General features: G+C 71.1%; 44 protein-coding genes and 8 pseudogenes (3 of these 52 only partly in view). 33 read left to right on the top strand and 19 right to left on the bottom strand.

Annotation, left to right across the window (positions count from 1 at the left end; all coding sequences use genetic code 11):
• Window positions 1-15: pseudogene (locus tag HK415_RS05815) on the top strand (bifunctional salicylyl-CoA 5-hydroxylase/oxidoreductase); it begins 2,315 nt to the left of the window's first position.
• On the top strand, window positions 1-859 hold the 3' portion of the coding sequence (locus tag HK415_RS05820) for an enoyl-CoA hydratase family protein (protein WP_171557268.1). It extends 2 nt beyond the left edge of the window; only the last 859 of its 861 coding nucleotides appear in the window; the start codon is cut by the window's left edge — 1 of its three bases falls inside, at window position 1; it ends in the stop codon at window positions 857-859. The pseudogene HK415_RS05815 and the gene HK415_RS05820 overlap by 17 nt, the downstream one beginning before the upstream one ends.
• Window positions 860-861: 2 nt before the next feature.
• Window positions 862-2,022 carry an acyl-CoA dehydrogenase family protein gene (locus HK415_RS05825; protein ID WP_171557270.1) on the top strand — a complete coding sequence of 387 codons (1,161 nt, stop codon included), beginning with the start codon at window positions 862-864 and terminating at the stop codon, window positions 2,020-2,022.
• Entirely contained in the window at window positions 2,019-2,414 is a 396-nt protein-coding gene (locus HK415_RS05830; protein ID WP_171557272.1) for a RidA family protein, read from the top strand. The genes HK415_RS05825 and HK415_RS05830 overlap by 4 nt, the downstream gene beginning before the upstream one ends.
• Window positions 2,415-2,419: 5 nt before the next feature.
• Here HK415_RS05830 and HK415_RS05835 read toward each other — a convergent pair.
• A pseudogene (locus HK415_RS05835) lies at window positions 2,420-3,309 on the bottom strand (LysR family transcriptional regulator).
• A gap of 119 nt (window positions 3,310-3,428) precedes the next feature.
• Here HK415_RS05835 and HK415_RS05840 point away from each other — a divergent pair.
• The 12 genes and pseudogenes from HK415_RS05840 (at window position 3,429) to HK415_RS05895 (ending at window position 17,110) form a co-directional block, all read left to right on the top strand.
• Window positions 3,429-5,546, top strand: coding sequence for a 3-hydroxyacyl-CoA dehydrogenase NAD-binding domain-containing protein (locus HK415_RS05840; protein WP_171557275.1), 2,118 nt, complete (start codon window positions 3,429-3,431; stop codon window positions 5,544-5,546).
• A gap of 8 nt (window positions 5,547-5,554) precedes the next feature.
• Window positions 5,555-6,750, top strand: a pseudogene (locus tag HK415_RS05845) (acyl-CoA dehydrogenase family protein).
• Between the two features lie 16 nt (window positions 6,751-6,766).
• Window positions 6,767-7,925, top strand: a pseudogene (locus HK415_RS05850) (acyl-CoA dehydrogenase family protein).
• On the top strand, window positions 7,922-9,121 hold the full coding sequence (locus tag HK415_RS05855; protein WP_171557277.1) for a CaiB/BaiF CoA transferase family protein: 1,200 nt from the start codon (window positions 7,922-7,924) through the stop codon (window positions 9,119-9,121). The pseudogene HK415_RS05850 and the gene HK415_RS05855 overlap by 4 nt, the downstream one beginning before the upstream one ends.
• Window positions 9,122-9,144: 23 nt before the next feature.
• A complete protein-coding gene (locus HK415_RS05860) occupies window positions 9,145-10,143 on the top strand; it encodes a Bug family tripartite tricarboxylate transporter substrate binding protein (RefSeq protein ID WP_171557279.1) in 999 nt (332 codons plus the stop codon).
• An 8-nt stretch (window positions 10,144-10,151) separates the two neighbouring features.
• A complete protein-coding gene (locus HK415_RS05865; RefSeq protein ID WP_171557281.1) occupies window positions 10,152-10,901 on the top strand; it encodes an electron transfer flavoprotein subunit beta/FixA family protein in 750 nt (249 codons plus the stop codon).
• The gene (locus HK415_RS05870; protein WP_171557284.1) at window positions 10,902-11,834 is read left to right on the top strand and encodes an electron transfer flavoprotein subunit alpha/FixB family protein; all 933 of its coding nucleotides are present in this window, start codon (window positions 10,902-10,904) and stop codon (window positions 11,832-11,834) included.
• A 26-nt stretch (window positions 11,835-11,860) separates the two neighbouring features.
• Complete coding sequence (locus HK415_RS05875) at window positions 11,861-12,823, top strand: tripartite tricarboxylate transporter substrate binding protein (protein ID WP_171557286.1); 963 nt, start codon at window positions 11,861-11,863, stop codon at window positions 12,821-12,823.
• 20 nt (window positions 12,824-12,843) lie between these two features.
• Complete coding sequence (locus tag HK415_RS05880; RefSeq protein WP_171557288.1) at window positions 12,844-14,028, top strand: acyl-CoA dehydrogenase; 1,185 nt, start codon at window positions 12,844-12,846, stop codon at window positions 14,026-14,028.
• Window positions 14,029-14,197: 169 nt separating this feature from the next.
• On the top strand, window positions 14,198-15,538 hold the full coding sequence (locus HK415_RS05885) for an NAD(P)/FAD-dependent oxidoreductase (protein ID WP_171557291.1): 1,341 nt from the start codon (window positions 14,198-14,200) through the stop codon (window positions 15,536-15,538).
• Entirely contained in the window at window positions 15,535-16,326 is a 792-nt protein-coding gene (locus HK415_RS05890; RefSeq protein WP_309246591.1) for a lysophospholipid acyltransferase family protein, read from the top strand. The genes HK415_RS05885 and HK415_RS05890 overlap by 4 nt, the downstream gene beginning before the upstream one ends.
• A pseudogene (locus tag HK415_RS05895) lies at window positions 16,323-17,110 on the top strand (glycosyltransferase family 2 protein). Before HK415_RS05890 ends, HK415_RS05895 begins: the two are co-directional and overlap by 4 nt.
• Before the next feature lie 6 nt (window positions 17,111-17,116).
• On the opposite strand, the gene fabG reads toward HK415_RS05895, so the two are convergent.
• Genes fabG through HK415_RS05960 form a run of 16 tightly spaced genes read right to left on the bottom strand, consistent with a single transcriptional unit; the run spans window position 17,117 to window position 28,520 of the window.
• Window positions 17,117-17,836, bottom strand: coding sequence for a 3-oxoacyl-ACP reductase FabG (gene fabG, locus HK415_RS05900; RefSeq protein WP_171557294.1), 720 nt, complete (start codon window positions 17,834-17,836; stop codon window positions 17,117-17,119).
• Window positions 17,833-18,078: a hotdog family protein gene (locus HK415_RS26155; RefSeq protein WP_309246592.1), complete on the bottom strand. Its 246-nt coding sequence runs from the start codon at window positions 18,076-18,078 to the stop codon at window positions 17,833-17,835. Before HK415_RS26155 ends, fabG begins: the two co-directional genes overlap by 4 nt.
• Complete coding sequence (locus tag HK415_RS26160; protein WP_309246593.1) at window positions 18,063-18,281, bottom strand: hotdog family protein; 219 nt, start codon at window positions 18,279-18,281, stop codon at window positions 18,063-18,065. Before HK415_RS26160 ends, HK415_RS26155 begins: the two co-directional genes overlap by 16 nt.
• The gene (locus HK415_RS05910) at window positions 18,278-19,102 is read right to left on the bottom strand and encodes a beta-ketoacyl synthase chain length factor (protein ID WP_171557296.1); all 825 of its coding nucleotides are present in this window, start codon (window positions 19,100-19,102) and stop codon (window positions 18,278-18,280) included. Before HK415_RS05910 ends, HK415_RS26160 begins: the two co-directional genes overlap by 4 nt.
• A complete protein-coding gene (locus HK415_RS05915; RefSeq protein ID WP_171557299.1) occupies window positions 19,099-20,286 on the bottom strand; it encodes a beta-ketoacyl-[acyl-carrier-protein] synthase family protein in 1,188 nt (395 codons plus the stop codon). The genes HK415_RS05910 and HK415_RS05915 overlap by 4 nt, the downstream gene beginning before the upstream one ends.
• An 11-nt stretch (window positions 20,287-20,297) precedes the next feature.
• On the bottom strand, window positions 20,298-21,032 hold the full coding sequence (locus HK415_RS05920; RefSeq protein WP_253261779.1) for a class I SAM-dependent methyltransferase: 735 nt from the start codon (window positions 21,030-21,032) through the stop codon (window positions 20,298-20,300).
• Window positions 21,029-21,871, bottom strand: coding sequence for a polysaccharide deacetylase family protein (locus HK415_RS05925; protein ID WP_171557301.1), 843 nt, complete (start codon window positions 21,869-21,871; stop codon window positions 21,029-21,031). Before HK415_RS05925 ends, HK415_RS05920 begins: the two co-directional genes overlap by 4 nt.
• A 56-nt stretch (window positions 21,872-21,927) precedes the next feature.
• The gene (locus HK415_RS24615) at window positions 21,928-22,599 is read right to left on the bottom strand and encodes an MMPL family transporter (protein WP_253261780.1); all 672 of its coding nucleotides are present in this window, start codon (window positions 22,597-22,599) and stop codon (window positions 21,928-21,930) included.
• Window positions 22,533-24,284, bottom strand: a complete 1,752-nt coding sequence (locus tag HK415_RS05930; protein ID WP_253261781.1) for an MMPL family transporter — start codon at window positions 24,282-24,284, stop codon at window positions 22,533-22,535. Before HK415_RS05930 ends, HK415_RS24615 begins: the two co-directional genes overlap by 67 nt.
• Window positions 24,281-24,850: a LolA-related protein gene (locus tag HK415_RS05935; RefSeq protein ID WP_171556289.1), complete on the bottom strand. Its 570-nt coding sequence runs from the start codon at window positions 24,848-24,850 to the stop codon at window positions 24,281-24,283. Before HK415_RS05935 ends, HK415_RS05930 begins: the two co-directional genes overlap by 4 nt.
• Window positions 24,841-25,869: a lysophospholipid acyltransferase family protein gene (locus HK415_RS05940; RefSeq protein WP_253261782.1), complete on the bottom strand. Its 1,029-nt coding sequence runs from the start codon at window positions 25,867-25,869 to the stop codon at window positions 24,841-24,843. The genes HK415_RS05935 and HK415_RS05940 overlap by 10 nt, the downstream gene beginning before the upstream one ends.
• Window positions 25,866-26,204 carry an ApeI family dehydratase gene (locus HK415_RS24620; protein WP_253261783.1) on the bottom strand — a complete coding sequence of 113 codons (339 nt, stop codon included), beginning with the start codon at window positions 26,202-26,204 and terminating at the stop codon, window positions 25,866-25,868. The genes HK415_RS05940 and HK415_RS24620 overlap by 4 nt, the downstream gene beginning before the upstream one ends.
• Window positions 26,197-27,579, bottom strand: a complete 1,383-nt coding sequence (locus HK415_RS05945; RefSeq protein ID WP_253261784.1) for an AMP-binding protein — start codon at window positions 27,577-27,579, stop codon at window positions 26,197-26,199. Before HK415_RS05945 ends, HK415_RS24620 begins: the two co-directional genes overlap by 8 nt.
• Entirely contained in the window at window positions 27,576-27,728 is a 153-nt protein-coding gene (locus tag HK415_RS05950) for a hypothetical protein (protein ID WP_171557303.1), read from the bottom strand. The genes HK415_RS05945 and HK415_RS05950 overlap by 4 nt, the downstream gene beginning before the upstream one ends.
• Window positions 27,656-28,252, bottom strand: a complete 597-nt coding sequence (locus HK415_RS05955; protein ID WP_171557306.1) for a COG4648 family protein — start codon at window positions 28,250-28,252, stop codon at window positions 27,656-27,658. Before HK415_RS05955 ends, HK415_RS05950 begins: the two co-directional genes overlap by 73 nt.
• Before the next feature lies 1 nt (window position 28,253).
• Entirely contained in the window at window positions 28,254-28,520 is a 267-nt protein-coding gene (locus tag HK415_RS05960; RefSeq protein WP_171563197.1) for a phosphopantetheine-binding protein, read from the bottom strand.
• A 122-nt stretch (window positions 28,521-28,642) separates the two neighbouring features.
• Between HK415_RS05960 and HK415_RS05965 the strand changes: the two genes are divergently transcribed.
• From HK415_RS05965 to HK415_RS26865, 4 genes and pseudogenes are all read left to right on the top strand, one after another.
• Window positions 28,643-29,419, top strand: coding sequence for a class I SAM-dependent methyltransferase (locus HK415_RS05965; RefSeq protein WP_171557308.1), 777 nt, complete (start codon window positions 28,643-28,645; stop codon window positions 29,417-29,419).
• Between the two features lie 19 nt (window positions 29,420-29,438).
• Window positions 29,439-30,038, top strand: a complete 600-nt coding sequence (locus HK415_RS05970; protein WP_171557310.1) for an acyloxyacyl hydrolase — start codon at window positions 29,439-29,441, stop codon at window positions 30,036-30,038.
• Between the two features lie 99 nt (window positions 30,039-30,137).
• A complete protein-coding gene (locus tag HK415_RS05975) occupies window positions 30,138-31,949 on the top strand; it encodes a hybrid sensor histidine kinase/response regulator (protein WP_171557313.1) in 1,812 nt (603 codons plus the stop codon).
• Window positions 31,949-32,176 (top strand): annotated as a pseudogene (locus HK415_RS26865) (Hpt domain-containing protein); the annotation flags it as partial. The gene HK415_RS05975 and the pseudogene HK415_RS26865, both read left to right, overlap by 1 nt.
• 63 nt (window positions 32,177-32,239) lie before the next feature.
• Here HK415_RS26865 and HK415_RS05985 read toward each other — a convergent pair.
• A complete protein-coding gene (locus HK415_RS05985; protein WP_171557316.1) occupies window positions 32,240-32,875 on the bottom strand; it encodes a GntR family transcriptional regulator in 636 nt (211 codons plus the stop codon).
• Window positions 32,876-32,975: 100 nt separating this feature from the next.
• On the opposite strand from HK415_RS05985, the gene scpA reads away from it, so the two are divergent.
• The 11 genes and pseudogenes from scpA (at window position 32,976) to HK415_RS06035 (ending at window position 56,644) form a co-directional block, all read left to right on the top strand.
• Window positions 32,976-35,138, top strand: a complete 2,163-nt coding sequence (gene scpA / locus HK415_RS05990) for a methylmalonyl-CoA mutase (protein WP_171557318.1) — start codon at window positions 32,976-32,978, stop codon at window positions 35,136-35,138.
• Window positions 35,139-35,190: 52 nt separating this feature from the next.
• Window positions 35,191-36,192 carry a methylmalonyl Co-A mutase-associated GTPase MeaB gene (gene meaB / locus HK415_RS05995; RefSeq protein WP_309246594.1) on the top strand — a complete coding sequence of 334 codons (1,002 nt, stop codon included), beginning with the start codon at window positions 35,191-35,193 and terminating at the stop codon, window positions 36,190-36,192.
• A 21-nt stretch (window positions 36,193-36,213) separates the two neighbouring features.
• Window positions 36,214-37,745, top strand: a pseudogene (locus HK415_RS06000) (acyl-CoA carboxylase subunit beta).
• A 20-nt stretch (window positions 37,746-37,765) separates the two neighbouring features.
• A complete protein-coding gene (locus HK415_RS06005; protein ID WP_171557322.1) occupies window positions 37,766-39,814 on the top strand; it encodes an acetyl-CoA carboxylase biotin carboxylase subunit in 2,049 nt (682 codons plus the stop codon).
• Window positions 39,814-40,296: a VOC family protein gene (locus tag HK415_RS06010; protein ID WP_171557324.1), complete on the top strand. Its 483-nt coding sequence runs from the start codon at window positions 39,814-39,816 to the stop codon at window positions 40,294-40,296. The genes HK415_RS06005 and HK415_RS06010 overlap by 1 nt, the downstream gene beginning before the upstream one ends.
• Window positions 40,297-40,460: 164 nt before the next feature.
• Window positions 40,461-41,783, top strand: coding sequence for a GAF domain-containing protein (locus HK415_RS06015; protein ID WP_171557327.1), 1,323 nt, complete (start codon window positions 40,461-40,463; stop codon window positions 41,781-41,783).
• On the top strand, window positions 41,762-43,240 hold the full coding sequence (locus HK415_RS26165) for a PqqD family peptide modification chaperone (RefSeq protein ID WP_309246595.1): 1,479 nt from the start codon (window positions 41,762-41,764) through the stop codon (window positions 43,238-43,240). The genes HK415_RS06015 and HK415_RS26165 overlap by 22 nt, the downstream gene beginning before the upstream one ends.
• A 740-nt stretch (window positions 43,241-43,980) precedes the next feature.
• Window positions 43,981-45,384: a preprotein translocase subunit SecA gene (locus tag HK415_RS26170; RefSeq protein WP_309246807.1), complete on the top strand. Its 1,404-nt coding sequence runs from the start codon at window positions 43,981-43,983 to the stop codon at window positions 45,382-45,384.
• On the top strand, window positions 45,348-45,770 hold the full coding sequence (locus HK415_RS06025) for a preprotein translocase subunit SecA (protein ID WP_171557332.1): 423 nt from the start codon (window positions 45,348-45,350) through the stop codon (window positions 45,768-45,770). Before HK415_RS26170 ends, HK415_RS06025 begins: the two co-directional genes overlap by 37 nt.
• A 97-nt stretch (window positions 45,771-45,867) precedes the next feature.
• On the top strand, window positions 45,868-46,737 hold the full coding sequence (locus tag HK415_RS06030) for an efflux RND transporter periplasmic adaptor subunit (RefSeq protein ID WP_171557334.1): 870 nt from the start codon (window positions 45,868-45,870) through the stop codon (window positions 46,735-46,737).
• A gap of 7 nt (window positions 46,738-46,744) precedes the next feature.
• Window positions 46,745-56,644, top strand: coding sequence for a tandem-95 repeat protein (locus HK415_RS06035; protein ID WP_171557337.1), 9,900 nt, complete (start codon window positions 46,745-46,747; stop codon window positions 56,642-56,644).
• Here the strand turns inward: HK415_RS06035 and HK415_RS24625 are convergent.
• Window positions 56,619-56,867: a hypothetical protein gene (locus HK415_RS24625; RefSeq protein ID WP_253261785.1), complete on the bottom strand. Its 249-nt coding sequence runs from the start codon at window positions 56,865-56,867 to the stop codon at window positions 56,619-56,621. The genes HK415_RS06035 and HK415_RS24625 overlap by 26 nt on opposite strands.
• Here HK415_RS24625 and HK415_RS26870 point away from each other — a divergent pair.
• Window positions 56,782-57,294: pseudogene (locus HK415_RS26870) on the top strand (Ig-like domain-containing protein); the annotation flags it as partial. The gene HK415_RS24625 and the pseudogene HK415_RS26870 overlap by 86 nt on opposite strands.
• Before the next feature lie 73 nt (window positions 57,295-57,367).
• Window positions 57,368-57,671 carry the 5' portion of a cadherin-like domain-containing protein gene (locus tag HK415_RS23805; protein WP_309246596.1) on the top strand. It continues 1,088 nt past the right edge of the window, so 304 of the gene's 1,392 nt are visible here — the first part of the coding sequence; its start codon is at window positions 57,368-57,370; its stop codon lies off the right edge, out of view.

Genomic DNA, 57,671 nt, shown 5'->3' on the forward strand with positions numbered 1-57,671 from the left:
GAACGCTTCAACTGAGCGCGTCGATCCCGCGCTGGCCGCGGGCAACCGCAGGCAGCTCGCCGGCTACCGCGCCACCCACTTCCTCTGGGACGTGAAGGAAGGCGTGGCGACCGTCACGCTGAACCGGCCCGAGCGCAAGAACCCGCTGACCTTCGACTCCTATGCGGAGCTGCGCGACCTGTTCGGCCAGCTGAAGTACGCGACCGACGTGCACGCGGTGGTGGTCGCCGGCGCCGGCGACAACTTCTGTTCCGGCGGCGACGTGCACGAGATCATCGGCCCGCTGGTGAAGCTCAAGGCGCCGGAGCTGCTGATGTTCACGCGCATGACCGGCGACCTGGTCAAGGCCATGCGCGCCTGCCCGCAGCCCATCGTCGCGGCCGTGGACGGGGTCTGCGCCGGTGCCGGTGCGATCGTCGCGATGGCCTCGGACCTGCGCATCGGCACCGCGCGCAGCAAGACCGCCTTCCTCTTCAACCGCGTCGGCCTCGCCGGCTGCGACATGGGCGCCTGCGCCATGCTGCCGCGGATCGTCGGCCAGGGCCGCGCCAGCGAGCTGCTGTACACGGGCCGCTCGCTCGGCGGCGAGGAGGGCGAGCGCTGGGGCTTCTTCAACCGCCTCGTCGCCCCCGAGGCACTGGTGCAGGAAGCCCAGGCGCTCGCGCGCCAGCTGGCCGAGGGCCCGACCTTTGCCAACGGCATCACCAAGACCATGCTGCACCAGGAGTGGGCGATGACCATCGAGCAGGCCATCGAGGCGGAGGCGCAGGCGCAGGCGCTGTGCATGCTCACGCAGGACTTCACCCGGGCCTACGAGGCCTTCGTGGCCAAGCAGAAACCGCGCTTCGAGGGCAACTGACGATGCGCGAACTCGCCCACCTGGACTGGCCCTTCCTCGAGGAGCGGCACGGCATCCTCGCCGCCGAACTGGATCGCTGGGCGCGCCAGCACGTCGCCCACATCCACGGTCCCGATGTCGACGCCGCCTGCCGCACGCTGGTGCGCGAGCTGGGCGCCGCCGGCTGGCTGCGCCACGCCGTGGGCGGCGCCTACGGCGAGCAGGACGTGATCGACACGCGCGCCATCTGCCTGGCGCGCGAGACCCTGGCGTACCACAACGGCCTGGCCGACTTCGCCTTCGCCATGCAGGGCCTGGGCTCCGGCGCGATCAGCCTGCAGGGGACCGACGCGCAGAAGGAACGCTACCTGCCGCGCGTGGCCAAGGGCGAGGCGATCGCCGCCTTCGCGCTCTCGGAGCCGGACGCCGGCTCGGACGTCGCCAACCTGCGCTGCGCCGCGCACGTGGAGGACGGCCACGCGGTCCTGAACGGCGAGAAGACCTGGATCTCCAACGGCGGCATCGCCGATTTCTACGTGGTGTTCTGCCGCACCGGCGAGGCGCCGGGGCCGCGCGGCATCTCCGCCTTCATCGTCGATGCCGACACGCCCAGCTTCGAAGTGGCCGAGCGCATCGACGTCATCGCGCCGCATCCGCTGGCGCGGCTGCGCTTTCGCAGCTGCCGCATCCCGCTGTCGCAGCGCATCGGCGCGCCGGGCGAGGGCTTCAAGGTCGCTATGCGCACGCTCGACGTGTTCCGCACCTCGGTGGCGGCGGCCGCGCTGGGCTTCGCGCGCCGCGCGCTCGACGAAGCGCTGCACCGGGCCACCAGCCGCAAGATGTTCAACCAGACCCTGGCCGACTTCCAGCTGACCCAGGCCAAGCTGGCGCAGATGGCGACCACCGTGGACAGCGCCGCGTTGCTCGTCTACCGCGCTGCCTGGCTGCGGGACCAGGGGCAGGTCGTCACCAAGGAGGCGGCGATGGCCAAGATGGCCGCCACCGAGGGCGCGCAGCAGGTGATCGACGCGGCCGTGCAGATGTTCGGCGGCCTCGGCGTCATGAGCGGACAGATGGTGGAACAGCTGTACCGCGAGATCCGCAGCCTGCGCATCTACGAGGGCGCGACCGAAGTCCAGCAGCTGATCATCGCGCGCGAGCTGCTCAAGGAGGTGAAGGCATGAAACCGCAAGCCGTGCTGCCGCAAGGCTGGCCCCGCCCCAAGGGCTACGCCAACGGCGTCGTGGCCCAGGGCCGCATGCTGTTCATCGCCGGGATGATCGGCTGGGACGCCGACGGCGTCTTCCACAGCGACGAGTTCGGCGCCCAGGCCAGGCAGGCCCTGCGCAACGTCGCCGACCTGCTGCAGGCCGCGGGCGGCAGCAGCGCGCATATCGTGCGCATGACCTGGTACGTGACCGACAAGCGCGAATACCTGGCCGCGGCCCGCGACGTGGGGCAGGCCTTCCGCGAGATCATCGGCAACTACGACATCGCGATGACCGCGGTGGAAGTGAAGGCGCTGATCGAGGACCGGGCGAAGGTGGAGATCGAGGCGACGGCGGTGCTGCCCTAGCACCGTCAGCCCAGCGACCGCGCCTTCTCCAGCAGGAAGTCGATGCAGGTGCGCACCGCGCGGATCTGGTGCCGGTCCGGCATGTACAGCAGGTACATGCTGGTGCCGAAGATGCTCAGGCGGTAGTCGTCCAGCGTGGTCACGGCCTCGCCCGTCGCGATCGCGTCCTTCACCACGTAGTCCGGCACGATGCCCACGCCCAGCCCGGCGAGGATCGCCTTGCGCAGGAAGGGAAAGTGCTCGGAGATGAGCGTGGGCTCCAGGATCACGTCCTCGCGTTCGCCCCCTGGTAGGCGCGCACGCGCAGCTGGCGTCCGTGGACCCCGGCGGTGATCACGGGCGCCGTCGCCAGCTGCTGCAGCTGCGTAGGCAGGCCGTGCGCTTGCGCATACGCGCGCGAGGCGCAGGCGAGGTAGCGCACGTTGCCCAGGTCGCGCGCCACGAGGGAAGGCGGCGGCTCCGCCATCACGCGCACCGCGATGTCCACCTCGTCGCGCATCACGTCGGCGCGGTTCTCGAACAGCACGTCCAGCACGATGCCCGGGAACAGGCGCTTGAACTCGATGAGCCACTCCGACATCACCAGCTCGCCGAAGCCGCTCGGCACGCTCAGGCCCACGCGTCCCTGCAGGCCCTGCCCGAAGGTGGCGACAGTCTCGCGCGCCGCCTGCATCTCGCTTTGCATGCGCCGCCCGTGCTCGTAGAGGCGCCGGCCCACCTCGGTCGGCTCCACGCGCCTGGTCGTGCGCCGCACCAGCTGCACGCCGGCATCCTTTTCCAGCTGGCTCAGGTGGTAGCTCACGTTGGCGCGCGTCATCTTCAGCTTGCGCGCCGCCTGGCTCAGGTTGCCGGCGTCGATGATTTCGACCAGGAGGATCAGGGCGGAGAGGTCCATATGTCAAATATGCCTTGACGGTCTGTCAATCAATCCCTGAATTGTCAAGGAGATTGATCGGAACAGAATCCAGGCACTCCGCCGGCGCCTTCCAGACTCCCTTCTTCCGAGCCTCCCGCATGAACACCTCCCCCGCGGTCCTGACCGCCCGCCACGGCGACGTCCTGGTCGCCACCGTCCAGAATCCGCCCGTCAACGCCCTGAGCGCCGAAGTGCGCCGAGGCCTGCTGGCCGCCGTGGACCAGGCGGAAAGCGACCCCGACGTGCGTGCCCTGGTCCTGGTGGGCGCCGGCCGCGGCTTCATCGCCGGCGCCGACATCCGCGAGTTCGGCAAGCCGCCGCTGCCGCCCGCGCTGCCGGAGGTCTGCAAGCGCATCGAAGCCTGCGGCAAGCCCGTGGTCGCCGCCCTCCATGGCGCCGCGCTCGGCGGCGGGCTGGAAGTGGCGATGGCGGCGCACTACCGCATCGCGCTGGCGGACGCGAAGCTGGGCCTGCCGGAAGTGCAGCTCGGGCTCATCCCCGGTTCCGGCGGCACGCAACGCGCGCCGCGGCTGATGGGCGTCGAGCCCGCCATCGAGCTGATGCTGGGCGGCCGCCACCTGGGCGCTCGCGAGGCCAAGGAGGCCGGACTCCTGGACGGCATCGCCGAAGGCAACGATGCGCAGGCGGCGGGCCTGGCCTTCGCCGCCGACCTGCTGCGCGCGGGCGTGGGCGTGCGCCGCACGCGCGACCGCGCCATGGCGCAGGACATCGACGCCGCGCGCGCGGCGCTCAGGGAGATCCGCGCCGCGACCGCGAAGAAGACGCGCGGGCTGTTCTCGCCGCTGAAGATCGTGGAAGCGGTCGAGGCCGGGCTGGACCTGCCTTTCGAGGAAGCCCTGCGCAACGAGCGCCAGCTGTTCCTGCAGTGCGTCGACAGCCCGCAGCGCGCCGGCCTCGTCCATGCCTTCTTCGCCGAGCGCGAAGTCGCCAAGGCGCCGGAGACCAAGAGCGCGCAGCCGCGCCCCATCGCATCCGTGGGCGTCGTGGGCGGCGGCACCATGGGCGCGGGCATCGCCGTGGCCGTGCTGGACGCGGGCCTGGCGGTCACCATGGTGGAGCGCGACGAGGCCTCCATCGCGCGCGGCCGCGCCAACGTGGCGAAGGTCTACGACGGCCTGGTGGCCAAGGGCCGGATGACGGCGCAGGCCCGCGAGCAGGTCCTGTCCCGCTTCCACGGCAGCACCTCCTACGCGGACCTGAAGGACACGGACCTCGTCATCGAAGCCGTGTTCGAGGACATGGAAGTGAAGAAGGCGGTCTTCGCCGAACTGGACCGCGTGTGCAAGCCGGGCGCCGTACTCGCCACCAACACGTCCTACCTCGACATCGACGCCATCGCGGCGGGCACCTCGCGGCCGCAGGACGTGGTCGGCCTGCACTTCTTTTCGCCGGCCAACATCATGAAGCTGCTGGAGATCGTGGTGCCCGCCAAGGTCTCCGCCGACGTGGTCGCCACCGCCTTCGCGCTGGCGAAGAAGCTGAAGAAGGTGCCCGTGCGCGCGGGCGTGTGCGACGGCTTCATCGGCAACCGCATCCTGGCGAAGTACCGCCAAGCGGCCGACTACATGGTCGAAGACGGTGCCAGCCCCTACGAGATCGACGAGGCGGTGCGCGGCTTCGGCTACCCCATGGGCCCGTTCCAGGTGTCGGACCTCGCCGGCGGCGACATCGGCTGGGCGACGCGCAAGCGCAAGGCCGCCACGCGCGACCCCCGCGCGCGCTACGTGCAGGTCGCCGACCGCATCTGCGAGCGCGGCTGGTTCGGCCAGAAGACCGGCCGCGGCTGGTACCTGTACCCCGAAGGCGCCCGCACCGGCACGCCCGACCCCGAGGTGTTGGCGATCGTCGACGCAGAACGCGAGCGCGCCGGCGTCAGGCCGCGCAGGTTCGGCGCCGAGGAGATCATGCGCCGCTACCTGGCGGCCATGGTCAACGAGGGCGCGAACGTCGTGCACGAGCGCATCGCCCTGCGCCCGCTCGACGTGGACGTCACCTTCCTGTACGGCTACGGCTTCCCGCGCTTCCGCGGCGGGCCGATGAAGTACGCCGACATGGTGGGGCTGGACCGCATCCTGGCCGACGTGCGCGAATTCGCGCAGGAGGACCCGCTGTTCTGGCAGCCCTCGCCCCTGCTGGTGCAACTGGGCGCCGAGGGCCGCAACTTCGATTCCCTCAACCGCGCCGCAGCGGACTGAAAGATCCCATGGACCTGACATTCACCCCCGAGGAACTGGCCTTCCGTGCCGAGGTGCAGCGCTTCCTGCGCGAGGACGTGCCGCCCCGGCTGACCGGCAAGGTGCGCGAGGGCATGCGCCTGGCCAAGGCCGACCTGGAAGAGTGGCACGCGCTGCTGAACGCGCGCGGCTGGCTGGCCAATCACTGGCCGCGCGAGTACGGCGGCACCGGCTGGAGCGCCATCGAGAAGTTCATCTTCGAGAACGAGTGCGCGCTGGCCTATGCGCCGCGCACGGTGCCCTTCGGCGTGAGCATGCTGGGCCCGGTGCTGATCAGTACGGCAACGAGGCGCAGAAGCGCCACTGGCTGCCGCGGATCCTGGATGGCCGGGACTGGTGGTGCCAGGGCTATTCGGAGCCCGGCGCCGGCTCCGACCTCGCCTCGGTCAAGACCACGGCGGTGCGCCAGGGCGACCATTACGTCGTCAACGGCCAGAAGACCTGGACCACCCTGGGCCAGCACGCCAACATGATCTTCTGCCTGGTGCGCACCGACCGCGAGGCCAAGCCGCAGGAGGGCATCAGCTTCCTGCTGGTGGACATGAACAGTCCCGGCGTCGAGGTGCGGCCCATCATCACGCTGGACGGCGAGCACGAGGTCAACGAGGTGTTCTTCACCGACGTGAAGGTGCCGGTGGAGAACCTCGTGGGCGAGGAGAACCGGGGCTGGACCTGCGCCAAGTACCTGCTGACCTACGAGCGCACCAACATCGCCGGCGTCGGCTTCTCGGTGGCGGCGCTGGAGCGCCTCAAGGGCGTCGCCGCGCGCGTGCGCAGGAACGGCCGGCCGCTGGCCGAGGACCCGCTGTTCGCCGCGCGCATGGCGAAGGTGGAGATCGACCTGGAGAACATGAAGACCACCAACCTGCGCGTGATCGCGGCGGTGGCCGGCGGCGGCGTGCCGGGCGCGGAGAGTTCCATGCTCAAGATCCGCGGCACCGAGATCCGGCAGGAGCTGAACTCCCTGATCCGCCGGGCCATGGGCCCCTATGCGCTGCCCTTCGTGGACGAGGCGCTGGAGGAGGGCTACGCGGGCGAGGGCATCGGCCCGCAGGAAGCGAAGTTCGCGGCCCTGCAGTACTTCAACAACCGCAAGCTGTCGATCTTCGGCGGCTCCAACGAAATCCAGAAGAACATCATCTCCAAGATGATCCTGGGCCTGTGACGAGGCGGACCGGACCATGAATTTCAACCCCACCGATGACCGCCGCATGCTGGCGGACCTGCTGGCCCGCTACGTCGCCGAGCAGTACCCCATCGCCACCCGACATGCCATCGCCGCCGCTTCGCCGGAAGGCTACGACCCGCAGCAGTGGCGCGCGTTCGCCGAGCTGGGCGTGATCGGCGCGCTGTTCACCGAGGAGCAGGGCGGCTTCGGCGGCGCCGGCTTCGACATCGCGACCGTCTTCGAGGCCCTGGGCCGCGGCCTGGTGCTGGAGCCCTTCCTGGCGAGCGCCGTGCTGGCGGGCAGCGCCATCGCCCACGCCGGCGGCGTCGCCTGGCACGACACGCTGGGCGCCATCATCGACGGCAGCCGCGTCGCCACCCTGGCGCACGAGGAGCCGGAGTCCCGCTACGAGCTGCAGCGCGTGGCCACGCGCGCGCGGCGCGAAGGCGAGGGCTACGTGATCGCCGGCCGCAAGGCGGTGGTGCCGCTGGGCGGCGCCGCGCAGCTGCTGGTGGTGTCCGTGCGCACGGCCGGCGAGGTGGCCGACGCCGAGGGGATTTCGCTGTTCGCCATTCCCGCCGATACCGCCGGCGTGCGCGTGCGCCGCTACCCCCAACATCGACGGAACGCATGCCGCCGAGGTCAGCTTCGACGACGTGCGCGTCCCTGCCAGCGCGCTGGTCGGCGCCGAGGGTGAGGCCCTCGCGTCGCTGGAGCATGCCGTCGGCCGCGGCATCGTGGCGCTGTGCGCCGAGGCGCTCGGCGCGATGGAAGCCGCCAAGACCATGACCATCGAATACCTGCAGACGCGCCGCCAGTTCGGCAAGCCGATCGGCAGCTTCCAGGCCCTGCAGCACCGCATGGCCGACGTGTTGCTGGAAATCGAGCAGGCCCGCTCGGCCGTGATCAACGCCGCCGCGGCGCTGGAGTCCGGCGACCGCACCGCCCGCGAGCGCGCGCTGTCGGCCGCGAAGTACAGCATCGGCCGCATCGGCACGCTGGTGGCCGAGGAGACGATCCAGCTGCACGGCGGCATCGGCATGACCTGGGAGCTGCCGCTGCCGCACTACGCCAAGCGCCTGGTCATGATCGACCACCAGCTGGGCGACGAGGACCACCACCTGGCGCGCTTCATCGCGCTGGGCGCGCAGCGCGCCGGGGCCGTGGCATGACGGCGCCGCTGCCGCTGGCCGGCGTGCGCGTGCTGGACCTCTCGCGCGTGCTGGCGGGACCGCTGTGCGCGCAGGTGCTGGGCGACTTCGGCGCGGAGGTGATCAAGGTCGAACACCCCAAGCGCGGCGACGACACGCGCGACTGGGGCCTGCGCGTGGGCAAGACCGAAACCGCCTACTTCAACAGCATGAACCGCAACAAGCGGTCCGTGACGCTGGACCTCGCCACCGCCGAGGGACAGCAGCTCGCGCGCGAGCTGGCGCGCCAGTGCGACGTGGTGGTGCAGAACTTCAAGTACGGCGGCGCCGAGAAGATGGGCCTGGGCTACGAGCAGGTGAAGGCGCTGCGGCCCGACGTCGTCTACTGCTCCGTCTCCGGCTACGACCGGCACGGCCCCGAAGCCTCGCGCCCCGGCTACGACCTGGTGATCCAGGGCGAGGCCGGGCTGATGGCCCTCAACGGCGAGCCGACGCAGCCGCCGCTGAAGTTCGGCGTGGCGGCGGTGGACATGTTCACCGGCATGTACGCCGCCCAGGGAATCCTGGCCGCGCTGTTCGATCGCCAGCGCACGGGCCGCGGCCGGCACGTGGAGATGGCCCTGTTCGACTGCGGGCTGATGGTCAGCGCCTATTACGGACTGGAAGCGCTGCTGATGCAGAAGGACCCGCCGCGCTACGGCAATGCGCACCCCTCGATCGTGCCCTATGGTGTCTTCGATGCGCAGGACGGCCCGCTGATCATCGCGGTGGGCAACAACGCGCAGTTCGAGCGCTTCTGCACCGACGTGATCGAGCGGCCGGACATCGCGGCCGACGAGCGCTACCGGACCAACGTCGTGCGCGGGCAGAACCGCGACACGCTGGTGCCCGAGCTGCTGCGGGAACTGCGCGCGCGCCCGCGCGCCTTGCTGCTGCAAAGGCTGGCCGCCGCGGGCATCCCCTGCGGCGAGGTGCTGGGCCTGCTGGAGGCGCTGACCTCGCAGCGTGCGCAGGACGCCGGGCTGGTCACGCAGCAGCCGCACCCCGTGGCCGGCCAGACGCACGTCATGGCGCCGCCGTACCGCCTCGACGGCGAGCGCCTGCCCGTGCGGCGCGCGCCGCCGGTGCTGGGCGAGGCCACGTCCGAGATCCTGGGCGAACTGGCCGGCGTCGATGCCGGCCGACTCGCCGCCCTGAAACAGCAAGGCGTCGTCTGACGCCCCTCCCCAAGGAAGACCGCATGCGCATTTCCCCTTTCCTCTCGCGTCTCACCCGCCGTGCCCTCGTGCTCGGCGCGCTGCCGCTGCTGGCGGCGCAAGCCTCCGCCCAGGCCTGGCCCGCCAAGGCCATCAAGCTGATCGTGCCTTTCCCGCCGGGTGGCCCGACCGACACCGCGTCGCGCATCGTCGGCGAGCAGCTGGCACTGCGCCTGAAGCAGCCGGTGGTGGTGGAGAACAAGCGGGGCGCCTCCGGCGCGATCGCGGCGGCGCAGGTCGCCAAGACCGCGGGTGACGGCTACACCTTCATGATGCTGGCCACGCCGACGCTGCTGGCGCCGCACATGTACAAGTCGGTGGACTACGACACGGTGAAGGACTTCGTGCCGGTGGCCACCGTGTACGACCTGCCCATCGTGATGGTGGTCAACCCGCAGCTGATGCCGACCGTGACCGACGTGCAGAAGCTGGTCACCCATGCCAAGGCACGGCCCGGCCAGCTGAGCTACACCAGCTCCGGCGTCGGCAGCTTCGGCCACCTGAGCATGGAGCTGCTCAAGCAGCTTGGCAACTTCGACATGCAGCACGTGGCCTACAAGGGCGGCGTGCCGGCGATCACCGACACCATCGGCGGCCAGGTCCCGATGATGTACGCCGACCTCGTCGCCGCGCTGCCGCACATCCAGTCCGGCCGGCTGCGCGCCATCGCCGTCGGCTCGCCCCGGCGCGTGAGCGTGCTGCCCGAGGTGAAGACGGTGGCGGAGCAGGGCTTCAAGGGCTTCGACGCCGTGTCCTGGGGCGGCCTGCTGGCCCCCAGGGGCACGCCGCCGGAGGTGGTCGACCGGATGAACAAGGAACTCGCCGGCATCCTGGCCGACCAGGGCGTGCAGGAGCGCATGCTCAAGGCCGGTGCCATCGCCAACTACCAGCCCGCCGCGCAACTGGCGGCGCGGACCCGGGCCGACTACGACAAGTGGGGCCAGGTGATCCGCGACAAGGGCCTGGCCAATCAGCAGCAGTGAGGACGAGCATGAAGATCATTGTTCCCGTCAAGCGGGTGGTGGACTACAACGTGAAGGTCCGGGTGAAGTCGGACAACACGGGTGTGGACATCGCGAACGTCAAGATGAGCATGAACCCCTTCGACGAGATCGCGGTGGAGGAAGCTGTGCGCCTGAAGGAAAAGGGCGTGGCCACCGAGGTGATCGCGGTGTCCTGCGGGGTGCAGCAGTGCCAGGAGACGCTGCGCACGGCGATGGCGATCGGCGCCGACCGCGCGATCCTGGTGCAGACCGACGAGGAATTGCAGCCGCTGGCCGTGGCCAAGATCCTCAAGGCGCTGATGGACAAGGAGCAGCCGGGCCTGGTGATCCTGGGCAAGCAGGCGATCGACGACGACTGCAACCAGACCGGGCAGATGCTGGCGGCGCTGGCCGACCTGCCGCAGGCCACCTTCGCCTCCAAGGTGGAAGTGGCCGACGGCCGTGCCAAGGTCACGCGCGAGGTGGACGGCGGCCTGGAGACCATTTCGATCTCGCTGCCGGCCGTGATCACCACCGACTTGCGCCTGAACGAGCCGCGCTACGTGACGCTGCCCAACATCATGAAGGCCAAGAAGAAGCAGCTGGACATCGTCAAGCCCGAGGACCTGGGCGTGGACGTGAAGCCCCGGCTGAAGACCCTGAAGGTGACCGAGCCCGCCAAGCGCGGCGCCGGCGTGAAGGTGCCCGACGTGGCCACCCTGGTTCAGAAGCTCAAGACCGAAGCGAAGGTGATTTAAGTGAGCACGCTCGTCATCGCCGAACACGACAACAAGTCCATCAAGCCCTCCACGCTCAACACCGTGACGGCCGCTGCCGCCTGCGGCGGCGACGTGCACGTGCTGGTGGCCGGTGCCAACGCTGCGGAGGCCGCCAAGGCCGCTTCGCAGATCGCGGGCGTGGCCAAGGTGCTCCACGCCGAAGGCGCGCAGTTCGAACACGGCCTGGCCGAGAACATGGCCGCGCAGGTGCTGGCGATCGCCTCGAACTACTCGCACATCCTGTTCCCGGCCACCGCCAGCGGCAAGAACATCGCCCCGCGGGTGGCCGCCAAGCTGGACGTGGCGCAGATCTCCGACATCACCAAGGTCGATGCCGCCGACACCTTCGAGCGCCCGATCTACGCGGGCAACGCGATTGCCATCGTGCAGAGCGCCGACCAGATCAAGGTGATCACGGTGCGCACCACCGCCTTCGATCCGGCCGCGGCCACCGGCGGCAGCGCCGCGGTGGAGAGCGCAAGCCCCGTGGCCGACAGCGGCAAGAGCAGCTTCGTGGGCCAGGAGATCGCGCAGAACGACCGCCCGGAACTGACCGCCGCCAAGATCATCGTGTCGGGCGGCCGTGCCATGGGCTCCAGCGAGAAGTTCCACGAAGTGCTGGAGCCGCTGGCCGACAAGCTGGGGGCCGCCATCGGCGCTTCGCGTGCCGCGGTGGACGCGGGCTACGCACCCAACGACCTGCAGGTCGGCCAGACCGGCAAGATCGTGGCGCCCCAGCTGTACATCGCCTGCGGCATCAGCGGGGCCATCCAGCACCTGGCCGGCATGAAGGACTCCAAGGTGATCGTGGCGATCAACAAGGACCCGGAAGCGCCGATCTTCAGCGTGGCCGACTACGGACTGGAAGCGGACCTGTTCACGGCCGTGCCGGAGCTGATCAAGGCGCTCTGAGCGTAACCCCCAGGAGACCCCATCCCATGCAACGCCGCCATTTCACCGCAGCCCTCGCTGCCACCGTCGCCGCACCCTTCGCGGAGGCCCAAACCTGGCCCGCGCGGCCGATCAAGGTGCTGGTGGGCTACCCGCCCGGCGGCTTCACCGACATCACCGCGCGCCTGGTCTGCGAAAAGCTCGGGCAGCGCCTCGGCCAGACCGTGATCGTGGACAACAAGCCGGGCGCCAACGGCATCGTCGCGGTCGACACGCTGTCCAAGGCGGCGCCGGACGGCCACACCTTCGCCGTCGTGATTGCCGCGCACGCGGCCAACACGACGCTGTACAAGAAGCTGCCCTACGACCCGAACAAGGACCTGGTGGGCGTGTCGCTGATCGGCCAGTCGCCGCTGGTTTACGCCGCCAACAACGACGGGCCGTTCAAGAATGCGAAGGAACTGGTGGCCTATGGGAAGGCCAACCCCGGCAAGATCAGCTACGGCTCCAGCGGCAACGGTTCGGCCGTGCACCTGTCCACCGAGCTGCTGAAGTCGCTGACCGGCACGCACATGGTCCACATCCCCTACCGCGGTTCGGCGGCGGCCTTCACCGACCTGCTGGGCGGCCAGATCCACCTGTTCGGCGACGCGGCGCAAGGCCTCATCGCCCCCGGCAAGGCCGGCAAGGTGCGCCTGCTGGGCGTGGCGAGCGACAAGCGCCTGGCCGCGCTGCCGGACCTGCCGACCTTCATCGAGCAGGGCGTCAAGGGCTACGTGGCCAGCACCTGGGCCGGCATGCTCGCGCCCGCCGGCACCCCGGCGGCCATCGTCAAGCGGGTGGCCGACGAGATCGCGGCCATCGTGCAGATGCCCGACGTGAAGGCACGGCTGGACGCAATGGGTACCATCCCGGTTGGCAGCAGCCCCGCCGAATTCGATCGCTTCATCGCGCAGGAGACGGCCAAGTGGGGCAAGGTGATCCGCGACGGCAAGGTCACGCTGGACTGAAACACACAAGGAGAACCGCCATGGCGACCAAGAGCAAGGCCCAATTCAACTGGGCAGACCCGCTGCTGCTGGATGCGCAGCTGACCGACGACGAGCGCCAGGTGCGCGACGCCGCCCAGAGCTACTGCCAGGAGAAGCTCCTTCCGCGCGTGACCGAGGCCTTCCGCCACGAGAAGACCGACGCGGCCATCTTCCGCGAGATGGGCGCACTGGGCCTGCTGGGCTCCACCATCCCCGAGCAGTACGGCGGCGCGGGCCTCAACTACGTCTGCTACGGGCTGGTGGCGCGCGAGGTGGAACGCGTGGACTCCGGCTACCGCTCGATGATGTCGGTGCAGTCCTCGCTGGTGATGGTGCCGATCAACGAGTTCGGCAACGAAGCCACGAAGCAGAAATACCTGCCGAAGCTGGCCACCGGCGAGTGGATCGGCTGCTTCGGCCTGACCGAGCCGAACCACGGCTCCGACCCGGCCAGCATGATCACGCGCGCCCGCAAGGTGGACGGCGGCTACAAGCTGACCGGCAGCAAGATGTGGATCACCAACTCGCCGATCGCCGACGTGTTCGTGGTCTGGGCCAAGGACGACGAGGGCGCGATCCGCGGCTTCGTGCTGGAGAAGGGCTGGAAGGGCCTGTCCGCGCCCAAGATCGTCGGCAAGGTGGGCCTGCGCGCGTCGATCACCGGCGAGATCGTGATGGAGGAGGTGTTCTGCCCCGAGGAGAACGCCTTCCCCGAGGTGCGCGGCCTCAAGGGCCCCTTCACCTGCCTGAACTCGGCCCGCTACGGCATCGCCTGGGGCGCCCTGGGCGCGGCGGAGGACTGCTGGTTCCGCGCCCGCCAGTACGTGCTGGACCGCAAGCAGTTCGGCAAGCCGCTGGCGGCCAACCAGCTGGTGCAGAAGAAGCTGGCCGACATGCAGACCGAGATCACGCTGGGCCTGCAGGGCTGCCTGCGCCTGGGCCGCATGAAGGACGAGGGCACGGCCTCGGTGGAGATCACCTCCATCATGAAGCGCAACTCCTGCGGCAAGGCGCTGGACATCGCCCGCGTCGCCCGCGACATGATGGGCGGCAACGGCATCAGCGACGAGTTCGGCGTGGCGCGCCACCTGGTGAACCTGGAAGTGGTGAATACGTACGAAGGTACGCACGACATCCACGCGCTGATCCTCGGGCGCGCGCAGACGGGTATCGCCGCGTTCTGACTGTTGCTCCCTCCCCCTCCGGGGAGGGTTGGGGTGGGGGCGCTCCGCGGACTGGCGCGGATGCAACGCGCGCGCGTTTCCACGTGACCTTTTCCGTCGCCTGCCGCCGGATGTAAGCGTCTGTGGAGGGGCCCCTCGCTAGAATCGTGCTCAGCAATCGAAGTCCCTGATGCACCCCACGAACCCCGCGGCGGCCGCCGCCTCGCAGCCCGATTTTTCCTGTGACGTGCTGGTGGTCGGCGGCGGGCCCGCCGGCGCGACGCTGGCCACGCTGCTGGCCCGCAAGGGCTGCGACGTGCACGTGCTGGAGAAGGAGCACCACCCGCGCTTCCACATCGGCGAGTCGCTGCTGCCGGCCAACGTGGCCCTGTTCGACCAGCTCGGCGTGCGCGCCGAGGTCGAGAAGATGGGCATGGCCAAGTGGGGCGTGGAGTTCGTCTCGCCGCACCACGAGCACCAGAGCTTCGTCGAATTCGCCGATGCGCTCGACAAGTCGCAGCCCTACGCCTGGCAGGTCCGGCGCTCGGAGCTGGACCAGCTGCTGTTCCGCACCGCCGGCCAGGCCGGCGCCCGCACCCTGGAAGGCCATCGCGCGCGCGAAGTGCAGTTCGACGCCGACGGCGCCCTGGTGCAGGTCGAGCGCGAGGACGGCAGCCGCGCCAGCTGGCGCTGCCGCTACCTGGTGGACGCGACCGGCCGCGACACGCTGCTGGCCAACAAGTTCAAGACCAAACAGAAGCACCCGGAGCACAACAGCTCCGCGCTGTTCGGCCATTTCACCGGTGCGCGCCGGCTGGAAGGCAAGCTGGAAGGCAACATCACCATCTTCTGGTTCGACCACGGCTGGTTCTGGTTCATCCCGCTGGCCGACGGCACGACCAGCATCGGCGCCGTGGTCTGGCCCTATTACCTGAAGTCGCGCAGCAAGCCGCTGCCCGAATTCTTCCGCGACACCATCGCCATGTGCCCGCCGCTGGCGGACCGCCTGCGTGACGCGCAGCTGGTGGGCGAGCAGGTGCATGCCACCGGCAACTACAGCTACCTGGGCACGCACTGCGTGGGCGAGCGCTACGCCATGCTGGGCGACGCCTACGCCTTCGTGGATCCGGTGTTCTCCTCCGGCGTGTACCTCGCCATGAGCTCCGCCTTCGCCGCGCTGCCGCTGGTGGAGGCGACGCTGCAGCGCGGCCCGGCCGCGGCCGCCAAGGAACGCGCCGCCTTCGACCGCTTCACGCGCAAGGGCCCGAAGGAGTTCAGCTGGTTCATCTACCGCGTGACCAATCCGACGATGCGCGGCTTCTTCATGGACCCGCGCAATCCGCTGCGCATGAAGGAGGCGGTGCTCACGGTGCTGGCGGGCGACGTGCACGGCCGCACACCATTCCGGGTTCCGCTCACTTTCTTCAAGGGCCTGTACTACCTGTCTTCCTTCGCGCACCCGGTGCGCACCTGGAACGCGTGGCGCCGGCGCCGCCAGAACATCCGCGAACTGGACGCAGCCGTTTCGTGAAACCGGTGTCCGTCGACGTCGATGAGGTTCCCCTCGCGCAAGCGGACGGGCCGGCCTGGCCGCTGCGCGTGCTGCTGGGCGCCTGGCTGCTGGTGCTGCTGGCCTGGCTGGGCGTCATCTCGATCGCCTGGAACCTCATTGCCTTCGTCCTGAAGTTCTTCCTGCGCGGGCCGGTCGCCCGCCGCGTCGGCCGCGCCGGCATCGCCTACGGCTACCGCTTCTACTGGGCCTGCGCGCGCGCCAGCGGCCTGATGCGGCTGGAGGCGGAATCGCTGGACGCGCTGCGCGACGTGCCCGGCGGGCTGCTGATCGCGGCCAACCACCCGAGCCTGCTGGACGCGCTGATGATCGTCGCGCGGCTGCCGCGCAGCGCCTGCATCATGAAGGGTTCGCTGATGCGCAATCCCTTCCTCGGTGCCGGTGCCGGCCTGGCCGGCTACGTGGTCAACGACTCGACCCGCCTCATGTTGCGCACGGCGGTGGAACGGCTGGACGAGGGCTGCCAGCTGGTGGCCTTCCCGGAAGGCACGCGCAGCCCTGCGCCCGGCCAGATGCACCCCTTCAGCCGCAGCATCGCGCTGATCGCGCTGCGCGCGCGGGTGCCGGTGCAGGCGGTGGTGATCGAGACCGACTCGCCCTATCTGGGCAAGGGCTGGCCGCTGTGGAAGCTGCCGCCGGTGCCCATCGTGTTCCGCGCCCGCCTGGGCGAGCGCTTCGAGCCGGCGGGCGACGCCGAGCAGCTGTCCGCGCGCATGGAGGAGTACTTCCGCCAGGAGCTGCGCAAGTGATCGCGCCCTCGCGGACGCACCTGGTCGTCATCCCCAGCTACAACACCGGCCCCAAGGTGTACGAGACCGTGCGCGACGCGCGCCGGCAATGGGCGCCGGTGTGGGTGGTGGTGGACGGCAGCGACGACGGCACCGCGGAGGGCCTGCAGCGCATGGCCGCCCAGGACCCGCAGCTCAAGGTGATGGTGCTGCCCGTGAACGCCGGCAGGGGAGCGCCGTGCTCGCGGGCCTGGAGGCGGCGCGGCAGGCCGGCTTCACGCATGCGCTGGCGATGGACTCCGACGGCCAGCACCCCGCCGACCTGATTCCCGTGTTCATGCAGGCCTCGCAGGCGCGCCCCGACGCCATGATCCTGGGCCGGCCGGTGTTCGACGCCTCGGCGCCGCTGCTGCGCGTGCGCGGCCGGCGCGTGTCCAACGGCTGGACCAACCTGGAGACGCTGGGCGCCGGCGTCGGCGATTCGCTGTTCGGCTTCCGCGTCTATCCGATCGCCGACCTGGTGGCCGTGATGAAGCGCCAGCCCTGGATGCGCCGCTTCGACTTCGACACCGAGGCCGTCGTGCGGCTGGCCTGGCGCGGCGTCGCGCCGGTCAACATGGATGCGCCGGTGAAGTACCTGCGGCCGGAAGAAGGCGGCGTGTCGCATTTCAACTACCTGCGCGACAACGCCTTGCTGACCTGGATGCACACGCGGCTGGTGCTGGAGTTCGTGCTGCGTTCGCCGCTGCTGCTGCTGCGCCGCCTGCGCGGCCTGCCGCCCTTCCAGTACCTCGGGCAGCGCTGAAGCGCTTCAGGCCATCCCGCCGTTGATGGAAATCACCTGGCCGGAGATGTAGCCGGCGTCCTCGCCCGCGAGGAAGGCCACCAGCGCCGCCACCTCGTCGGCCTTGCCGGCGCGCCTGGCCGGCACCATGCGCGCGATCGCATCCTTGTCGAACACCTTGTCGGCCATCGCCGAGGCGATGATGCCCGGCGCCACCACGTTCACCGTGATGCCGCGGCTGGCGAGTTCCAGCGACAGCGACTTGCTCGCGCCGTGCAATGCCGCCTTGGCCGCCGCGTAGTTCGCCTGGCCCCGGTTGCCCATCACCGCCGCCACCGAGCTGATGCTGATGATGCGGCCCCAGCGCGCGCGCGCCATCGGCATCGTCAGCGGCTGGGTGACGTGGAAGAAGCCGTGCAGCGACACGTCGATCACGCGGTGCCACTGCTCGGCGCGCATGCCGGGGAAGACCGCGTCGTCGTGGATGCCCGCGTTGTTCACCAGGACCTGGATCGTTCCCGCCTCCAGCAGGCGTTCCAGCGCCGCGGCGCTGGCCTGCGCGTCGGTCACGTCGAAGGCGACGGCTTCGGCCGAGCCGCCGTCGGCACGGATCGCATCCACCACCGCCTGCGCCGCCTCGATGCGCGCGTTCGCGTGCACGACCACGTGCAGGCCCTCGCGGGCCAGGCGCCGCGCGATCGCGCCGCCCAGGTCGCCGCTGCCGCCGGTGACGAGGGCGCGCTTCATGCGGGCAGCGGCGTGTCGAGCACGACCGCGAGCCGGCCTTCGGCCACGGCCGCGCCCTGGTGGCGCACCGTGAAGGCGTAGAGCAGCTGGCGGTCGTGGCCGGCGAGGTGTTCGGTGTCCACCGCGAGTTCGCCCGCGAGGTCGTCCAGCCGCAGGCGGTGCAGCTTCACGCCGCGGGCGCTGGCCAGGAAGCCGGGCGCCGCGCCGTGTCCAGCCGCGCGTGCGTTCAGCGCGCCGTGCACGGCGGCGGCCTGTGCCGCGTACTCGATCGCGGCGCTGGCCAGCAGGCCGCTGGCGCTGCGCAGGGGTTGTCCGATTCGCGGTGGCTGGTCGCGCTGCAGCGGATGCGCTGCGCGTCCCAGGCGTCCACCCGCGCCAGCAGGCACATGCGGCCGGCGTGCGGGATGAGGCCGGCGATGGCGGCGTGGTCCAAGGTTTCGCTCATGCCGGGAACTCCAGGTCGATCTGCAGCGCCAGTTGCGGCGAACCGGGCAGCACGATGCGCGTGGCCTGGCGGCGCGCGATCGCTTCCAGCAGCGGCAGCGCGCGCGCCGCGGGAATGCGGCCGCGCAGGTCTTCCAGGGCGGCGTCGCGGCAAGGTGTGGCGGCGCCCGCTTCGGCGGCCGGCAGCAGGCGCGCCTTCAGCCTTGCGCGCGCCGCCGGATCGCCGGCCGCACCCAGCACCAGGCCCACGCCCATGGTGTCCGGCAGCGGGCGCGTGGCATTCAGCGGCTCGGGATAGGGCGTGTCGCTGGCCACCAGCAGCACGGGGGATTGCAGCCCGGGCAGCTGCGAGAGCGAGGCCACCAGGCCGGCGCCGAAACTGTCGTCGTGCGCGCAGACGCTGCTGGAGGACTGGCGGCTGCCCACGGCGATGTGCCAGTAGCCGGCCGCGGCGTTGTGCACGGAGTTCGTGAAGCGGGTCGGCGACACCAGCCGGTCCGGTCCCGGCGGGTGCGCCAGCGTTTCGCACAGCGCGTGGCAGTTGGCGCCGTCGCCGCTGGAGGAAGCGAACACCGTCGCCAGGGTCGCGGGCTCGCGGCCGGCGGCGAGGCAGGCCGCATCGGCCACGACCAGGGCGACCTTCACCGCGGCACCGGCGCGGCGCCGTTCCGCGGCCGGCAGGCGCTGCGGCGGCGGCACCACCGAAGGCGCGGGCACGTAGGGCGTGTCGCCGCGCAGCACCGGCTGCGCCTCGTCCCACGACGTCAGGCCGGGGCCGAGCAGGCCGATCCCCAGCACCCCGAGCTCGATCGCCCCGCTCATGGCGCCCCCAGCACGAGGCTGGCGTTGGAGCCGCCGAAGCCGAAGGAATTGGTGAGCACGTGGCGCACCGGCTGCACGCGATTGGCCTGCAGGTAGTTGGCACCCAGCGCGGGATCGCGCTGGCGCACGTTGATGCCGCCCGGCATCAGGCCGTGGCGCAGCGCCAGCAGGCTGATCACCGCTTCGACGCCCCCGGCCGCGCCCAGCGTGTGGCCGGTGGCGCCCTTGGTGGAACTGCAAGGCACTTCGGTGCCGAAGACGGTCTGCACCGCGCGGTCTTCCGCCGCGTCGTTGCTCGGCGTGCCGGTGCCGTGCAGGTTGATGTAGTCGATCTGCGTGGGCGCGAGGCCGGCGCCGGCCAGGGCCTGGCGCATGGCGGCGGCGGCGAGTTCGCCTTCGGGATGGGGCGAACTCATGTGGTGCGCGTCGCTGCTCTCGCCCACGCCGAGCAGGCACGCGAGCGGTGCTTCGCCGGCGACCGGCTCGCGCTGCAGCAGCGCGAAGGCGGCGCCTTCGCCGAGCGACACGCCGCTGCGCTGCGCGTCCCAGGGCCGGCACAGGTCCGGAGAGAACAGCTGCAGCGAGTGGAAGCCGTAGAGCGTGGTCAGGCACAGGCTGTCGACGCCGCCCACCACCGCGGCGTCGATCCAGCCGGCTTCGATCAGGCGCGCTGCGTCGCCGAAGACCTTGGCGCTGGAGGAACAGGCGGTGGACACGACCCAGGTCGGGCCGGTGACGCCCGTGGCCTCGGCCACGAACCGGGCCAGCGACGCGGTGCTGTGCGTCTTCGCGTAGCGGAAATCTGCGGGCAGTGCGCCGGCGGCGTCGCGGTGCGCATAGGCGCGCTCGGTTTCGAGGATGCCGGAAGTGCTGGTGCCTAGGAGCACCGCGACGCGGTGCGCGCCCCAGCGCGCGCGCGCGGCCTGCACGGCGGCCAGGAAGCCGTCCTGCTGCAGGGCGAGCCAGGCGAGGCGGTTGTTGCGGCAGTCGTATTCGCGCAGCGGCACGGGCAGCTCCACGTCCTCCAGTCCCGCGGCGCGGCCGATCCAGCCGGGCAGCTCGACGTCGTCGAAGGAGCAGGGCGTCAGGCCGCAGCGCTGCGCCTGCAGGGCCTGCAGGTGCGCATCCATCCCGGCGCCGAGCGCGGTGGTCAGCGTGGCATGCGTGATCGGCAGCGGGTTCATGCGGGCTCCGGTCACGTGCGTTGCGCCACGAGCAGCACGTTGGCGAAGGGCGTGCCCTGGCTCATGGGACGCGGCTCCACCTGCATGCCCAGCTTGCGCAGCTGCGCGATCCACTCGGCGAGCGGCCGCCCGTACACCGGCGGCACCCTGTGCCCGCGCAGGCGCGTGACCGCGCGGTCCACCCACTGGCTGATCGCGAAGCCGCGGCGCTCGCCGGCGTCGCCCACCCGCAGCAGCAGGCGCCCGCCGGGGACGAGTGCGTCGTGCACCCGCTGCAGCACCGCATCCTGCTCTTCATGCGTCACGTAGTGCAGCACGTCGAGGATCACCACCGCATGCGAAGGCGGGAAGGGCTCGGTGCGCATGTCGCCGCACACGAATTGCGCATCGCCGGCTGCGCCCAGCGCGGCTCGCGCGCGTTCCACGTCGCGCGGCATCAGCTCGATGCCGGTGAGCTGCGTGCCGGCCGGTGCTTCCGGCCAGGCCTGCGGCCACTCGCCGGCCGCACGCATCGCGGCACAGGCGCGCAGCAGGCTGGCCAGCAGGCCCTGGCCGCAGCCGATGTCCAGCACGCGCGCGCCGGGCGCGATCAGGCCGGCGGCCAGCAGGTGGCGGAACACCGGGTCGTGGCCCAGCTTGCCGCGGGCGAAGTGCCAGGCGAAACGGCCGGCGCTGCGGTAAGGCTCGCTGGCGCGATCCAGCAGGCGGGCCCAGGCGGCGCGCTCGGCGGCCAGGTCCATGGTCATGGCTTGCTCCGTGCCGCAGGCACGGCCTGCGGCAAGGTGGCCGGTACCAGCGCCCGGCCGCGCAGTTCGGCCAGCAGCGCCGGCAGCACGGCGAGGATGATGGGGCGGCCCTGCGCGTCGCGCGCGCAGTGGCCGTCGTGCAGCAGCAGGATGTCGCCGGCGGCCAGGCCGCGGGTGAGCCGCCGCAGCACGCGCTGCGGGTCGCGCTCGCGCGTGTCGTAGCCGCGGCGCGTCCAGCTGGCCAGCGTGAGGCCCAGGCGGTGCAGCACCGGCGCCAGGAAGGGATTGCGCAGGCCGGCCGGCGCGCGGAAGAAGCGCGGCGCCTCGCCGGTGAGGCCGGCCAGCACCCGCTGCGCCGCCTCGATCTCGCGCGCGAAACCGCGCGGGCCCAGCAGCGAGAAGCGATGGCTGTGGCCATGCGTGTGGTTCTGCACGCTGTGGCCGCGCCGCACGATCTCGCGCACCAGCTGCGGATGGCGCTGCGCGCGGTCGGCGATGCAGAAAAAGGTGGCGCGGGCACCGGCGGCGTCCAGCAGGTCCAGCACCGCCGGTGTCACCTCGGGGTCGGGGCCGTCGTCGATCGTCAGGGCCACTTCGCCGCGGGCGGCGGCTGCTGCGGGCAGGCGCACCAGGTTCTCGCCCAGCGCGGTGGAGCGCGGCCAGAGCCCGACGGCGGTCAGCACGGCATGATTGGCGACGAGGGCGGTGAGCGCCCAGGCCCAGTGGGCCGGTGCGGCGAGCAGGAGCACCAGGGCACCCGCGTGGATGGCTGCCGTGGCCCACAACAGCGGGGGCACGGGCCAGCGGGACACGCCCGGACGGGGGAGGACGGCGCTCACGTCGAAAGTGGGAAGGCCTGGCGGACTGCGAGCCAGCTCATGTGTCGCCTATTGTGTCATAGGGCCTGCGGCGCCCGCTGCGGCGCGCGTGAAAAGGCGGCTGCCAGCAACAGTGACAGCAAGGCGCCCGGCGCCACGGTCCAGCCCACGGCCGACAGGGCCGGCACCTTGGCCGTGGCGAGCAGGGCGAAGGAGGCCACCGTCGTCAGGTTGGCCAGCATCAGCGAAGCCAGCGTGTCGGTGTCCGCGTCGCCGCGGCCGCGCAGGTAGTCGAAGAAGAGGGCGTAGTTGGAGCCGATGGCGGCGACCAGCAGCAGGCCGATCAGGTGCAGCACGCCCAGGGCCGTGCCGGAGAGCGCCAGGCCCGCCAGCACCAGCACCACGCTGGCCACCAGTGGCAGCAGCACGCCGGCCAGGCGCCGCGCCGAACGCAGGTGCCAGGCGAGCAGCGCCAGCACGGCCAGCGCACCGATCGCTGCCTGCCAGCGCGCCTGTTGTAGGTAGCCGGCGTAGATCCGGTCCAGTTCCGGCTGCACCTGCACCACGCGCGTGCCGGGCAGGTCAGCCACCGCCTGGCGCAGCTCAGCCAACGGCAGTGAACCGCCGGCCGGCCCCTGCAGCAGGAGCAGCGCGGTCCAGGGCGCGCCATCCGCGCCGGGCATCAGTTGCGCGTCGAGCGCGCCGGCCAGCGAAGTGCCTTGCAGGTCCGCCCGCGTGAGCACGCGCATGACGCGCTGCGCCTGCACGTCCTCGACGAAGGGCGCGAGTTTCGCAGCTGGCAGGGGGCCGCCCTGCGTCGCCGCGGCCAGCCGCTGCTGCAGCAGGGCCGCTTCCGGCAAGGCAGCGCGGCGCGCGAGCTGCGTCGCCGGGCTGGGCAGGATGTGCGCGGGCGACTGGTAGGACGCCAGCTTGCCGGACTGCACCAGCGGCTCCAGGCGCTGGCCGATGCGCTCGGCCGCCGCGAGCGCGCTGGCTTCATCGGCGGCCTCGGCGGCACCAGCACGCCCGCATCCGAGGCGCCGAGGTCGGCGCGCAACGAGGCGTCCAGGTCCAGCGCCTGCTGCGGCACCGGGCTCAGCGATGCCAGCGAGCCGCGCCAGGGCGAGGGCAGCCACACGAGGGCGAGAGCGGCTGCGACGCTCAGGACCAGCAGGGGAACACGAAAGCGCGGCAGGGCCAGCGTCAGCGCCAGCGTGGCGCGGCCCAGGCGCTCGCGCATCCCCGAGCCGGCGGCGCCCTGCGGGGCGAGCGCGGGCAGCAGGAAGCGGGTGGTGAGCGCCGCGGCCAGCAGACCGCTGACGGCGAAGATGCCCAGCTGCGCCAGTCCGTCCCAGTCCGAGACCACCAGCGCCGCGAAGCCCGCGACCGAGGTCCACAGGCCCAGGCGCACCGTTGGCCATTGCTCGCGCAGCCAGCCGGCGTGGCCCACCGCGCGCGCCTGCACCAGGTAGTAGATGCCGTAGTCGACCGCCTCGCCGATCAGCGTGGTGCCGAAGCCCAGCGTGAGTCCGTGCACCTGTCCGGCCACCAGGCTCACCGCCACGATCCCGGCGACCACGCCGCTGGCCACCGGCAGCGACGCGATCGCCAGCGGCCGCAGCGACCCGAAGGCCACGATCAGCAGCAGCACCATGACCACGGTCCCGGCCATGGCGAGCCACTCGACTTCGTGCTTGATGGTGGCGCGCGAATCGACCGCGAACACGCCAGGCCCGGTCAGCTCCAGTTGCAGCCCGGAGGCGCCGAGCGCCGCGAAGCTCGCGCGCACGCGCCGCTGCGCGTCCTCCTGCGCGTCGAGGTCGGCACCGTCGGCGCGCGTGGTGGCCAGCAGCAGCGCGCGCGGCTGCGTGCGCGAGACCCACACGCCGTCCTCCACGCGCGGCGCGTTCGCAGGCAGCATGGCTTCGGCCATGCGCACGGTCTCGCCGGTGGGATCGCGCCAGAGAATAGCCTTGATGCGGGTGCCGGCCGGTGTTCCGAGCAGGCCCACCGTTTCCGCCATCGCCTCGCGCAGGCCTTCGACGCTGAAGCGCTGTGCGTCCACGCCGGGGCTGAGCAGGTAGCGGCGCTCGAACAGCAGCCGGCCCAGCGCCTCCTGGTCGCCGTCCTCGCCGTTGTGCACGGCTTCGAACAGACCTTGCTTGCGCAGGTCGGCGGCGAGGCGGCGCGAGGCCTGCGCCCGTTCCTGCGCCGTGCCGCCGCGGATCCCGATCATCAGCACGCGGCCGGTCGCGCCGTTCTTCAGCTGCGCCATCAGCACGCGCTGTTCGGCGGTCGGCGCTGAAGGCAGGAAGGCGGACAGGTCGGCGACGTAGGTGGCGCGCGCGCACAGCCACAGGCCCAGCGCCATCGCCACCAGCCAGATCCAGGGCGCCGGCTGCCGCCAGCCCCGTCCCGCGACGGCCTCGCTCAAGGTTTGGCCGGCGCGTCGGCCACCGGCTCGATGCGCATCACGGAGGTGTCGCCGTCGGCCAGGGACATGCGCACTTCGCGCACCTGGCCCTGGCGGCCGCTCAGGCGCAGGTGCGCCACCTGCCCGCGCAGGCGCGGCTCGCGCGGCACCAGTTCCAGCTGCCACTGCTCGGCGCTGCCCTGCACCGTGGTGTCGAAGTAGCGCTCCAGCGTGTCCTTGTTGCCGGTGAGCGTGCCGCGGATCGCCTCCACGATCACGACCGCCTCGGGCACGGCGTCCAGCGCGGTGACCCGGGAGCGCGTCCCGCGGCTCATGGTGAGCTGGTTGCCGACCACCGCCAGCTTCTCGTGGCTGGGCCGGAGCGTCTCGCGAATGAAGGTGTCGGGCGCGACGAAGCTCAGGCGGCCGCTGGAGCGCAGGACCTGGTCCAGCTGTTGCACGCGCCTGTCCTCGACGAAGGTGGCCTGGCCGGAGCGCACCTGTGCGAGCTGTTGCGTGAGCGCCTGCAGGTCGAAGCCCGCTGCCTGCACGGGGCCGAGCACGGCGATGCCAAGCGTCAGCAGCACGAGGCGCAGGGCGGCGAGCGGATCAGGAGATTCGGGGCTCGCATGCGGTGCATCCTGCGGGCCGGGACTGCCGGCCCAGAAATCGAAGAAATTGAACCAGTTGCGCGGCGTCTCGCGGCAGTGCTGCTCCAGCAGCTGCGCATAGCGCACGACGGCCGCCTGTACGGCGGCATCGCGCGCGGCGCCGGCGGATTCGCCGGACTCGCTGAAATCGGCCAGCGGCACGAAGCGCAGCTGGTAGCGCCCGCCCCCAGGTAGAGGCCCGCCATGAACACCACCGGCCGCCGCAGCAGCGCGGCCAGCCGGAAGGCGCCGTCGGAAAAGGCGGCGGGCGATCCGAGGAAGTCGATCCAGTGCGTGCGCGAGCGCCCCGCGGCGCTCGATGGCCCCGGGCCCTGCAGCGTGCGGTCGGCCAGCAGTCCGGCCACGCCGCCGCCGTCCAGCCAGTCGCGCAGTTCCAGCATCGCCTCCATGCGGCCCAGGCCGATCACGTGCTGCACGGCGTCCGGCGCGATGGCGCGCAGCGTGTCGGTCAGCAGCTTCGCGTTCTGTTCGTACATCAGCATGGCCACGCGCACGCCCCGCCGCTGCTCGCCCAGCGCGCGCAGCGCCTCGAAGCTGCCGAGGTGCGCGCCCACCAGGAAGGCGCCGCGCCCGGCCTGCAGCACCGCATCGAGCTGCTCGGCGCCCACCACCTCCAGGTCGAACAGCTCGAAGTCGCCGCGCAGCAGGTACACCCGATCGAGGATGGTTGCGGCGAAGTGGTGGACGTGCCGGTAGCGCTCGCCCCAGCTCGGCGCGCGGCCCAGCACCCGCCGCAGGTAGTCGGCGGAGGCGCGCGCCGCCGGCCCGCCGAACAGCATGAAGTACAGCGTGATCGGATGCAGCACCAGGCGCGACAGCGGCCGGCCCAGGGTCACCGCGATCCAGCGCATGAGGCGCAGCGTGAGCGCATTGCTGCGTTCGGCCTGCCGGGTCCAGGCGGCGCCGTCGTCGGCGGGTTCGCGGGCGGCGTTCATGGCGCGGCCTCGCCGTGTTCCAGCTGGCCGCTGGCGGCGAGCTGGCCCTGCGGCGGGTCGCCCTCGCCATGGCGCCAGACCTCGAAGCGCAGGCGGCGCTCGCCCGGCGCGCTCCAGCGGATCTCCAGGCTGGCGCCGGGCCGTACCGGGGCCAGGAACTTCACGGCGCTCACCAGCGGCTGCGTGCCGAGGGCCGCAGGCGCCTCGCGCAGCAGCAGTTCCAGCACTTCCCCGAGCAGCACCACGCCAGGCAGCAGGGGCTGGCCGGGGAAGTGGCCGGGAAAGGCCGGATGGTCGCGCGGGATTTCGACCCGACGGCTGCGCATTTCAGTCATGGCCGGATTCCGCCAGCAGGCGCGTCGCCAGCTCCGCCAGCCGCCCCGAGGGCAGCTTGCCGGTGGGGTCGCGCGGCAGCGAGTCCACGCGCAGGATGCGCCGCGGCAGGAAGGCCGCATCGACCCGTTCGCGCAGCGCGGCGAGCAGCTGCTGCCGGCTCACGTCCGGCGCCACCACCAGCGCCACCAGCCGCACCACCGCTTCGCCGCCGCCCTCGGGCGGCAGCCAGAAGGCGCCGTCGCGCACGCCCTCGATGCTGTTCAGGTGGTGGTTCAGGTGGGCCAGCGAGCTGCGCTTGCCGGCGACGTTGATCAAATCGTTGCTGCGACCGAGCAGGCGAAAGCGCGTGGGCTCCAGCACCTCCAGCACGTCGGCCAGCCGGGTGGGCTCGGGCACGTGGCCGCCGCTCACCCAGGAATCCTCTCCGTCGCCGGCCAGCACGAGGCCGGAGAAGGTGCGCCACTCCGGCGCGCGGGTGGTCAGGCGCGTCGCGACCTGGCCCGCTTCGGTGCAGCCGTAGATCTCCATCAGCGGCGCGGCCAGCGCGGCCTCGGCACGGGCCGCCAGCTGCGGCGACAGGGCGGCCGTGGCGCTGACGACCAGGTCGACCTGCGGCAGCGCGATGCCGTCGTCCAACAGCGTCTTCAGGTGCAGCGGCGTGGTGACCAGCACGCGCGGGCGCGGCACCGAGGCCAGCACGCGCGCGATGTCCTGGGCGTAGAAGGGGCGTTCGGCCGCGAAGGCAGCGCCACCGAGCATGGCGATCAGCACCGTCGATTCGAAGCCGTACATGTGGTGCGCGGGCACGGTGCCCACGACGGTCACGCCGCGCAGGTCCGGGCGGCCCAGCGTCTCGGCGATGCGCTGCGCCTCGGCGGCGATGTTGGTGACCAGCTGGCCCCAGCGCTTGCCGTGCGGCATGGGTTCGCCGGTGGAGCCGGAGGTGAGCACCTGGGCCACCTCGTGCGCGGCCGGCACCAGCGGCATGGGCGCTTCCTCGCGCGACGGGGCATCCGGCGCGGGATAGGGCACCGTGGGCAGCGCCAGCTGCGGCTGGCCCGCATCGGCCAGCACGTAGGCGGCGGGGAACAGTGCCTGCAGGCGCCGCACCATGTCCGGCGTGTGATTCGGGGGCATCAGCGCGGCCTGTCCCCGCGCCACCGAGGCGCCCAGACCCAGCGCGAAGTGATAGCGGTCGGCCGTCATCGGCAGCACGGGGCCGCCCTGTGGCAGCAGCGGCGCGAGCCTCTGCAGGTCCTGAAGGAAGCGGCGGCGCGCCAGCGGCTGGCCAGCGCGCCAGGCCAGCGGCTCGTCCAGCGAGCCATGTCCCGCCAGCAGCGGCAGGCCGGGATCGCGCGTGGTCGATGCGCTCATGTGCGGGACGCGTCCTGCGGCGTGCGGCCGGCCGGGACGCCGTGGCTGCGGTAGGCCTGCAGCGCCTGCTGCAGGCTCACGCGTTCGAAGTCGGGATGCAGCCAGTAGCGCACCAGGTATTCGCCCACGAAGAAGCCGGCGGTGAGCACGGGGGTGAGGATGTTGGCCAGCAGCGACCAGCGCGCGAACTCGCCGGCGGCGAACAGCACCAGGAGGCCGTCGCCATCGCCACGAAATAGAGCGTCCAGGCCAGGGTCACCTGCCGGGTGTAGCGCTCCATGGCCGGCGACAGGCTGCCGTGGACGCGGCGGGCCAGCGCGCTGATCAGGGGTTCGGCGCCGCGCCGCAGGGTGCTGCCGAAGCCGATGGCGAGGGCCAGGTGCACGCCCGCGTGCTGGGCGAGGTAGAGCCAGCGGGCGGGAATGCCCTTGCCGATCGCACCCTGCAGCATGAGCAGCACGACGACCAGGACGCCGGCGGCGGCCAGCCAGCGGCGGCCGGCGCTCCAGGCCCAGGCGGCGCCCAGCACCACGGCGGGACCGAGGATGATGGCCAGCGACCAGGGAGAGTCCTGTGCGCGCGTCATGAGGGCGTGCGAGACGGCCGCATACGCCAGCGCCGCGGCGGCACCGGCCGCCCAGCGCGCGCGGGACGATGCGAGCGCGTCGCCCATCTCAGGAGGTCCGGTGCGCGGCGATGTGGTCGGCCAGGCTGGCCAGCGAGGCGAAGATCTTCTCGTTGTTCTCGTCGTCGGAGCGCAACTGGACGCCATAACGCTTGGACACCACGAGCGAGACCTCCAGCATGTCGATGGAATCGAGGCCGAGCCCGTCGCCGTACAGCGGCGCCTGCGGGTCGATGGCCTCGGGCGCGGTTTCCAGGTTCAAAGCTTCGACCAGCAGGCTGGCCACTTCGTGAAGCAGTTCTTTGTTGGCAGTCATTGTTGTGCCCACACCCCAGGGCAGGTGAAACGCAGCGATTTTATGCGAGCGCGCGCGGGGAACGTACACAATCATCCCGGCGTGAGCCATTCGCCACGCTCCCACCAACAAGCAGTACCAGAATGTCCGATCCGTCACGGGAGGAGCCCTCCGGCCCCTCCGTCCACCTGCCCCATGGGCCGCTCACCGACTACTACCGCAGCGGCGACACCGTCGCGCGCGAAGCCTTCCTGCGCGACACCTTCAACAACACCGCGGTCGACTACGACCGGCTGGAGAAGATCCTGGGCCTGGGCACCGGCTCCTGGTACCGCCGGCAGGCCCTGCTGCGCGCCGGCCTGCAGCCCGGCATGCAGGTGGTGGACGTGGGCATGGGCACCGGCCTGGTGTCGCGCGAGATCCTGAAGATCACCGGGGAGCCGCAGCGCCTGATCGGCGTCGACCCCAGCCCGGGCATGATGGGCCAGGCCCGCTTCGACGAGCCGCTGGACTGCCGCATCGGCCGCGCCGAGGACATCCCGGTCCCCACGGCCAGCGCCGACTTCCTGGTCATGGGCTATGCCTTGCGCCACATCGCCGACTTCGCCGCCGCCGCGGCCGAATTCCGCCGGGTGCTCAAGCCGGGCGGCCGCCTGCTGGTGCTGGAGATCACGCGCGCCGAAGGGCGCATCGCCAACCTGCTGCTCAAGGCCTACATGCGGGGGATCGTGCCGACGATCGCGCGCGTGGTGTCCCGCTCGCGCACCACGCCGATGTTGTGGCGTTACTACTGGGACACCATCGAGGCCTGCGTTCCGCCCGCGCAGGTCATGCAGACGCTGCAGAATGCCGGGCTGGCGGAGGTCGGCCGCAACGTCGAACTCGGCATCTTTTCGGAGTACCGCGCCGTGGGCGCCTGAACAAGAAGAAGGCAGAAGGATGAAAGGCAAGCGCTGGATCGCCCCGGCCTGTTGCGTGCTGGCGCTGGCCGCCGCCCCCGTGGCGCGGGCGCAGGTGCCGCACCCGGCCGACCGCTGGGAATTCGCCCTCGAGGCCGGCTACCTGGCCAAGGTGCGCAACAACTCGCCGCACGAGTACCGCATCGCCCCCGTGCAGGTGGCGTGGCGCAGCCCCGCGCTGTGGGACCTCTGGCGCTCGCCGGCGGGGGCGCGGCTGACGGTTCGCAACCGCTTCGCGCTGCTGGCCGAAGCCATCGTTCGCGGCCCGGAAAACCACTACTTCGCGGTCTCCGGCGCGCCGGTGTTCGAGTTCTGGGCGCCGGACCGGCGCAGCGCCGCCTTCTTCGAGATCGGCGGCGGCGTGGGATTCATCGACTCGCGCGGGGTGGCGGGCGGGCAGGGCCAGGACCTCAGCTTCAACTGGTACACCCAGGGCGGCCTGCGCCGGCAGCTGACCGAGGACTTCGCCCTGACAGCGTCCCTCTATTTCACGCACCACTCCAACCTGGGCATGACCTCGCCCAATCCCGGCATCGACGTGCTGGGGCTGAACTTCGGCGCCGTCTGGTCCTTCCGCTGAAGTCAAGGGAAGCCGCTTAGGGGTTTTGCCTGGGACACTCGCCCGCGGCCTTGGCGGCAGCGGGGGCGCCCCGCATAATTGGGCGCGGAGGAGACCCACGTGCCCCTGAACGACGACGCCCGCCGGCCGCCCAAGGACACGCGCGACGAGCCGGTCCGCGAGTTCGCCCAGGGCTTCGTCGAGGCGCACCGCCACCGGATCTTCCTCGGCCTGTCGATCGCCGGCACGCTGCTGCTCGGCCCCTTCGCGATCAACAATTTCTTCCAGGACCGGGTGGCGCTGGGGGTCTTCACCAGCACCTTCGTGGCCTGCCTGCTGGCCAACGCCTATGCGATCGCGCGCCACCGCGCGCCGGTTGTGCCCGCCGCGGTGATCTTCGTCGCCTCGCTGCTGGGCCTGGCGACCGCCATGTACAACAACGGGCTGATCGGCATCCTGTGGGCCTACCCGGGCATCCTGCTGTTCCACTTCATGCTGCCGCGGCGCACCGCGAACATGTTCAACGTGACGGTGGTGCTCATGTCGATCCCGCTCGCGTGGATGCACCTGGGACCGCAGCTGACCGCCCGGGTGGCCGTGACGCTGCTGCTGCTGGTCGTGTTCAGCAACATCTTTTCCTACATCGCGGACACGCAGCACGCCAAGGAGGCGGAGCAGCGCGAGCGGCTCGACGCCCTGGTGCGCCAGCTGGAGGAGCAGAACGAGGCGCTGCGGCAGGCCTTCAGCGTGCGCGAGGAGGTGGAGCGCATCGCCCGCCACGACCTCAAGACGCCGCTGGCCAGCATCGCCACCGTGCCGCGCCTGCTGCGCGAGCGCGGGTCGGTGGCACCGGAGGACGACGAGCTGCTCGGCACCGTGGAGCGGGCCGCGATGCGCGTTCTGTCCATGGTGAACCTCTCGCTCGACCTGTTCCGCATGGAAGATGGCACCTACCGCCTGCGCGCGCAGGCCGTGGACCTGGGCGCGCTGGTGCAGACCGTCACGCGCGAGCTGCAGGCGCATGCCCATTCGAAGCGCCTGCGCACGGAGCTGCACCTGCCGCCCGAGCCCCTGCATGCACAGGGCGAGGAACTGCTCTGCTATTCGACCATCGCCAACCTGATGAAGAACGCGCTGGAGGCCTCGCCGGAGGGCGGCGAGGTCCGCGTGACGCTGCAGCACGTGAGCGATGCGGACGGTGAGTGCGTGGAGCTGGCCGTGCACAACGCCGGCGAGGTGCCGGCGGCGGTGCGCGAGCGCTTCTTCGAGAAGTACGCCACCCACGGCAAGGCCGGCGGCACCGGCCTGGGCGCCTATTCCGCCCGCCTGATGGCGCGGGTGCAGCGCGGCTCGCTGCGCATGGCCTCGGGTCCGGAGGGCACGACCCTGTCGCTGCGGCTGCCCGCCTGGCACGCCGCCGTGCCCGCGCGCACCGCAGGCCGGGCGCCGGCACCCAGCGCGGCGCTGCGCATCGAGCCGCTGCCGGCGCTGTCGGTGCTGGTGGTGGACGACGACGAATACAACATCGTCGTCCTCAAGAGCCTGCTGCCCAGCCCGCCGCTGTCGGTGCGCACCGCGGTCAACGGGCGGGCGGCGCTGGAGCTGTCGCGCGAGGCGCGGGCCGACGTGATCTTCCTGGACCTGGAGATGCCGGTGATGGGCGGCATCGAGGCGGCGCGGCGCATCCGGGCGCTGCAGCTGCAGCGCGGCGAGGAGCCGAGCCGCATCGCCGCCTTCTCCGCGTACGACGATGAAGGCACCCGGCGGCAGTGCCTGCAGGCCGGGTTCGACCTCTACCTGGCCAAGCCGGCGACGCGCGAGGAGGTGTTCGCGGTGCTGCGCGGGCAGGACCCCGCGCATGCGCAGGGGGCCGGCGAGCGCGCGGACCAGGGCGGGGGCGCGTGTGGGTGGAGCCGGGCCTCATGCACCTGATGCCCGAGTTCCTGTCCTCGCGCCGCCAGATGGCGGAGGACCTGGCGGCGGCCGCCAGGGACGGCGAACGCGAGGCGATCCGCGTCACGGCGCACAAGCTGGCGGGCAGCCTGGCCATGTACGGCTTCCGCGATGCGGGCCGCGCGAGCCGCGCGCTGGAGCAGGCGGCGGAGAGCGAGGACCTGGAAGCGCTGCGCGGGCGCTGCGACGAGCTCGCGCGCCTGCTGGCGCAGGCGCAGCCCGAGGCGCGGCCGGCGACGGCATCCGCGAACCCCAGCACCGCGACAAGCTCAGGCAGCTGCCTCGAGCCCGTTGCGGAAGTGCTCCTGCATGCGCTCGCGCGCGGCTTCCCTGTCGCGCCGCGCCAGGGCATCCATCAGCGCGGCATGCTCCGCCAGCGACTCCTGGATGCGGCCCGACTTCAGCAGCGAGTTGTGGCGATTGAGCTTCATCACCTTGCGCAGGTCCGCCACCATCTGGTCGCGCCAGCGGTTGTCTGCCAGCTCCAGCAGGCGCATGTGGAAGCGCTCGTTGACCGCGAAGAACTTGTCGCGGTTCTTCACGGCGGCCTCCAGTTCCTGGTGCAGTTTCTGCAGTTCCTTGAGCTGCGCGTCGGTCGCGCGTTCGGCCACCACCGCGGCGGCATCGCTTTCCAGCAGCGCCAGCAGGTGGTACACGTCCGAGAGGTCGCGCTCCGAGACTTCGGTGACGTAGGCGCCGCGGCGCACCTTCATCGTGACCAGGCCTTCGGCGGCCAGTACCTTGAGCGCCTCGCGCAGCGGGGTGCGGCTGATGCCGTATTCCTGCGCCAGCTTCACCTCGTCGATCCAGCTGCCCGGCTCGAGCTCGCGGCGGAAGATGCGCTGGCGCAGCAGCTCCGCCACCTCCTCGTAGAGGGCGCGCGGGGCGAGGGAGAGAGCGGACATGCGGTGGATTCTAGGCGCCAGGAAATTCTTTATCAATAATTATGAATCAGGTAAACTCCCGCCACCGTGCGGAAATACCCGCGGTCCACAGGATGACCTCATGAGCCAGAGCCCGCCCGAATTCAAGCCCGCCTCCCTCGAGGAGTGGAACAAAGCCGCCGCCAGGTCCGCCCCCGGCGGCAAGGTCGAGGCCCTGAACTGGGTCACGCCGGACGGCATCACGGTCAAGCCGCTTTACACCGCCGGCGACCTGCAGGGCCTGCCCTATACCGACACGCTGCCCGGCTTCGCGCCCTTCCTGCGCGGCCCGCAGGCCACCATGTATGCGGCGCGCCCCTGGACGATCCGCCAGTACGCCGGCTTCTCCACCGCCGAGGAGTCCAACGCCTTCTACCGCAAGGGCCTGGCGGCCGGCGGCCAGGGCGTGAGCGTGGCCTTCGACCTGGCCACCCACCGCGGCTACGACAGCGACCATCCGCGCGTGGTGGGCGACGTCGGCAAGGCCGGCGTGGCGATCGATTCGGTGGAGGACATGAAGATCCTGTTCGACGGCATCCCGCTGGACAAGGTGTCGGTCTCCATGACCATGAACGGCGCCGTGCTGCCCGTGCTGGCAGGCTACGTGGTGGCGGCGGAGGAGCAGGGCGTTGCGCAGGACAAATTGTCCGGGACCATCCAGAACGACATCCTCAAGGAGTTCATGGTCCGCAACACCTACATCTATCCGCCGGAGCCTTCCATGCGGATCGTGGGCGACATCATCGAGTACACGGCCAGGAACATGCCGAAGTTCAACTCGATTTCCATCTCCGGCTACCACATGCAGGAGGCGGGCGCGAACCAGGCGCTGGAGCTGGCCTTCACGCTGGCCGACGGCAAGGAGTACGTCAAGACCGCGACCGCCAAGGGCCTGGACGTGGACGAGTTCGCCGGCCGCCTGTCCTTCTTCTGGGCGATCGGGATGAACTTCTATCTCGAGATCGCCAAGATGCGCGCGGCGCGCCTGCTGTGGTGCCGCATCATGCAGGGCTTCGGCGCGAAGAACCCCAAGAGCCTGATGCTGCGCACGCACTGCCAGACCTCGGGCTGGTCGCTCACCGAGCAGGACCCGTACAACAACGTGGTGCGCACCACCATCGAGGCGATGGCCGCGGTGTTCGGCGGCACGCAGTCGCTGCACACCAACAGCTTCGACGAGGCGATCGCGCTGCCCACCGAGTTCAGCGCCCGGATCGCGCGCAACACGCAGCTGATCATCCAGGAAGAGACCCACATCCCCAACGTGATCGACCCCTGGGCCGGCAGCTACATGATGGAGAAGCTGACGCAGGACATGGCCGATGCGGCCTGGACGATCATCGAGGAAGTCGAGGCCATGGGCGGGATGACGCGGGCCGTCGACTCGGGCTGGGCCAAGCTGAAGATCGAGGCGGCGGCCGCGGAGAAGCAGGCGCGCATCGACTCGGGCAAGGACGTCATCGTCGGCGTCAACAAGTACAAGCTGGCCAAGGAGGATCCGCTCGAGATCCTGGAGGTGGACAACGTCCGGGTGCGCGAGCAGCAGATCGAGCGCCTCAAGCAGATCCGGGCGGCGCGCGACGGCGCGAAGGTGCATGCGGCGCTGGAGGCGCTGACGACGGCGGCACGCACCGGCAAGGGCAACCTGCTGGACCTGGCGATCCAGGCGATCCGCCTGCGGGCCACGGTGGGCGAAGTGAGCGATGCGCTCGAGAAGATCTTCGGGCGCCATCGCGCCGATACGCAAAAGGTGACCGGTGTGTACGCAGCTGCCTATGACTCGGCCGAGGGCTGGGAAGCCCTGAAGAAGGAAATCGACGCGTTTGCCGAGGAACAGGGCCGCCGGCCGCGCGTGATGATCGCCAAGCTGGGCCAGGACGGCCATGACCGCGGCGCCAAGGTGGTGGCCACGGCCTACGCCGACCTCGGCTTCGACGTCGACATGGGCCCGCTGTTCCAGACGCCGGAAGAGTGCGCGCGCCAGGCGATCGAGAATGACGTACACGCCGTGGGCATCAGCACGCTGGCCGCAGGCCACAAGACGCTGGTGCCGGCGATCATCGCGGAGCTGGAGAAGCAGGGCGCCGACGACATCATCGTGTTCGTCGGCGGCGTGATCCCGCAGCAGGATTACGAGTACCTCTACAACTCCGGCGTGAAGGGCATCTACGGCCCCGGCACGCCGATCCCGGCCAGCGCGAAGGACGTGCTGGAGCAGATCCGGCGGGCGGTGGGGCGGTCGTGATCCGGAGAAATTGGGTTCTGACCCCAATTGGCTGGGGTGAGGGCACTCGGTGGTGAGCCTGGCGCAGTCCATCCTGGGCGCGCCCGGGGCGCAGCAACGCCGCGCGATCGCCAAAGCGATCACGCTGCTCGAGTCCACGCGCGGCGACCACCGCACGCAGGCCGACGCGCTGCTCACGGATTTGCTGCCCCACACCGGCACGTCCTTCCGCCTCGGCATCTCCGGCGTGCCCGGCGTCGGCAAGAGCACCTTCATCGAGGCGCTCGGGCTGGCCCTGATCGCCCAAGGCCATCGCGTCGCGGTGCTCGCGATCGATCCTTCGTCTTCCGTCTCCGGCGGCTCCATCCTGGGCGACAAGACCCGCATGGAGCACCTGTCGGTGCACCCGCAGGCCTACATCCGCCCCAGCCCCGCCAGCGGCACGCTGGGCGGCGTCGCGGCAAAGACGCGCGAGGCGATGCTGGTGTGCGAGGCGGCCGGCTACGACATCGTGATCGTCGAGACCGTCGGCGTCGGCCAGAGCGAGACCGCGGTCTCCGGCATGACCGACATGTTCGTGCTGCTGCAGCTGCCCAACGCCGGCGACGACCTGCAGGCGATCAAGAAGGGCGTGATGGAGCTGGCCGACCTGGTCGTGATCAACAAGGCCGACATCGATCCCGACGCGGCCACGCGCGCGCAGGCGCAGATCACCAGCGCGCTGCGCATCCTGGGCCAGCACGGGCGCGCAGACCACGCGCACCACGACGAAAGCCAGTGGCATCCGCAGGTGCTGCAGCTCAGCGCACTGAAGGGCCAGGGCATCGACCGCTTCTGGCAGGCGGTCACGCGCTTTCGCCAGTTGCAGGAAGCCAATGGCAAGCTCGCCGCGCGCCGCCGGCACCAGTCGCTCGACTGGATGTGGGAGCGCATCGAGAGCGGCCTGAGGCAAGCCTTCCGTCAGCACGCCGGGGTGAAATCCCTGCTGCCGCAGCTGACGAAGGAAGTGGAACAGGGGCGCATCGCGGCATCGACCGCGGCGCGCCAGCTGCTGCAGGCCATGCAGCAGAAGTAACGAGGACCCGAGGAAACAACCATGCACGACATCCTGGAACAACTGGAGAAGAAGCGCGACGCGGCCCGCCTGGGCGGCGGCGAACGCCGCATCGAGGCGCAGCACAAGAAGGGCAAGCTCACCGCGCGCGAGCGCCTGAGCTGCTGCTGGACGAAGGCACCTTCGAGGAATGGGACATGTTCGTGGAGCACCGCTGCACGGACTTCGGCATGGAGAACAGCAAGGTGCCGGGCGACGGCGTGGTCACCGGCTACGGCATGATCAACGGCCGCCTGGTGTTCGTCTTCAGCCAGGACTTCACCGTCTTCGGCGGCGCGCTGTCGGAAGCGCATGCCGAGAAGATCTGCAAGGTGATGGACCAGGCCATGAAGGTCGGCGCGCCCGTGATCGGCCTGAACGACTCCGGCGGCGCGCGCATCCAGGAAGGCGTCGCGTCGCTCGGCGGCTACGCCGACGTGTTCCAGCGCAACGTGATGGCCTCCGGCGTGGTGCCGCAGATCAGCATGATCATGGGCCCCTGCGCGGGCGGCGCCGTGTACTCGCCGGCCATGACCGACTTCATCTTCATGGTGAAGGACAGCTCGTACATGTTCGTCACCGGCCCCGAAGTGGTGAAGACCGTGACGCACGAGGAAGTGACCGCCGAGGAACTGGGCGGCGCCGGCACGCACACCAGCAAGAGCGGCGTGGCCGACCTCGCCTTCGACAACGACGTCGAGGCGCTGATCATGCTGCGCCGCCTGTACAACTACCTGCCGCTGAACAACCGCGAGAAGCCGCCGGTGCGCCCGAGCAACGATCCGGCCGACCGCATGGACTTCTCGCTGGACACGCTGATCCCGGACAACGCGAACAAGCCCTACGACATGAAGGAGCTGATCACCAAGACGGTGGACGACGGCGACTTCTTCGAGCTGCAGCCGGACTACGCCAAGAACATCGTGATCGGCTTCGCGCGCATGGAAGGCCAGTCGGTGGGCATCGTGGCGAACAACCCGCTGGTGCTGGCCGGCTGCCTGGACATCAAGAGCTCGATCAAGGCGGCGCGCTTCGTGCGCTTCTGCGACGCCTTCAACATCCCCGTGATCACCTTCGTCGACGTCCCCGGCTTCATGCCCGGCACCTCGCAGGAGTACGGCGGCATCATCAAGCACGGCGCCAAGCTGCTCTACGCCTACGCCGAGTGCACCGTGCCCAAGGTCACGGTGATCACGCGCAAGGCCTACGGCGGCGCCTACGACGTGATGAGCTCCAAGCACCTGCGCGGCGACGTCAACTTCGCCTGGCCCAACGCCGAGATCGCGGTGATGGGCGCCAAGGGCGCGGTGGAGATCATCTTCCGCGAGGACAAGGGCGACCCGGCCAAGCTGGCCGCGCGCGAGGCCGAGTACAAGGCGCGCTTCGCCAACCCCTTCGTGGCGGGCGCCCGCGGCTTCATCGACGACGTGATCCTGCCGCACGAGACCCGCAAGCGCATCTGCCGTTCGCTGGTGATGCTGCGCGACAAGAAACTGGAAAACCCGTGGCGCAAGCACGGGAACATCCCGCTGTAAGAGGACCGAGGAGACAAACCATGTTCAGCAAGATCCTCATCGCCAACCGCGGCGAAATTGCCTGCCGCGTGATCGCCACCGCCAAGAAGATGGGCATCAAGACAGTCGCCGTCTATTCGGACGCCGACCGCGATGCCCGCCACGTGGCGCTGGCCGACGAAGCCGTGCACATCGGCGCGCCGCCCTCGCGCGAGAGCTACCTGGTGGCCGACAAGATCATCGCGGCGTGCAAGAAGACCGGCGCGCAGGCGATCCATCCCGGCTACGGCTTCCTGTCGGAGAACGAGGACTTCGCGCGGCGCGTGGAGGAAGAGGGCATCACCTTCATCGGGCCCAAGCACTATTCCATCGCGGCCATGGGCGACAAGATCGCCTCCAAGAAGCTCGCGAAGGAAGCGAAGGTCAACACCATCCCCGGCTACAACGATGCCATCGAGACCGCCGAACAGGCGGTGAGCATCGCCAAGGACATCGGCTACCCGGTGATGATCAAGGCCAGCGCCGGCGGCGGCGGCAAGGGTCTGCGCGTGGCCTTCAACGACAAGGAGGCCTTCGAGGGCTTCACCTCCTGCCGCAACGAGGCGCGCAACAGCTTCGGCGACGACCGCGTGTTCATCGAGAAGTTCGTCGAGGAGCCGCGCCACATCGAGATCCAGGTGCTGGGCGACGCGCACGGCAACGTGATCTACCTGAACGAGCGCGAGTGCTCGATCCAGCGCCGCCACCAGAAGGTGATCGAGGAGGCGCCGTCGCCCTTCATCAGCGAGGCGACGCGCAAGGCGATGGGCGAGCAGGCCGTGGCGCTGGCCAAGGCCGTGAAGTACCAGAGCGCCGGCACGGTGGAATTCGTGGTCGGCAAGGACCAGAGCTTCTACTTCCTGGAGATGAACACCCGCCTGCAGGTGGAACACCCGGTCACCGAGTGCATCACCGGCCTGGACCTGGTGGAGCTGATGATCCGCGTGGCCGCCGGCGAGAAGCTGCCGCTGGCGCAGGCCGACGTGAAGCGCAAGGGCTGGGCGATCGAGTGCCGCATCAACGCGGAGGATCCCTTCCGCAATTTCCTGCCATCGACCGGTCGCCTGGTGCGCTTCCAGCCGCCCAAGGCCAGCATGTGGGCCTCCGACACCGAGCACCTGCTGGGCGTGCGCGTGGACACCGGCGTGGGCGAGGGCGGCGAGATCCCGATGTTCTACGACTCGATGATCGCCAAGCTGATCGTGCATGGCACGGACCGCAACGACGCGATCGCCAAGATGCGCGAGGCCCTCAACGGCTTCGTGATCCGCGGCGTGTCGAGCAACATCCCCTTCCAGGCGGCGCTGCTGGCGCACCCGAAGTTCGTGGCCGGCGACTTCAACACCGGCTTCATCGCGGAACACTACGGCCGCGGCTTCCGCGCCGAGGACGTGCCGCACGACGACGAGGACTTCCTGGCCGCGCTCGCGGCCTACGTCAACCGCAAGGCGCTGGAGCGCTCGGCCGGCATCACCGGCCAGATGCGCGGGCACGAGTTCAAGGTGGGCGACGAGTTCGTGGTCGTCAAGCTGGACGCGGAGGGCAAGAACCAGCACCAGCCGGCGCGCGTCACCGACTTCGAGGCGCAGAGCGGCTCCAGCGTGGTGGAAACCAATGGGCGCAAGTACGCGATCTGCAGCCGCTGGCACCTGGGCGGCGCGCGCATCCGCGGCACGGTCAACGGCACCGCCTTCACCGCGCAGGTCGAACGCGGCGTCGGCAAGAACCCGCTGGCGCTGCGCGTCAGCCACAACGGCAGGCGCTTCGACGCGCTGGTGCTCACGCCGCGCACGGCGGAACTGCACAAGCTGATGCCCTACAAGGCACCGCCGGACATGAGCCGCTTCCTGCTGTCGCCCATGCCGGGCCTGCTGGTGGACGTCGCCGTGCAACCGGGCCAGAAGGTCCAGGCCGGTGAGCGGCTCGCCGTCATCGAGGCGATGAAGATGGAAAACGTGCTGTTCGCCGCCGCCGACGGCGTGGTCGGCAAGGTGCTGGCCGCCAAGGGCGAATCGCTCGCCGTGGACCAGCCGATCGTGGAGTTCCAGTGATGACGCGTCCCTTCAAGGTGCTGGGGATCCAGCAGATCGCCATCGGCGGCCCCGACAAGCTGAAGTTGCAGAAGCTCTGGGTGGACCTGTTCGGCCTGGAGGTCACCGGCACCTTCCGCAGCGCCAGCGAGAACGTCGACGAGGACATCTGCGCCCTCGGCATCGGCCCGCTGAAGGTCGAAGTGGACCTGATGCAGCCGCTGGATCCGGAGAAGAAGCCCGCCGTGCACGCCACGCCGCTGAACCACGTCGGCCTGTGGATCGACGACCTGCCCAAGGCGGTGGAGTGGCTCACGGCACAGGGCCTGCGCTTCGCACCCGGCGGCATCCGCCGCGGCGGCGCCGGCTTCGACATCTGCTTCGTCCATCCCAAGGGCAACGAGCAGTTCCCCATCGGCGGCGAAGGCGTGCTGATCGAACTGGTGCAGGCGCCGCCCGAGGTGGTGCGCGCTTTCGAGGCGCTGGCCGCCGGCAGCTTCTAAGCCGCATCCCTACCGTTCCGGCAGCCAAACGCGCCGCCCGGTACTTTGCCCTCGCGTCCCACGGAGGGGGGAGACAATTTGTTGCTTCTCTGTAACAAATGGACTCCTCCAGCCCGCCCACGCTACCGGCTGGCCAGGTGCCGGCCGTGCCGGCGCATGGCCTGTTGCTGCGTCCCCTTGCGGCGGCGCTGTCCCGGCCCGGCCTGGCGGAGGCCGCCGCCGGCTTCTGCAGCGAGCTGTGCGAGATGCTGCGCTGCGCGCGCGGCTCCGTCGGCGTGCTGGAAGACGGCGTGCTGCGCCTTGCGGGCAGCTCGCATCCGGCTGAACTCCAGCCCGGCCAGCCGGCAGCCAGCGCGCTCCTCGACGCCATGCAGGAAGCGCTGGACCAGCAGCAGGTGGTCGCCTGGCCGCCGCTCCCCGGGCAGGATCTCGTCACCCTCGCGCAGCGCCAGCTGGCGGCATCCGGCGCGGCCTGCAGCCTGCCGCTGGTGGACGGCACGCGCGTCGTCGGCGCGCTGACCCTGGAACGCAACGCGCCGGGTTTCACCAGCGCGGAGCTGCTGGCGCTGGCCGACCTCTCGCGGCTGGCCGGCCCGGTCTTCGAACTCAAGCGCGAGCTGGCCCAGCCCTGGCACCGGCGCGTCGCGCAGGCCGCGCGTGCATGCCTCGCCCATCCCACGCGGCGCCAGATGGCCGTCGCGGGCGGGGTCGCCGTGCTGCTGCTCGCGCTCGCGATCCCGGTGCCCTGGCGCGTCAGCGCCCCGGCGCGGCTGGAAGGCTCGGTGCAGCGCGCGGTGGTCGCCGCCACCGACGGCTTCCTGCAGCAGGCCAACGTGCGACCCGGCGACCGCGTGAAGGCCGGCCAGGTGCTGGCGGAACTCGCCTCCCAGGACCTGGAGCTGGAACGCCGCCGGCGCGAAAGCGAATTGCGCCAGCACGAAAGCGCCTACCGCGCCGCGCAGGCGCGCGCCGACCGCTCACAGATGGTCACCTTCCAGGCCAAGGCCGCCGAGGCGCAGGCCATGCTGTCGCTGGTGGAGGCGCAGCTGGTGCGCGCGCGCATCGAGGCGCCCTTCGACGGCATCGTGATCAAGGGCGACCTGAACCAGAACCTGGGCGCGCCGGTGCAGCGCGGCGAGGTGCTGATGGTGCTGGCGCCGAACGACAGCTTCCGGCTGATCCTGGAAGTGGACGAGGCCGACGTCGGCGCGATCCGCCCCGGGCAGCGCGGTGCGCTGGCGCTGGCCGCGCAGCCGGATCGCACGCTGTCCTTCGTCACGCGGCGCATCGTGCCGGTGGCCTCGACGGCGGAGGGCCGTAACTACTTCGAAGTGGAAGCGGCGCTGGAGCAGAACCTGCCGCAGCTGCGCCCCGGCCTGAGCGGCGTGGCGAAGGTGGACGCCGGCTGGCGCCCGATCGCCTGGCTGTTCGGCCATCGCGCGCTCGACTGGCTGCGCCTGGCCTGGTGGAAAGTGACACCCTGGTGAGCGAGCCGCTGGTCAGCAACTCGTGGCACCGCGTGGCGGCCTTGCGGCCCAACCTGGTGCCCGGCTTGCGGATCGTGCGGCAGCAGGTGCGCGAGCAGGCCTGGCACGTTCTCGTCGAACCGGCCTCCGGCCGCCAGCTGCGCCTGAACCCCGCTGCCTATGCACTGGTTGCGCGCTTCGACGGCGCGGCGTCGGTGGAGCAACTTTGGCAGCGGCAACTGCTGCAGCAAAGGGAGGACGCGCCGACGCAGGACGAAGTGCTGCGGCTGCTGGCCCAGCTCTTTCGCGGCGGCATGATCCGCTTCGATTCCGCGCCGCACCTGTCGCTGCTGTTCGCCCGCCGCGAGGAAGACGGCCGCCAGCGCCGCCGCGGGATGATGAACCCGCTGATGCTGCGCATGCCGCTGTCGGACCCGTCGCGGCTGCTGGAACGCCTCGCGCCGTTGGGGCAGCTGCTGTTCCGCCCCGCGGCGCTGCTCGCCTGGGGGATCGCGGTGCTGGTCGCGCTGCTCGCCGCCGGTGCGCACTTCGGCGAACTGCAGGCCGATGCGCAGCGCCTGTTCGGCGCGCCTTCCAGCTACCTGCTCGCCTGGTTCTGCTATCCGCTGGTGAAGGTGCTGCACGAGCTGGCCCACGGCCTGGCCGTGCGGCGCTACGGCGGGCAGGTGCACGAGTTCGGCATCACGCTGATGTTCCTCACGCCGGCACCCTACGTCGATGCCAGCGCGGCCAACGCCTTCCCGCTGCCGCGGCATCGCGCCGTGGTGAGCGCCGCCGGCATCCTGGTGGAGGTCGGCCTGGCCTGCCTGGCGCTGGGCCTCTGGCTGGTGGTCGCACCCGGCGTGGTGCGCGACATGGCGCTGGTCGTCGTGCTGATCTGCTCGGTTTCCACGCTGCTGTTCAACGCCAATCCGCTGATGCGCTTCGACGGCTACTACGCCTTGTGCGATGTGCTGCAGCTGCCCAACCTGGCCCTGCGCAGCAAGGCGTGGTGGACGCGCCGCTGGCGGCAATGGATAGGCGCGCCGGTGGCCGGGCCGGCACCGCTGCTGGCGAAGGGCGAGGCGAAGTGGCTTGCGATTTACGCGCCGGCCGCGGCGGTCTACCGCGTGGTGCTGCTGCTCACGCTGGTGGCCTGGATCGGCAGCGAATCCTGGCTGCTCGGATGGCTGGCCGCGCTGGCCTTCCTGGCCTGGGCCGGGCGGCATGCCTGGCGCTGGGCGAACGGAGACCCGGCCCATGCCGATCCCCTGACCCGCAGGCGCTCCTGCGCGCCGCCGGCATCGTGGCGGCCGTTGCGATGGTCCTGCTGCTGGTGGTTCCCGCGCCGAACCAGGTGGTGGCGGTCGGCGTGGTCTGGCCGCCGGAGCAGGCGCAGCTGCGCGCGGGCACGGGCGGCTTCGTCGAGTCGCTGGCATTGCAGCAGGGCGCCGCCGCGCAGGCGGGACAGACGCTGATGGTGCTGCAGGACCCGGTGCTGGTGGCGGCGCAGGAGCGCATCGCCTCGGAACGCACCGGCCTGCTCGCGCAGCAATACGGCGCGCTGCTCACGCAACCGGTGCGCGCGCAGGCGGTGGCGGAGGACCTGGATCGCAACCAGGCGGAGCTGGAACGCGTGGAGGAACAGCTCGCGCAGCTCGAGGTGCGGGCGCACCTGCCCGGGGAGGTCGTCTGGGCGCGTCCGCAGGACCTGCCGGGCAGCTACGTCAAGCGCGGCGCCATGCTGGGCCACGTGCTGACCGGTGGCTCCGCACACGTGCGCATCGCGCTGCTGGAAGAGGATTACCTGCGCACGCGCGGCCGCGTGCGCGCGGTGCAGGTGCGCGTGGCCGATGCGCCCGGCACCACGCATGCGGCCCGCCTGGCCGAGGGCGCACCGGGCGCGACGCTCGAACTGCCGGCGCCCGCGCTGGGCGACCGCGCGGGTGGGCCGATCCCGGTGGATCCCGGCGACCCGCAGGGCATGCGCACCCGCTTGCCCGTGTTCCTGCTGGATGCCGAAGTGCCGACGCTGGCCGCCACCACCATCGGCGCGCGCGCCTGGGTCAAGCTGTCGCTGCCGCCGCAGCCGCTCCTGCAATGGCTGGCGGCAGCTGCGGCAGCTGATGATCAAGCAGTTCAACCCGACCGGCCAGGCATGAGCACGGCGACCTGGCCATTCCCCGGGCTCGTCTGGGGCCCGTATCCGCAGAAGCGCATGCCGATCGAGGACCTGCGCCGGCCCGTGCAGCTGCGCGCGCGTGGGCTCGAGCAGGCGGCGCGCGCGCTGCATGCCGAACTCGCGGCTCCGGTAGATCTCGATGACGCGCTGCGCGCCCTGCGCCAGGTTCCGCAGGCCCGCCGCGACGACACCTGGCTGCAGCAGGCGCTGCGCCTGTCCGCCGTGGCCATGGAGCAGTCGCGTGGCGTGCGGGCCTACTGGCAGCAGCTGATGGCGGCACGGGCGCTCTTGGACCAGCGCCTGGTGGAGATGGACACGGGCGAGGGCAAGACGGTGGCGATCGCCATTGCCGCCGCCGCCGGCGCGCTGGCCGGCTCGCCGGTGCACGTCGTCACCGCCAACGACTACCTCGCCCGGCGCGACGCCGACGAATTGCGCCCCTTCTACGCGCGCCTCGGACTCGCCGTGTCGGCGATCTCGCAGCCCATGGAACTGGTGCAGCGGCGCGCCGCGTACGCCTGCGACGTCACCTATTGCACGGCCAAGGAGCTGGCCTTCGACTACCTGCGCGACAGCCTGCTGCAGCCGGCGGACCTGTCGCCGCTGGAGCGCCGCCTGCGCGAGGCAGGCACGCCGGCCACGCACGGGCCCGTGCTGCGCGGGCTGTGCATGGCGATCCTGGACGAGGCCGACACCATCCTGATCGACGAGGCCCGCGTCCCGCTGGTTCTGTCGCAGGCCGCGCCGGCGCTGGCGGAGCAGGCCTTCCTGCGGCGCGCGCTGGCCATCGCGCAGCGCATGGTGCAGGGCCGCGACTACACGCTGGAGGCGGGCAGCGCGCGCCTGACGGACACGGGCCGCCTGCAGCTGCAGCACTGGCCGGTCGATCCGCATCCGCTGCTCGGCCACCCGCAGCACCGCGCCTCCATCCTGGAACTGGCCGTGATGGCGTGCCGGGTGCTGCAGCGCGATCGCGACTACGTGGTGCGGGAGGGCGAGGTGCAGCTGGTCGACGAGACCACCGGCCGCACCGCGCCGGGCCGCGCATGGAGCCGCGGGCTGCACCAGCTGGTGGAACTGAAGGAAGGCGTGAAGGCCACGGCGCGCAACACCACCGTGGCCCAGATCACTTTCCAGCGCTTTTTCGTCCGCTACCTGCGGCTGGCGGGGATCAGCGGCACGCTGCGCGGCTCCGGCGCGGAACTGCGCGCGGTCTACGGGCTGGCGACGGTGCGCGTGCAAGCGCGCACGCCGCGCCAGGTGCGGCACCTGCCCACGGGCCTGTTCCCCGACAGCGAGGCCCTGTGGCAGGCCGTGGCCGATCGCGCCGTCTCCTGTGCCGCGCCCGCCGCGCGGTGCTGGTGGGCACCGAGAGCGTGCAGCAGTCGGAGGCACTGGCCGAAGTGCTGCGCGCGCGCGGCCTCAAGCCCGTGGTGCTGAACGCGCGCCAGGACCAGGAGGAGAGCGAGGTCATTGCCGCCGCCGGCCAGCCCGGACGTCTGACGGTCGCCACCAGCATGGCCGGTCGCGGCGCGCACGTGACGTTGCATCCGCAGGTGCTGGCGGCCGGAGGCCTGCATGTGATCCTGTGCCAACTGAATGCGTCGGCGCGCATCGACCGCCAATTCCTCGGCCGGGCGGGGCGCCAGGGCCAGCCCGGGAGTTGCGAGGTGATGGTCGCCCAGGACTTCCCGCTGCTGCAACGCTGGCTGCCTGCCTCGTGGCAGGCGACGGTGCGTGGCCTCGGTTTCCCCGTTCGCTCTCCTGGGCGAGCCTTCGGGCGGCACAGGCGCTGGAGGCCTTCACGAGAACGCAACAACGTGTAAGACTCGCGCACCTGGCAGAAAACGAAGAACGCGACCTGAATTTCAGTCGCTGGGGGTTGGGATGATCCGGTGCAGTCGAACGCTGCTGCCTGCGCTATTGCTGCTCGCGCCTGCCGTCCAGGCCGCGCCGCCGCAGCCCCTAGGCTGCCTGATCGAGCCCTTCAGCGTCTCCGATCTCGGCAGCCCCGTCGTGGGCGTCATCGAACAGGTCCATGTCGAACGCGGTGACCGCGTCCGTGCCGGCCAGCCCCTCGCCACCCTGCGCGCCGACGTCGAACGCATGTCGGTCGGTGTCGCCGAGGGCCGCGCCCAGGGCGTCGGCGAGCTGAAGGCCGCCGAGGCCAACGCCGAACTCGCCCGCCAGAAGCTGGCCCGCGCCGTCGACCTCGCCCGCCAGGAATTCATCAGCGCCCAGGCGCTGGAACAGGCCCGCGCCGAAGCGTCGGTGGCGGAGAACCGCCTGATCCAGGCGCGCGAGCAGCGCGACATCTACGCGCGCGAACACGCGCTCGCGCGCGCGCAGCTGGGCCTGCGCACCATCCGCAGCCCGAGCGACGGCGTGGTGGCCGATCGCTACCTCTCGGTGGGCGAGCGGGTCGAGGAGAAGGCGATGTTCCGCATCGCCGTCGTCGATCCCCTGCGCGTCGAAGTCGTGATGCCGGCCAGCCTCTATCCGGCCGTGCGCAAGGGCACGCCGATGCGCATCGCTCCCGACTTCCCGGGCGCGCAGCCGCGCATCGCCACCGTGTCCCTGGTGGACAAGGTGATCGAAGGCGCCAGCAACACCTTCCGCGTGCGCCTGTCGCTGCCCAACCCCGGCAACCAGCTGCCCGCGGGCCTGCGCTGCAAGGCGGAACTCCCCGGGAGCGAGGCGCCGGCGACGCCCCGGCCCGTGTCGCGCTCGGACGCGCCCCCGCAACTGCAGCCCCAGCTGACGCCGAGCCTGCGGGCCACGCCGCGTCTCTGACGCCGCCATGCTGAAAGACCTGCTGCGACGCAAACGGCCTGCGCGAGCGCGGCGGGTGGCGCTGCATGCGGAGTGGCTGGAACCGCGGCTGCTGTATTCGGCGGATGCGGGTGCGCTGCTGGCGGCGACGACGGACACGCAGTCGGCCGAGACGCGCACGCTCACGTCCACCTACGAGTACGGCGCGCAGGCCGCGGCCACGCCGACGGCGGCGGAGGTACGCGCGGCCTATGCGCTCACCCCGCTTCAGTTCGAGGCCGAGGCCGGCCAGCTGGGCGAGGGCGTGGATTTCGCGGCCAGCGGCGTCGGCTACGCCGTGCGCCTGGGCTCCGGCCAGGCCGAACTGCTGCTCGATGGCGCCGACCAGGCCGTGCGGCTCGAACTGGTGGGCGCCGCGCCCGGCACGGCGGTGGGCGAGAACCTGCAGCAGACGCGGTCCAACTACCTGGTGGGCGCGCAGCAGGACTGGGTCACGGACATCGCCAACTACGGCAGCGTGCGCTACCAGGGCGTCTACGACGGCATCGACATCCGCTACTACGGCAACCAGGGACAGCTGGAATACGACTTCCTGCTGGCCGCCGGCGCCGACGCGTCGCAGCTGCAGCTGCGCTTCCACGGCACCGACAGCGTCCGCCTCGACGCCAACGGCGACCTGGTGCTGGCGGTCGCTGGCACCGCGCGCGAGATCCGCTTCCAGGCACCGGTCAGCTACCAGGAGGGGCCGGGCGGGCGGGAGGCGGTGGACAGCCGCTACGAGCTGCAGGCCGACGGCAGCGTGCGCATCGTGGTGGGCGCGTACGACACCAGCCGCGCGCTGGTGGTGGACCCGGTGCTGCTGCACGCCAGCTATTTCGGCGAAGGCGGCGCGGAGACTGCGCTGGGCGTGGCGGTCGGCGGCGACGGCTCGGTCTACGTCACCGGCCACACGACGTCCAGCGCCGGCAGCTTCGCCACGCGCATCGCCGGCGGCAGCGACGGCAACGAGGCCTACGTCGCCAAGTTCAGCGCCGACCTCGGCACGCTGGTGTACGCCACCCGGGTCGGGGGCAGCGGCAACGAGCAGGGCACGTCCATCACGGTGGACGCAGGCGGCAACGCCATCGTCACCGGCTGGACGCGGTCCACCGATTTCGCCGGCGTCGGCACGGGCAGCGACCAGGCCAGCCGCAGCGGCACCCAGGATGCCTTCCTCTTCAAGCTGGACGCGGCGGGCAACGCCCTGGTGTTCAGCACCTACATCGGCGGCGGCGGCAACACCGACACGGGCGGCGGCGTGGCGGTCGATGCCGGCGGCAATGTCTATGCGGCCGGCACGCTGTCCGGATCCTCGGACGACGCCTTCGTCTACAAGTACAGCGCCGGCGGCGCGTCGGCGCTGAAGCTGCAGTACGGCGGCAGCGGCGCGGACGGCGCGGCCGGCATCGCCCTGGATTCCGCCGGCAACCTCTACGTGGCCGGCAACACCCTCTCCAGCGACCTCGCCATCACCGGCGGGGCGCAGGCCCAGGCCATGGCCGGCGGCGACGGCTTCCTGGTGAAGTACAGTGCCGCCGGCTCCATCCTCTATTCGACCTACATCGGCCACATGAAGGCCGACACCGTCACCGCGCTCGCGGCGTCGGACGACGGCAAGGCCTACGTCGTCGGCCGCACCAGGGACCCGGACCAGGGTTTCGCCACGACGCCGGGCGCCTTCGCCACCACCGCGTACGCGCACGAAACGGGCTTCCTGCGCATCTACGACACGAGCGTGGCAGGCAGCGGCTCGCTGGCGTATTCGACCTTCGTCGGCGGCAGCAGGAACGCCGGCGGCACCCTCTCCGCCACGCTCACCGACAGTCCCACCGGCGTGGCCGTGTCGGGAGGCTACGTGGCGATCGTCGGCCAGACCGACACCTCGGACTTCCCGACGACAGCCGACGCGCTCCAGAGCAGCAACACGAGCGGACAGACCGGCTTCGTCATGGTGCTCCATCCGCAAGGCACAGGCAGCGGCGACCTGGTCTACGGCAGCTACTACGGCACCGGCTTCGCCCCCGGCGCCGCCGCCTGGGGCAGCGGCGAACGCCTGTACGTGGCCGGCTCCACCGTCACCGCCGGCCTGGCCACCGCCGACGGCTACATGGACGCGATCGGCACGGGCGGGGACGGCCTCGTCGCCGTCTTCAACGCCTTCCCGAACCGGGCTCCCGTGCTGGACGGCGCTGCCGATCTCCCCGCACAACTGGAAGACGCGGGCGCAGGCAGCGGCACGCTGGTGTCGGCCCTGGTGGCGGGGCACGCCAGCGACCAGGACTCGGGTGCGCTGCAAGGCATCGCGGTCACCGCAGTGGACAGCGCCAACGGCAGCTGGCAGTACACGCTGGACGGCGTGGCCTGGTCCACGTTGGCCATGCCCCCGGCCGGCCAGGGCCTGCTGCTGGCGGCGGACAGCGCCACCCGCGTGCGCTTCGTGCCCGACGCGGACTTCAGCGGCAGCAGTTCCATCACCTTCCGCGCCTGGGACCGCAGCACCGGTGCGGCCGGAGCCACGGTGGCCATCCCATCCCCGGGCGGCAACAGTGCCTTCAGCAGCGCCACCGCTTCGCCCACCGTGACGGTGACCGGCGTGAACGACGCACCGGTGCGGGTGGGCGCGCCGGCGGCGAGCCTCGCCTTCGCGCAGAGCGCGACCCCGGTGTCGCTGGCGGCGGCCGGCTTCAACTTCGCGCCAGGCGGCGGCAGCGACGAGGCCACGCAGGCGATCACCATCGTCGTGACGCGGCTGCCCACCGGGGCCGGCAGCTTGCAGCTGGCCGACGGCACGGCCGTCGTCCTGGGCAACACCTACACCCTGGCCCAGCTGCAGGCCATGCGCCTGCAGACGGCCGGGCCCGGCAGCGACACGTTCTCGTTCACCGTGCGCGACAGCGGCGGCACGGCCGACGGCGGCGTGGACAGCCTGGGAATCCAGAACCTCGCGATTGCAGTGAGCAACGTGGCGCCTGTGCTCGGGACGCCCAATGCGTTCACGCAGCTGGAGGACGCGCCGGGCAGCGGAACGCGGGTGTCCGACATCGTCGCCGGCGGCGTCAGCGATCCCGGCGGCGCCTACGGCATCGCCGTGGTCTCGGTGCCATCCCCGGGCAGCGCCAACGGCACCTGGCAGTACAGCCTCGACGGCGGCGGCAGCTGGCTGACGCTGGTCGGCGGCAACACCAGCGCGCTGCTGCTGGGCCCGGATGCGCGCGTGCGTTTCGTCAACGACACGGTCAGCGCCAATGGCCCCGTCCAGGGATTCAGCTTCCGTGCCTGGGACGGCAGCAGTGGTTCCCAGGGGGACGGCAACGCCAACACGAACATCAACGGCGGCAGCAGCGCCTTCAGCACCGCCACCGCCACCGCTGCACTGAGCATCGCGCCGGTGAACGACGCCCCGCTGCGCTACCGCGTGAGCCTCGGCACGCTCCTGCCGGCGCCGTCGAGCGTCACCGTCAACGAAGGCTCGGGGCTGAGCTCGCTGGGCCTGGGCGCGCTGGAGTACATCCCCGGCGATTCGGCGCAGGAATTCTTCAGCCAGGTGCTCACCATCACCGTGACCGGCCTGCCGTCAGCGGCACTGGGAACGGTCTACCTCGCCGACGGCCTCACCGCCGTCAACGCGAACACGAGCTACACGATCCAGCAGGTCCAGGGCATGCGCTTCCGGCCGGCGGCGGGGGCGCAGGGCGTCACCGGCAGCTTCAGCTGGAAGGTGCAGGACAACGGCGGCACCGCCAACGGCGGCGTGGACACGCTCGACGAATCCATCACGATCACCGTGCGCAACGTCGCGCCGACGCTCACGGGCGCCAACGCGATCCCGGGGATCGTCGAAGACACGCCCGGCAACGGGATGCGGGTGGCCGACCTGATCGCCGGCAGGGCCACCGATCCCGGCAACATGCTGGGCATCGCGGTCACCAGCGCCGCAACGACCGCCGCCGGCAGCTGGCAGTACACCAGCGACGGCGGCACGACCTGGAACTCCCTGGGCGCGGCCAGCAGCAGCAACGCCGTCCTGCTGTCCACCGCCGGCCAGTGGCGCGTGCGCTTCAACCCCAGCGCCGACTGGAACGGCATCACGCCCGCGCTCACCTTCCGCGCCTGGGACCGCAGCAGCGGCGCCGCAGGCGGAACCGCCGACACCAGCGTCAACGGCGGCACCAGCGCCTTCAGTTCCGCGACGGCGAGCGCCACGGTCACGGTCGGCGCCGTCAACGACGCGCCCACGCGCACCGACGCGCCCGGCGTGGCGCTGGCGCCGCTGATCCTGCTCGATGGCTCGCCGCTCACCTCGCTGGGCCTGGCCGGCGTGAGCTTCGGGCCCGGCGGCGGCACCGACGAAGCCAGCCAGGCGATCACGAGCTACCGCATCACCAGCCTGCCCTCCGGGCTGGGCACGACCTGGCTGGCGGATGGCACGCAGGTGGTCCTGAACCAGGCCTACTCGCTGGCGCAGATCCAGGGCATGCAGTTCCTGTCCTATGGCGTCGGCGCGCTCGGCACGGAGGCCTTCTCCTTCGCCGTGACCGACAGCGGCAACACGCTCAACGGCGGCAGCAACACGGGCACCTTCACCGTCAGCGTCGTGGTCAACCGCGCGCCGGTGCTCAATGGCGCCAACTCGCCGCTGACCGTGTTCGAGGACTTCGACTGGACGGGCAACACGCCGCCCGGCAACCCGCCGCCCTGGGCCGCGCCGGCGCAGCGCTCGGGCATGCTGGTCGCGGACGTCGTGGCGGGCCAGATCCTCGACACCACCGGCAGCCCGGGCGGCATGGCGGTCGTGGGCATGACCGGCAGCGGCACCTGGCAGTTCACCACCGACGGCGGCGGCAACTGGATCACGATCAACAGCGTGAGCAACGGCGGCGCGCTGCAGCTGGCCGCAGACACGCAGACGCGCCTGCGCTTCCTGCCCTCGGCCGACTTCAACAGCAGCATCGGCACCGTCAGCCTGACGTTCCGCGCCTGGGACCAGACCGTCGGCAGCAACGGCACCTACGGGGACGCCACCTACAACGGCGGCCCCTTCGCGTACAGCGTCGCCACCGCGGTGACCGTGGTCACGCTGACGCCGCGCAACGACGCGCCCGTCGCGGTGGGCGCCACGGGCGGCACGGTGGAGGAGGGCGCAGAGCCGGTGGCACTGCTGGCCAGCGGCGGCTACGCGCCGGGACCCGCGACCGCCACCGACGAGGCCGCGCAGGCCCTGGGCTACACCTTCACCGCCATTTCCGACAAGGTCCAGATCCTGCTCGCCGACGGCGTGACCGCGGTGGCCCTGGGCACCAGCTACTCGCAGGCGCAGTTCCAGGGCATGCTGTTCCGCTCGGCCGCCAACGGGACGCCGGGCACCGGTGTCGTGAGCTTCGTGGTGCAGGACAGCGGCGGCACCGGCAACGGCGCCATCGACAGCGCCACGCATTCGCTCACGCTCACGGTGACCAACCGCGCGCCGGTCCTGAATGGCGCCAACCCGCTGGCCGCGATTGCCGAAGACGCCACCACGAACGACGGCACGCTGGTGTCCGACCTGGTCGCGGGGCAGGTGGTGGACCCGACCGGGGCGCGCGGCATCGCAGTGATCGCGGCCGACGACAACAGCAACGGCAGCTGGCAGTACACGCGCGACGGCGGCACCACCTGGACCACCTTCGGCACGCCGAGCGCCGGCAGCGCGCGTCTGCTGCTGGCCGATGCGCTGACGCGCGTGCGCTTCGTGCCCACCGCCGACTGGAACGGCACGGCCACCATCGGTTTCGCGGCCTGGGACGGCAGCAATGGAACGGCCGGCAGCGTGGGCAACGCGGCGCTGGCCGGCTCGGGCACCGCCTTCAGCACCGGCACCGCCGCTTCCGGCATCACCGTGCTGGCGGTGAACGACGCGCCGGTCGGCGGCGTCGTGGCCGACCTGACGGTGGCGGAAGACAGCGGGAGCACCACGCTGGGACTGGGCGCGGTGAGCTACGCGCCCGGCGGCGGGGGCGACGAGAGCGGTCAGGTGCTGGCCTTCACCATCGCCGCGCTGCCGCCGGCCACGCTGGGACGCATCACGCTGGCCGACGGCACGGACGTGGCGCCGGGCGACTACACGATCACGCAACTGCGCGGGATGCGCTTCGTCACCGCCGCCAACGCGACGGGTACCGGCACCTTCAGCTTCCACGTCAGGGACAACGGCGGCGGCGACGACACGCTGGTGCAGGCCGTCACGATCACCGTCACGCCGGTGAACGATGCGCCCGCCACGGCGGCCGACGTGGTGGCAGGCACCGAGGACACGCCGCTTACCATGGACCCCGCGACCCTGGCTGCCAACGACACCGACATCGACACGCCCGTCGGCGCGCTGGCCGTCACCGCGGTGGCCAGCGGCACCGGTGGCACCGTGGCGCTGGTCAACGGCAGCATCGTCTTCACGCCGGCGGCCAACTTCGACGGCCCCGCGACCTTCAGCTACACGCTCTCCGATGGCAGCGGCGGTACCGCGACCGGCACCGTGCGGGTGGACGTCGCCGCCGTCAACGACAACCCGGTCGGCGGCAACGATGCCGTCAGCGCCACCACGACGGTTCCGCTGTTCATCCCGGTCGCCGGCCTGCTGGGCAACGACACCGACGTCGATGGCGACACCCTGGCGATCAGCGCCGTGGGGACGCCGCAGAACGGCAGCGTGAGCATCGTCGGCGGCAACCTGCTGTACAACGCCAACGTCCTGTTCCTGGGCGTCGACACCTTCAGCTACACGGTCAGCGACGGCCGCGGCGGCACGGCCACCGCCTTCGTGAGCGTCAACGTGGGCCTGGGCCTGAACGCCCCGGTCGCGGGCACCGACAACCTCGGCACGACGGAGGACACGCCGCTGGTGATTCCCGTGGCGGACCTGTTGCAGAACGACTTCGACCTCGACGGCGGCACGCCCGTCATCACCGGCGTGAGCGCTGTGACCGGCGGCACGGTGAGCCTGGCCGGCAGCACCATCACCTTCACGCCGACCGCCGACTTCAGCGGGCCTGCGCGCTTCAGCTACACCATCGACGACGGCAACGGCGGCGTCGCCACCGGCATCGTCAACGTCACGGTGACACCGGTGAACGACGCGCCGGTGGCGCTTGCCGACAGCGCCAGTGGCAACGAAGACGAGGTCCTCACCCTGGCCCCGGTCGCGCTGCTTGCCAACGACACCGACGACGGCGCCGGCGCGCTCGCCATCACCGGCGTCGCGAACGCCGTCGGCGGCTCCGTGGCCCTGGTCAACGGCCAGATCGTCTTCACGCCCGCAACCAACCACTTCGGCGCCGCGAGCTTCACTTACACCGTGCAGGACGCGCAGGGCCTGCAGGCGACGGGAACGGTGAGCATCGTGCTGGCCGACGTCAACGACGCGCCGGTGGCGAACGCAGACACCGTGACCGGCACCGAGGACGTGGCGCTGGTCATCGCGCCGGCGGACCTGCTGGCCAACGACACCGACGTCGACGCCGGGCCGCGCACCGTCACAAGCGTGGGCGCCGCCGTCGGCGGCACCGTCGGAATCGTCAACGGCGACATCGTGTTCACGCCCGGCGCCAACCTGAACGGCGCGGGCGCCGGCAGCTTCAGCTACACGATCTCGGACGGCCGGGGCGGCACTTCGACGGCCACCGTCACCGTGAACCTGTCGGCGGTGAACGACGCCCCGGTCGCGCGCGACGACGCGATCACCGTGGCCGAGGACACGCCCGTGACCCTCCTGCCCGCGACCCTGCTGGCCAACGACAGCGACGTGGACGGCTCGGCGCTCACCATCACCGCGGCCGGCGGCGGCCCGGACGGAACGGCGCAGGTCGTCGGCGGCCAGGTCGTGTTCACCCCGAACACGAACTTCCACGGCACGACGAGCTTCAGCTACACCATCGAGGACGCGCAGGGCGCCAGCCACGTCGCGACGGTGACTGTCACCGTCACGCCGGTCAACGACGCGCCCGCCGCGACCGACGACGCGGTCACCGGCAACGAGGACGAGCCGCTGGTGGTCAACCCGGCCATGCTGCTGGGGAACGACAGCGACGCGGATGGCGACAGCCTGGCCATCGTTGCGGTCGGCGATGCAACGGGTGGCACCGTGGCGATGTCGGGGGTGAACGTGGTCTTCATGCCCAACGCCAACCTGAATGGCATCGGCGCCGGCAGCTTCAGCTACACCGTCAGCGACGGCAACGGCGGGCTCACCACGAAGACCGTCACGGTGAACCTCACCCCGGTGAACGACGCGCCGCTGGCGCGGGCGGACCTGGCGAGCACCAGCGAGGACACGGCCATCACCCTGGCCACGGCGCTGCTGACCGGCAACGACGAGGACATCGAGGGCAACACGCTGGTCGTCACCGGCGTCGGCAACTCCGTGGGCGGCTCGGTGCAGCTGTCCGGCACCGACGTGGTCTTCACGCCCAGTGCGGACTACGTGGGTGTCGCCAGTTTCCGCTACACCATCTCCGACGGCTTCGGCGGCACGTCGACCGCGACGGTGACCGTGAACGTGCTGCCGGTGAACGACCTGCCGGTGGCGGTCGACGACGCCGTGGGCAGCACGCCCGAAGACACGCCGCTGACGATCGCGCCCGCGACGCTGCTGGGCAACGACACAGATCCCGAGGGAGACGGCCTCTCGATCATCAGCGTGGCGGACGGACCCAACGGGCAGGTGAACCTGGTCGGCGGCAACGTCGTGTTCACGCCCGATGCCGACTTCTTCGGCACCGCGGGCTTCTACTACACCATCTCCGACGGCAACGGCGGCCTGTCCACCGCGTTCGCCACGGTCACGGTCACGCCGGTGAACGACGCCCCGCTGGTGGGCGGCGATGCGCTGACGGGCAGCGAAGACACGCCGCTCACCGTCACGGCCGCCGGGCTGCTGGCCAACGACAGCGACGTCGAAGGCAGCGTGCTGACCCTCACGGGCGTGACGCCCGTCAGCGGCGGCAGCGTCAGCCTCTCGGGCGGCGTGATCACCTTCACGCCGGCCGCGCACTTCAACGGGCAGGCCGTGTTCACGTACACGGTGCAGGATGCGGTGGGGGCCGAGTCCATCGGGACCGTCACCATCGACCTGGCCGCGGCCGCCGATGCGCCCGTGGCACGCGACGACACAGCGGCCGCCACCGAAGACGTGGCGCTGACCCTCGCGCCGGCCACCCTGCTGGCCAACGACAGCGAGTACGACGGCGAGCCGGTCGCGATCACCGCGGTGTTCGATGCCGTCAATGGCAGCGTCGCGCTGATCAACGGCAGCATCGTGTTCACGCCGGGCAGCAACTTCGCGGGAACTGGCAGCTTCCGCTACACGGTCATGGATGCCAGCGGCGCAAGCTCGGATGCGACGGTGAGCGTCAGCGTGGCCGAGGTCAACGACGCGCCGGTGCCAGGCACGCCCGAAACGCTGACTGGAACCGAGGACCAGGTGTTCTCGGTGCCCATCGCCGGCCTGCTGGCCAACGACAGCGACGTGGATGGCGATCCGCTCACCATCAGCGCCGTGGGCGGCGCCTTCGGCGGCAGCGTGGCGATCGTCGGCAGCGACATCGTGTTCACGCCGAATCTGAATTTCTTCGGTGCGGCCGGGTTCAGCTACACGGTGAGCGACGGGCGCGGAGGTACCGCCCTCGTCGACGTCACCCTGAACGTGGCCGCGGTCGACGACGCGACGGTGACCGTGGCCGACACCGCGTCCACGCCCGAGGACACGGTCGTCAGCGGCAACGTGCTGGGGAACGATTCGGACGTGGACTCTCCGCTGGCCGTCGCCAGCTTCACCATCGGCAGCACCAGCTACGGCGCGGGCGCCACGGTTGCGATCGGCGCGGCGGGCAGCTTCACGCTGGGCGCGAACGGCGCCTGAGCTTCACCCCCGCGGCCGACTGGAACGGCACGGTGCCGCAGGTCACGTACACCACCGCTACGGGCGTGAGCAGTGCGCTCGCCATCACGGTGAATGCGGTCGACGACGCCACGGTCGCCGTCGCCGATGCGGCAGCGGTGAACGAGGACAACGTCGCGTCCGGCAACGTCCTGGCGAACGACACGGACATCGACTCCAGCCTGCAGGTGGCCAGCTTCAGCATCGGTGGCACCAGCTACGCGGCGGGCACGACGGTGGCGATTGCCGGAGCGGGCAGCTTCAGCCTGGCGGCCGACGGTGCCTGGAGCTTCACGCCGGCGCCGAACTGGAACGGGGCGGTCCCGCAAGTCACTTACTCCACCAACACCGCGGCGGGCAGCACGCTGGACATCGCGGTTGCCGCCGTGGACGACCCGTCCGTGATGACCCCGGAGACGGTGTCCACCGACGAGGACACGCCGGTCTCCGGGAACGTGCTCGCCAATGACAGCGACGTCGAGACGGCGCTGCAGGTCGCGAGCTTCAGCATCGGCGGCGCGAGCCATGCGGCCGGCACGACCGTCGCCCTCTCCGGCACCGGCAGCTTCACGCTGGATGCCACCGGTGCCTGGTCCTTCACGCCCGCGTTGAACTGGAACGGCACGGTGCCGCAGGTCACGTACCTCACCAACACCGGCGCGAGCAGCACGCTGGCCCTCACGGTCGCGGCTGGACGACCCGACAGTGGTGAATGCCGAGACCGTGTCCACCCCCGAAGACGCGGCGGCCTCCGGGAACGTCCTCTCCAACGACAGCGACGTCGAAACCGTCCTGGCCGTGGTGGACTTCAGCATCGGCGGCACGCGTTACGCCGCCGGGAGCACCGTCGCCATTTCGGGCGCCGGCAGCTTCACCCTGGCGGCGGACGGCAGCTACAGCTTCACGCCCGTGGCCGACTGGAACGGAACGGTGCCGCAAGTCACCTACACGACCACGACCGGTGCCAGCAGCACCCTGGCCGTCACGGTCACGCCGGTCAACGATGCGC

It is taken from the genome of Ramlibacter montanisoli (genome assembly GCF_013087525.1).
Lineage (GTDB): Bacteria > Pseudomonadota > Gammaproteobacteria > Burkholderiales > Burkholderiaceae_C > Ramlibacter > Ramlibacter montanisoli.

What these genes read in the sequence shown, in the direction of transcription:
- HK415_RS05825 (WP_171557270.1), top strand. Translation starts at nt 862, where the DNA reads ATGCGCGAACTCGCCCACCTGGACTGGCCCTTCCTCGAGGAGCGGCAC.
- HK415_RS05830 (WP_171557272.1), top strand. Translation starts at nt 2,019, where the DNA reads ATGAAACCGCAAGCCGTGCTGCCGCAAGGCTGGCCCCGCCCCAAGGGC.
- HK415_RS05840 (WP_171557275.1), top strand. Translation starts at nt 3,429, where the DNA reads ATGAACACCTCCCCCGCGGTCCTGACCGCCCGCCACGGCGACGTCCTG.
- HK415_RS05855 (WP_171557277.1), top strand. Translation starts at nt 7,922, where the DNA reads ATGACGGCGCCGCTGCCGCTGGCCGGCGTGCGCGTGCTGGACCTCTCG.
- HK415_RS05860 (WP_171557279.1), top strand. Translation starts at nt 9,145, where the DNA reads ATGCGCATTTCCCCTTTCCTCTCGCGTCTCACCCGCCGTGCCCTCGTG.
- HK415_RS05865 (WP_171557281.1), top strand. Translation starts at nt 10,152, where the DNA reads ATGAAGATCATTGTTCCCGTCAAGCGGGTGGTGGACTACAACGTGAAG.
- HK415_RS05875 (WP_171557286.1), top strand. Translation starts at nt 11,861, where the DNA reads ATGCAACGCCGCCATTTCACCGCAGCCCTCGCTGCCACCGTCGCCGCA.
- HK415_RS05880 (WP_171557288.1), top strand. Translation starts at nt 12,844, where the DNA reads ATGGCGACCAAGAGCAAGGCCCAATTCAACTGGGCAGACCCGCTGCTG.
- HK415_RS05885 (WP_171557291.1), top strand. Translation starts at nt 14,198, where the DNA reads ATGCACCCCACGAACCCCGCGGCGGCCGCCGCCTCGCAGCCCGATTTT.
- fabG (WP_171557294.1), bottom strand. Translation starts at nt 17,836, where the DNA reads ATGAAGCGCGCCCTCGTCACCGGCGGCAGCGGCGACCTGGGCGGCGCG.
- HK415_RS26160 (WP_309246593.1), bottom strand. Translation starts at nt 18,281, where the DNA reads ATGAGCGAAACCTTGGACCACGCCGCCATCGCCGGCCTCATCCCGCAC.
- HK415_RS05910 (WP_171557296.1), bottom strand. Translation starts at nt 19,102, where the DNA reads ATGAGCGGGGCGATCGAGCTCGGGGTGCTGGGGATCGGCCTGCTCGGC.
- HK415_RS05915 (WP_171557299.1), bottom strand. Translation starts at nt 20,286, where the DNA reads ATGAACCCGCTGCCGATCACGCATGCCACGCTGACCACCGCGCTCGGC.
- HK415_RS05920 (WP_253261779.1), bottom strand. Translation starts at nt 21,032, where the DNA reads ATGACCATGGACCTGGCCGCCGAGCGCGCCGCCTGGGCCCGCCTGCTG.
- HK415_RS24615 (WP_253261780.1), bottom strand. Translation starts at nt 22,599, where the DNA reads ATGCGCGTGCTCACGCGGGCGGACCTGCAAGGCACTTCGCTGGCCGGC.
- HK415_RS05940 (WP_253261782.1), bottom strand. Translation starts at nt 25,869, where the DNA reads ATGAACGCCGCCCGCGAACCCGCCGACGACGGCGCCGCCTGGACCCGG.
- HK415_RS24620 (WP_253261783.1), bottom strand. Translation starts at nt 26,204, where the DNA reads ATGACTGAAATGCGCAGCCGTCGGGTCGAAATCCCGCGCGACCATCCG.
- HK415_RS05945 (WP_253261784.1), bottom strand. Translation starts at nt 27,579, where the DNA reads ATGAGCGCATCGACCACGCGCGATCCCGGCCTGCCGCTGCTGGCGGGA.
- HK415_RS05955 (WP_171557306.1), bottom strand. Translation starts at nt 28,252, where the DNA reads ATGGGCGACGCGCTCGCATCGTCCCGCGCGCGCTGGGCGGCCGGTGCC.
- HK415_RS05960 (WP_171563197.1), bottom strand. Translation starts at nt 28,520, where the DNA reads ATGACTGCCAACAAAGAACTGCTTCACGAAGTGGCCAGCCTGCTGGTC.
- HK415_RS05965 (WP_171557308.1), top strand. Translation starts at nt 28,643, where the DNA reads ATGTCCGATCCGTCACGGGAGGAGCCCTCCGGCCCCTCCGTCCACCTG.
- HK415_RS05970 (WP_171557310.1), top strand. Translation starts at nt 29,439, where the DNA reads ATGAAAGGCAAGCGCTGGATCGCCCCGGCCTGTTGCGTGCTGGCGCTG.
- HK415_RS05985 (WP_171557316.1), bottom strand. Translation starts at nt 32,875, where the DNA reads ATGTCCGCTCTCTCCCTCGCCCCGCGCGCCCTCTACGAGGAGGTGGCG.
- scpA (WP_171557318.1), top strand. Translation starts at nt 32,976, where the DNA reads ATGAGCCAGAGCCCGCCCGAATTCAAGCCCGCCTCCCTCGAGGAGTGG.
- HK415_RS06005 (WP_171557322.1), top strand. Translation starts at nt 37,766, where the DNA reads ATGTTCAGCAAGATCCTCATCGCCAACCGCGGCGAAATTGCCTGCCGC.
- HK415_RS06010 (WP_171557324.1), top strand. Translation starts at nt 39,814, where the DNA reads ATGACGCGTCCCTTCAAGGTGCTGGGGATCCAGCAGATCGCCATCGGC.
- HK415_RS26170 (WP_309246807.1), top strand. Translation starts at nt 43,981, where the DNA reads ATGCCGATCGAGGACCTGCGCCGGCCCGTGCAGCTGCGCGCGCGTGGG.
- HK415_RS06035 (WP_171557337.1), top strand. Translation starts at nt 46,745, where the DNA reads ATGCTGAAAGACCTGCTGCGACGCAAACGGCCTGCGCGAGCGCGGCGG.
- HK415_RS24625 (WP_253261785.1), bottom strand. Translation starts at nt 56,867, where the DNA reads ATGCTGAAGCTGGCCACCTGCAGGCTGGAGTCGATGTCCGTGTCGTTC.